The sequence below is a fragment of the Acinetobacter sp. Ag2 genome (assembly GCF_001005515.1).
Taxonomy (GTDB): domain Bacteria; phylum Pseudomonadota; class Gammaproteobacteria; order Pseudomonadales; family Moraxellaceae; genus Acinetobacter; species Acinetobacter bereziniae.
Map to the genome: position 1 here is coordinate 1 of NZ_LBNA01000042.1, position 57,671 is coordinate 57,671.

Here is a 57,671-nt window from a genome sequence, read left to right on the forward strand (position 1 = left end):
ACTAATATGTAGGTTTTCGCTAAGAAAAATAGAAAGAGCGCTTCGGCGCTCTTTTGTATTTTTAAGGAAAGTTAATTGAAATTCTGCCGGAATATGCGTTAACTCATCCTCTTTTCTACTTGTTTATAACAATAGAAAGCTGATTTTTTCGCATTTTTAGTCACCCACCATGCACTAAAACATACTAAACAACGTGAATTCGATGCAATTAAATCTTCAACTCATTGAAAAATAATAAATCTCTGAGGAGTCTTGCTGGGTTTTCATCAAATTTTAGGATGAGGAGCGGAGCTCCGCAAGCGCAACCATCAATAGCGTTTCATTTCTCTTGATCAATAAAATAAAAGCGATCAGTAGATTGTTTTATAATCTAAAGCTTGCACTGCCACGCTTTAATGCTAAAGTTTAAATTCTTTTGCGTAGGCGATGGCTCACTTTTCAGAGATGAAAAGTGAGAAAAATCTTTCGTTGAGCGAGGGGTACCTCCTCATACCCCCGCTCAACATGGCGACATCCATGTCGCCTCAAGATCGCAAGACCATCGATGATTCAAAAGTACAAAATAAATGAATCATCCAAATCACTTGTATGAATAATCAGGCGGTTTGGCTGTATCATCTTTCATCAAGGATTTTTATCGAACTCAGGTTAACTTATTTTGACGTTTGGTTTTATATAGGCAACTGTAACATTTAAGAAGAGTTGTATTTCCTACATGAAAAAACACAACCCCTTATAAATAAAGCAAATTAAAGTGTATGCCCTAAAGCTTCACCCATCACAACAACGGAGTTGGCTTTAAATTGTGCATCCCAATTCATTTTATCTTGCTCAAACAATACAATTGCAGTTGAGCCTAAATAGAAACGTCCAAGCTCAGCACCTTTTTCTAGTGCTAATTCATGATGATTTAATTCTAAGCGCCCAGTTGGCTTCACTTTACCCGTTGCCACAGTTTCAATGCCTGCCACAATCATCGCACCCACTAAAACAACAGCCATACGACCGAGTTCAGTATCAAACAAACACACCATACGTTCGTTACGTGCAAACAAGCCCGGAATATTTTCAGCCGTGGTTTGATTGACTGAAAATAATTCACCTGGAATATATAAAGTTTCTGTCAGTGTTCCTGCGAATGGCATATGCACACGGTGATAATCGCGTGGTGATAGGTACACTGTGGCAAACTCACCTTGCACAAAAGGTGCAGCCAACTTTGGGTCACCAATCAATTGGTCTACAGTAAAACTCTGACCTTTGGCTTGAAAAATATCTCCATCTTTAATTTTACCCAACTGTGAAATTGCACCATCAGCAGGAGAAACAATACTACTCGGGTCTGTATCAATTTCACGTACACCCTGTTTTAAGGCACGCGTAAAAAATTCATTAAACGACTTATATTTCAATGCATCCGTTTGTTCAGCGATCGACAGGTCAATCCCGTACTGAGCTTTAAACGCTTGAATCGCTATATTTTTAATAATCGGATTTTCACTGGCTGCAACTTTACCTACCACACGGCTGAGTTGTTGCTGTGGAACAACTTTTTGAGCTTGGATAAAAATTTGTTTTTTTAAGTTTGATGTAAGACTCACGCAGGTGATTCTCCAGTAATAATTGGACTATCGAGGCGATTGCCCCACTCACTCCACGCACCATCATAGGCTTGGATATTCCAATCCAATAACCGACCTAAAATATAAGCCAAGCCTGAACGATGATGCGACTGACAGTACACCACCACAGGTTGATCAAATTGAAAGCCTAATTGTTCTAAACGTTGTTGCGTGCGCTCTAGAGGATGCAATTTTAAATGATTTTGACGGTTAATTGCAGTACTCCACTCAAAATGTTGTGCATTTGGAATGTGACCGCCGCGTCTAGCTGCCAAACGTTGTCCTGTATATTCTTCGGATGTCCGACAGTCCCAGACTTGAATACTTTGTTGCTGAACCTTTTCCAACAATTTTGCATATTCAATACGATGTTGCTCAAGGTGATTTAAATTGACTGGAACCAATGTTTCTACTGGTTCAAACACTTCAACGTCAGATGAGGTTGGAAAACCTTCTGCCAACCATGCATGAATACCGCCATTTAATAAACTGGTATTGTAAAAGCCAAGGCAATGCAAATTCCAAATCAAACGTCCAGCCCAAGCGCCACCTTCATCATCATAAACCACAACATGATGCTCAGGAGAAATATTTAAATATTCAATCAACGCATTTAAACCGTCTTCATCAGGTAAAAGCCCTGAAGCTTGTTCTTCCTGTCTTACCAACAATTGTGGTTTAACATGTAAAGCATGAGGAATATGTAATTGTTCGTAGACAGAACTACGACTCAAATCGACGATACGAATCTTATCGTGTCCTAAAAAAGGCACGAGTTGTTCTGCTTCGATGAGTAATTCAAAATTAAAGGCAGGTGTAGTCATAAGTTTTTCTATTTTAAGACCCTGAATGTGCATGATCTTAGCACAGTGTTTTTTCCCAATAAGCTGATTTTTCACATTCTTTTAGCAAAAAATCAGATAAGAATTTTCTATGCTTCGACAACTTCTGGTATTTCAAAGACCTGTCGCAGATACGCCAAAAATGTATCATTATCTGTCATGGTTTTTCCTGGACTATCAGAAATTTTCGCGACAGACTGACCATTGCACTCCACCAATTTTAAAACAATGTTCAATGGAGTTTGTCCCATATCATTGGTCAAATTGGTGCCAATACCAAAACTGACTTGGAAACGGTCTTTGAAGTATTGGTACAATGCCCAAGCTCTTTCGATATCTAAACCATCACTAAAGGTTAACATCTTCGCTTTGGTATCAATTTTTAATTTACGATAATGATGATACGCCTTATCACCCCACTCAAAAGGGTCACCACTGTCATGGCGCAAACCATCAAATAGTTTGGCAAAATACAGATCGAAATCTCGTAGGAATGCGTCCATACCAACAACATCGGTCAAGGCGATACCTAAATCTCCACGATACTCTTGTACCCAAGTTTCCAAAGCGGCTTTTTGAAAATCTCTTAGACGCACATCCAAAGCTTGGAAAGCTTGCAAAAACTCATGTGCCATTGTTCCAATTGGATAAATATTTAATTCTTTTGCCAAGAGAACATTACTGGTTCCTCTGAAAACATTGGGTACCGCTGCATGGAACGTTTGAATGACATGTCGCTGCCAGTCCAAGCTATAACGACGACGCGTACCAAAGTCAGATACCAAGAATGGGGGCTTATCCGTCTGTTGCTGCTGTTCAAGTTTCTTTAATAACTCAACTTTGGCTTGTAAACGTCGTTCGCCTTCAGCATACACCTCATCATTGCGAATACGGCTAAAATAAAGCTCATTGACGATCGCAAGAACAAAAATTTCAAACATCATCGCTTGAACCATTGGACCTTCTACCCAAATATCCAAACGACCTTCTTCATCTATACCCGCTTTAATAAAACGGCGTTTCAGTTGGAATAATTCTAAATAATCAACAAAATCACTTTTGATAAAACGCATGCTGCGTAAATATTGTAATTCGTCTTCTTTAAATTTTAGTAAGCAAAGATGATCCAATTGTTCATTCAAATCCTCCAAAATATCCGTTAATGGATAAACAGTATCATCCAGATTACGACAGCGGAAATGGTAGACACTGTGAGTTTGGGGAAATTTATGCAGTACCACTTGCAACATGGTAAATTTATATAAATCGGTATCCAGCAAAGATTGAATGATTGGCGCCATATCTGTTTGTAATTTCGCTATGCTTTTTTTATTAAAGCATATTTTTGAAGTGCATAACGTAATCATTTCGCTGTGAATGGCTATATTTGCAATTTAACAGTGTTTAAAAATCAAACACCAAGATCTTTTTCATATCGAAAAATGCTGAATAATCAAACAAAAGCCATGCTTATTCAAATATTTATAATGTTTTAAAGTTGGGCTTTTTTAGACAATCTTGATGTTCTATAACTGTTAGAATGGTCTTATCATATTTTAGTCTTATTGTTCTTATGCGTGCATTATTACAACGAGTTTTAGAAGCCAAAGTCGTGGTTGATGGTCAGGTCACAGGAGAAATCCAAACAGGAATTTTGGTTTTTTTAGGTTTAGGTAAAGAGGATAACTTTGAAAAGGGTCAAAAACTGATTGATAAGATTTTAAAATATCGATTTTTTGATGATGAACAAGGAAAAATGGGCTGGAACGTCAGTCAAGCCAATGGTGGACTTTTGCTGGTTTCGCAATTTACCTTAATGGCGCAAACGCAAAAAGGCTTGCGTCCCGACTTTGGACCAGCAATGCCACCCACTGAAGCCAAAGCACTGTATGAACAATTGGTTGCATATGCGCAATCACAATTTGAAAATGTACAAACAGGAATCTTTGCCGCAGATATGAAAGTGCATTTGGTCAATGACGGACCTGTGACCTTCAACCTAGAGATTGAATAAGCTCACATACACAACATAAAATCACTGTTTAAAATATAAAAAAGCCCGAATGGGCTTTTTTAATGTTTGAAAAACAATTATCGACCTGTCTTTTCCTTTAAGAACTGACGTGCCAATTTGATTTTTTCTTTGACAGGTTTTGGTACTTTTGGTGGGATTAACTTAGCAACTTGGTTAAACCATACCAGCAAACTAAAATCACCTTCCATTTTAATCGTGCCGTTTTGCATACCCGTCATAAATGCAGTTGGATCACCTTTGACCAAAGTTTTCACACCTTGATCACTGTCAGCAAACTGTAAAACGAAATCCGCTTTTTGTTCAGCACCTGAAACTGTATCAATTTGACCGTTATTGACAATAATTTGGCGAGCCACGCCTAAGTCTGTACCAATCTGGATACGGAACTGACGATCATGGGTCAATTCAATAAATTTTGGGCTGGTACGCGCCAATTGTTTCATACGAAGCGCTAAACCCAATACAAGTAAATCCAATGGATCTGTACTTGCATCGACGATTGGTAACTTCACAACTGGAATTGCAGAAAGTTTCATGACATTTAAGCCTGTTGTTTTTTAAATTAGATCTGAATTTGCTCATCCTAGCATAACTTGTCATTTCTTAGACATGGCTTTGAGAACAAAGTATAAACTGAAAAAAGGTATACCATTTTGATATACCTTAAAATGTCTAAATTGATTTTTTTCGTGTAATTAAAGTCACTATTGTTATCTTGGTTTGCATATTGTCATTCTGTTCACTCAATACTTATTCATCTTCATAGACTGGGGTATGTTCAATATATTGACGATTTGCCAGTGCTTTTTGGGCACGGCTGTCTTCACGTAATAACAACGCAATCAATGCAGACATTGCAAGCATGATTGCCGTTAAATAACTATATGCTACCGAAAGATCGAAAATATTCTGTACGCTGTAACGCATTGCTTCTAGAGTGCCCCAGAAGATCATACCCGCAAACATAAACCCTAACCAATGACGATAAGGGGAAAAGAAAACAGTAGCCAACGCTGCAGCAATTAGAGCGAATCCAATCAATGTTGCAAATGTCGCTGATACCATAACAACCTCCGTCAAAATGATGTCTCTCATAAACCGTCTAAGTGGTGTTTCACAACAAGTTCAAGCTTTATAATTTTTCTTCAACCATCTTATAGAAGCTTATGCATTGCATTATGTATGGTTTTTATGAGAAGGAAAGTGCTGTTTTTCGGGTAAACGACACACTTTGTCGCAACATGCATTTGTCATTACATTTTTTAAGAATCCTGTTTTTCTCAAAATCTAATTGCCATCAATCATGCAGTGTCATTACAAAAAAATACATGTTGTTTTTCTATAGAAATAAAAAAATTTAAGTTTTAAAACGAATCTCTTTTTCAAAAAGTATTATTTAGATTTGATGACAGCAAAGTGGTTCATTTTCAAACAAAAATAGCGACATTGTGTCGCTATTTTTCATGTTTCCGTAATCTTATTTAAAGCATTTAAGCACGAGTGAGGTCTTTATCATGAACACCCAAGAGGTAAAGTACACCATCTAAACCAACACTTGAAATGGCTTGATTGGCATTTTGACGAACCAAAGGTTTAGCACGGAATGCCACGCCTAAACCAGCGATAGACAGCATTGGCAAGTCATTTGCACCATCACCCACAGCGATCGCCTGCTCTGGTGAAATTCCCATTTTTTCAGCCAATTCAGTCAATAAATACGCTTTGCGTGCACCATCCACAATATGTCCTTTCACTTCACCTGTGACTTGACCATTTTCAACATCAAGGATATTGGCATGAACTTCATCAATACCTAATTTCTCTTGTAGATATTCTGCGAAATATTGAAAACCACCCGATAAAATTGCAGTTTTATAGCCCAAAGACTTCAGGGTAGAAATTAAACGCTCTGCCCCTTCAGTAATGGTTAAACGTGCGGCAATTTTTGGTAAAACCTCCGCATCTAAGCCTTTCAACAAGGCTACACGTGCACGAAAGCTTTGCTGAAAATCCAATTCACCTTGCATGGCAAGTTCGGTGATTTCAGCAACCTTATCTCCCACACCTGCTTCTTTCGCCAACTCATCGATGACTTCTTGTTCGATTAAAGTTGAGTCCATATCAAAGCAAACTAAACGGCGATTACGTCGGTAAGCATTGTCTTCCTGCACAGCGACATCAATGTTTAATTCAGCCGAAAGACGTAAACATGCTGCCCGCATCGCTTGTGCATCTAGCATCTGTCCACTTAAACCAAATTGGACACATGAACGTTTGAGTATATCTTGATGCCCACCACGCTCAGGACGACCAGACAAACGAGTCACTGTTTCAATATTAAATCCCTGACTTGAAACAATATTTGTTACAGCTTGTAAGTGTGCAGCAGTTAATTCAGGTGCCAATGCCGTCACGATATAGCGGGTACGCCCACCTTCGCTTACCCATTGGTCATATTCTGTACCTGAAATTGGTTTAAAACGAACGGTAAGACCAATATCATGTGCTAAAATAAGGATGTCTTTCATTGCTAAAGCTGTTGCAGTCTGGTCGTTTGACGACACTACAATACCTAAAGTCAATTGATTGTGAATGACCGCCTGCCCTACATCTAATATTTGCAAAGAATGTACGGACAACACTTGCATTAATCGAGTAAACTGATTGGGTTGGTCAGGTCCTAAAAATGAAATAAGAATGATTTCTCGCATGAATTGACTCGGGTCTGAGCTACAACAATTGGAAGAATCATAATCGAAATCGAAATTTTTTGCTTTGGAAGTTTACGTTGAATGCGCCAAGACAAGGGCTATTTGCTAGCCTACTTATTGTAAGTTTTGCATTTCATACCTTTTTATTGGTAGTTGCAACAACACATCAGTTAAATGAAAATCGTGCCAGTCAAGGGCAACTGATGACCAGTCAACTGGTCACAGACAGTCTGTCTGAGCTTGAACCTGCAAATACAGTTTCATTGGCACTGTTGGCAAATCGTTATGCGACCAATCCAAGCGTTGCTTCAATTCGAATACTTGATGCTAAAAAACAAGTGCTTGCAACCAGTGGCATGGCAAAAACTCGCCAAGGTGAAGTGTTTGTTCGTGATGCATTGCAGAACGAGAAAAAAGTCGGAACGATTGAAATTACGTTAATCAAACCGAGTATTGGTGAAATTTTACGGACCCAATGGCTTGCGATTTTAGTTTCACTTTTGATCCACGCTTTTCTTTGGTTGGCTTATCGCGCAATTGCACGCCCAACGCGTAGTGAATATCTAGCACGTATCAATAATGAGGCGCGCTTAAAACACGAAATTCAACAATTAACAGAAGCTCTGGAGGCTGAAAAAGCCAATCGCACCTTAGCAATTGCTCAGGCACAGCAACAGGCTCAAAACAAAGTTAAACCTGAACCTAAAGTTGCGGTCACTTCTACTGTCGATGATGATCAAGAAATTCTTGCATTGAATATTCAGTATTATGATCCAAAACAATTGATGAATACCGTCAATCAATCTGTATCTTTACCTTATTTTAACTTATGTCAGATTTTCCTGAATAAAAGCATTGAACTTTGTGCACAACATTTCAAACTCAATTCTAAAGATTTCGTCATTCATCAAGCGTTTAATCAACACGGGGCGATCTTGAGTATTGATGCTGAAAAGCCCGATGCTGCACAATCCATACTGATGATTGGTTCAGTGTTCCAATTGCTGTCTGAGGTTCTGTACAAACGTTATCGCGAAGACAAACGCTTCGTTTTACAAACACGCTGTGCCGTGACCACTTCTGTAGAAGCAATGCAGTTGGATGCTAAACATGCAGCAGAACGTTTGGTGAATCATTTAATTGCTAAAGAAATGGCACTGTACTTAAGCAATGATCAACTCAAACATATTGGTGATTGCTATCAATTGGTCGCTTTGCCAAATCCTACCAATGTACTGACACGCCACGCCTTTATGATTAATGGAATGAATAATGAGTGTGCTGAGCTTGCACAAAATATTCGTACAGAAATTTTAAAAGGTAAAAAACAAAACGTCAGTTCTGAACCTGTTTCAGACCTATAATTCAAATCAGCATAAAAGCGTTCTACCCATAAAGGTAGAGCGCTTTTTTATTTTTACTTGCTTTAATACTCATAAGCTCATCTTATTTTTTTCGAAATAAGCGTTTAATGTTTGTTCAAAATCTGCATAAATCAATTTTCCTTCTCTTTTCATACCCCTATAAGCTTGTGTATAACTATGAGCGGTAAAGGAAGATGATAAGCATAGGCAAAATACGTAAAAACGCGTTAGACTATGTGCCGAATGAATCCAATGAAAATGTCACACGACAGAACAAAAAGGTGAAGGTTGATGCCGCTCAATACCGTTGAAGAGCTTGTAGCAGATATCCGTGCAGGGAAAATGGTTATCCTGATGGATGACGAAGATCGTGAAAATGAAGGCGATTTGGTGATTGCTGCAACACATGTACGTCCTGAAGACATCAACTTTATGATTACACATGCACGTGGTCTAGTGTGCTTGACCTTGAGTCGTGATCGCTGTAAGCAATTGGATTTACCGTTGATGGTCGATCACAACGGTGCTCAACACAGCACAAACTTCACGCTTTCAATTGAAGCAGCAAACGGTATTACAACAGGCATTTCCGCGGCAGAACGTGCACATACCATTCAGACTGCGGTTGCTGCACATGCCAAACCTTCTGATATTGTACAACCAGGTCATATTTTCCCATTGATGGCTCAACCAGGTGGTGTACTTCACCGTGCTGGGCATACCGAAGCAGGTTGTGACCTATCTCGTTTGGCAGGCTTAGAACCAGCTTCAGTGATCTGCGAAATCATCAATGAAGACGGTACAATGGCACGTCGTCCAGATCTCGAAGTGTTTGCAGAAAAACATGGTTTGAAAATTGGCACGATTGCAGACCTCATCCATTATCGAATGACCAATGAACAAACGGTAGAACGTTTGGATCAGCAAAGCATTGATACTGAATATGGAACATTTGATCTTTACCGTTACCGTGAAATCGGTAACCCAGATATTCATTTGGCTTTGGTGAAAGGTGAACCTAAACAAGGTGTAACCACTGTACGTGTACACGGTTTCAATCCTGCTCGCGACTTACTTAAACTGAATAAAAAAGATGGTGAGCCTGCGTGGAATCTAGATAAAGCACTGAAAACGATTGCCCATAGTGATCGTGGTGTATTGGTCTGGATCGGGCAACGTCATTTATCTGATTTAGGTCCAGCGTTAGAAGCATTGGGCAAACCAAAGCCGACCAAATCAAATGCCGCACTTTCTCAGCAATATCAAACGATTGGTGTAGGTGCTCAGATTCTACGTGATTTGGGCGTAGAAAAAATGAAGTTGCTAAGCTCGCCACTCCGTTTCAATGCATTATCAGGATTTAATCTGGAAGTGGTTGAGTATATTACCGCTGAACAAGAGATTGATTCATAATTGTTTCAATTGATCTCTTTGATCTGGGTGATTCCATGAAAGAAAGCATTTGATCAAAGAAATCTGTAAAATAACTTATCTGTAAAATTATCGAGGTTGCTATGGCGATTCGCCGAATTGAAGGTTTATTACATCTCGCGAGCGAAGACCGTTACGCGATTTTAGTTGGTCGTTTTAACAGCTTTGTTGTTGAACATTTATTAGAAGGTGCAATTGATACATTGCATCGTCATGGTGTAAGCGACGATAATATCACTGTCGTTCATGCACCTGGCGCATGGGAACTTCCTGTTGTCGCTAAAAAACTTGCAGCTTCAGGTAAGTTTGATGCAGTGATCGCTCTTGGCGCAGTGATTCGTGGAAGTACTCCACATTTCGACTTCGTTGCAGGTGAATGTGCCAAAGGTTTAGGTGTAGTTGGTTTAGATACTGGTTTACCTGTAATTAATGGTGTATTGACTACGGATAGTATTGAACAGGCGATTGAACGCTCTGGTACAAAAGCAGGTAATAAAGGTGGTGAAGCTGCCCTTACTGCAATTGAAATGGTTAACCTGTTAAAGGCAATTTAAAGCATGTCGCAAACACTCCAAGCTACTTATGCAGCGAAACGTAAAGCACGTCGCTTTGCTGTACAAGGGATTTATGAATGGCAAATGAGCCACAACCCAGTGCATGAAATCGAAGCACGTACACGTGCTGAAAATGCTATGCATAAAGTGGATCTGAGCTATTATCATGAGTTGCTCACTACTGTGATCGCAAACCATGAAGCATTGGATGCTTTACTTATTCCAGTACTTGATCGTGAGATTGATGCATTAGACGGTGTAGAACTTGCTACATTACGTTTAGGCGCATATGAACTCAAAGATCATCTTGAAATTCCATATCGCGTGGTACTGGATGAAGCCATTGAATTGGCAAAACACTTTGGTGGTGCGGACAGTCACAAATACATCAATGGTGTATTAGACCGTTTAGCAACAAGCCTGCGTGAAGCAGAAAAACAACAAGCGAAATAAGTTGTTTTTACATGGCTGAGTTTTCAATTATTGAACGCTATTTCAATCGTCAGCAACAGTCTGATGTTGACTTAGGTGTTGGAGATGACTCAGCCCTGCTCACCCCGCCTTTAAATCACCAACTGGTGATTTGTACAGATACACTTGTCGCAGGACGGCATTTCCCCTTAGATACTTCTGCCCATGCCATTGGTTGGAAATCTGTCGCTGTCAATCTTTCAGACATTGCTGCCATGGGTGCAAAACCGCATAGCATTCTTCTGGCATTGAGCTTAGCCCAAATCGATCATGACTGGCTAAAAGATTTTAGTCAGGGCTTATATGATTGTTGTGATCAATTTGGGGTACGTTTAATTGGTGGTGACACCACACAAAGCCCTCAGCTGACCATCACCGTAACCGCACTTGGCTGGATTGAAACTGGTCAAGCTGTGACGCGTGCGCAAGCACAAGTGAATGATCTGATTGTGGTCAGTGGTTCTATAGGTGATGCCGCATTTGCGCTACAACATTTAGGGCATCCCCTTCAACAACGTCTAGACTACCCAACGCCTCGTTGTGAACTTGGCGCAATGCTCAAAGGTTTAGCGTCAAGCATGATTGATGTTTCTGATGGTTTAGCTCAAGACCTTGGGCACATCTTGGACGCTTCTAAGGTCGGTGCTAAAATTAATTTAAATCAACTCCCGATTAATCCTGCTTTAAGGGATTTAAGTGAAAATCAGCAATGGAAATATGCTTTGGCTGGCGGAGATGACTATGAATTATGCTTTACAATAAGTATGCAAAATTATGATAAACTTTTGCAATTACAACCCAATGTAAGCACTACAATTATTGGAAAAGTTACACAACAATGTGGCATTGCATTTGAGAAAGATGGCTTAGACCATTCATTGCAACTTCAAGGGTACCAACACTTTGCATAAACCTCCGATTGTCTTTAAAAATATGACATGGACAGAACGCTTTATTGTGTTCTGTGGTGTAGGCTTTGGTTCTGGTTTAGCACCCAAAGCACCAGGCACTTTCGGCTCTGCTTTTGCCCTATTGTTTATCCCCATTTGGCTTGCAATTGGCTTTTATGGCGCCATATTGGCAATCATAATTATGTCTTTGGTCGGCATCTGGATTTGTGGAAAAACGGCAGACATTATTCATGTGCATGATGATGGTCGAATCGTTTGGGATGAGTTTGCAGGGCAATCTATTACATTTCTTCCCTTGATCTATATTGGACAAATGAATTGGATATGGGTGGTGGTTGGATTTGCATTGTTCCGCTTATTTGATGTTTGGAAACCTTGGCCAATTCGCATTATTGATGAAAAAGTCGATGGCGGTTTTGGCATCATGTTCGACGACATTATTGCAGGGGTCTGGGCAGCAATATGTATCATGATTTATTTATATTTTAAAATGGCTTAAGCCAGATCTGTTAGGTGTGATATGTCTACAACTGTGATCATTCTTGCGGCGGGTAAAGGAACGCGTATGCGCTCACGTTTACCGAAGGTACTTCAACCTTTAGCAGGACGTCCATTACTCGGTCATGTAATTGAAACAGCAAAACAATTACAAGCAAAAAATATTATTACCATTTTTGGACATGGCGGTGATCTGGTTCAACAGGCATTCGCACAAGAAAACGTTGAATGGGTAGAACAAACTGAGCAATTGGGTACAGGGCATGCCGTTAAAGTGACCTTACCTGTTTTACCTAAAGATGGAATTTCGTTAATCCTTTCTGGTGATGTACCTTGTGTCCAACACAGTACCTTGCAACGTTTAATCGATGTGTCGACGACAACAGGTATTGGCTTAGTTACATTGACGCTTGAAGATTCAACCGGTTATGGACGTATTGTTCGTAAAGATGGAAAAATTCAAGCAATCGTTGAACATAAAGACGCTTCTGAAGAACAACGCCAGATTAAAGAAATTAACACAGGTATTTACTGTGTCAGCAATGCCAAACTGCATGAATGGTTACCTCAACTGAGTAATGACAATGCGCAAGGTGAATACTACCTGACTGACATCGTTGCAATGGCATTGGCTGACGGAATGGAAATTGCCTCAATTCAACCTGAATTGGCATTTGAAGTTGAAGGCGTTAATGATCGTATCCAACTTGCAGCTTTAGAAAGAGAATTCCAAAATCATCAAGCCAAACAATTGATGCAACAAGGTGTGCATTTAATCGATCCATCACGTTTTGACTTACGTGGTCAACTCAGTGTAGGTAATGATGTTCGTATCGATATCAATGTGATTATCGAGGGCAATTGTAGCTTTGGTGATGGTGTTGAAATCGGTGCAGGCTGTGTGATTAAAAATACTCAAATCGCTGCAGGCACTAAAGTTCAAGCGTATAGCGTATTTGAAGATGCTGTGGTGGGTTCGAATGTATTGATTGGTCCATTTGCACGCCTTCGTCCAGGTGCTCAACTCGCAGACGAAGTGCATATTGGAAACTTTGTAGAAGTTAAAAACTCCACAGTTGGTCTAGGCTCAAAGGCAAATCATTTTACCTATTTAGGTGATGCCGAAATTGGTGCAGGCTCCAATATTGGTGCAGGTACCATCACCTGTAACTATGATGGTGCCAATAAGCACAAAACAATCATTGGTGATAATGCCTTTATCGGCACCAATAATTCTCTGGTTGCCCCAATCAAGATTGGTCATGGCGCAACCACAGGTGCTGGTTCTGTGATTACCCATGACGTCGCTGACAACAGTCTTGCATTTGAACGTGCAAAACAAATTTCTAAAGAAAATTATCAACGTCCCCAAAAGGTCAAGAAATAAGAGGATATTAATATGTGTGGTATTGTTGGTGGCGTTGCTGAACGAAGCATTACAAATATTTTAATTGAAGGTCTAAAGCGCCTTGAATATCGTGGTTATGACTCTGCTGGCGTTGCCCTTGTTGACCAAGGTCAAATCTTGCGTGAACGTCGTGTTGGTAAAGTTGCCAATTTAGAAGGGGCAATTTCTGAATCAAATATTTTAGGTTCACTGGGTATTGCACACACGCGTTGGGCAACTCACGGTAAACCTACTGAGAATAATGCCCATCCACATATTTCTGGGCATGTGGCTGTTGTACATAATGGTATTATTGAAAATTACCAAGAACTCAAAGATGATCTTGAAGCACTTGGTTATGTATTCACTTCACAAACAGATACTGAAGTTGTTGCACATTTAATTTCTGAAGCACTCAAATCAACGCCAAGTTTACTAAAAGCAGTTGAAGAAGTTGTTCCTCAACTGAAAGGTGCTTATGCATTGGGTATCGTACATACTGATTTTCCTGATGAATTGATCGCTGTGCGTGAAGGTTCACCTTTAGTCATCGGTGTAGGTATTGGCGAAAACTTTATCAGTTCTGATCAATTGGCGCTTTTACCTGTCACCAATCGTTTTATTTATCTTGAAGAAGGTGATATTGCACGTTTAACCCGTGAAACTATTGAGGTTTTTGTTAAAGATCAATTGGTTGAGCGTCCTGTTAAGGAGTTAGATGCCGCAGTAAGCAATGCATCAAAAGGTGAATACAAGCATTATATGCTCAAAGAAATCTATGAGCAGCCTGAAGCAATTCAGCAAACCATTTCTCAAGCATTAAATGGCAATGCATTGCGTGAAGACTTTTTACAAAATGCTGAAGTTGATTTTAAAAATGTCCAACAAATTCAAATTCTTGCTTGTGGAACCAGCTACCATGCGGGGATGATTGCAAAATATTGGTTTGAACAACTGATCGATTTGCCATGCCAAGTTGAAATTGCCAGCGAGTTCCGTTATCGCTCGCCAGTGATTGTAGCAAACACCCTGTATATCTGTATTTCACAATCAGGTGAAACAGCGGATACTTTAGCTGCCTTACGTGATACACAAAAACGCGCGCAGGCAAAAGGCTTAAATATTTGCACCATGACCATTTGTAACGTTGCAACATCGTCAATGGTTCGTGAAACCAACCATCATCTTTTAACCCTTGCTGGTCCTGAAATTGGTGTTGCTTCAACCAAAGCATTTACCACTCAGCTTGCAGCTTTGATGTTGTTAGCGCTAAAACTGGGTCAAGTTAAACAAAGCATCAGTGCAGAATCTATTGAACAAATTACCTCTGCGTTATGGCATATTCCAAAGGTTATTCTTGATACCTTACAAAATGATGCGGAAATTTTACGTTTATCAGACCTGTTCAAAGAGAAACAACACTGTTTATTCTTGGGTCGCGGTACAGAATTCCCGATCGCTTTAGAAGGTGCTTTAAAGCTTAAAGAAATTTCATATATCCATGCTGAAGGTTATGCTGCTGGCGAATTGAAACATGGTCCATTGGCTTTGGTTGACAATGATATGCCTGTGGTTATTCTTGCACCGAATGATGATATGTTGGATAAACTCAAATCCAACATGGAAGAAGTTCAAGCGCGTGGCGGTGAATTATTTGTGTTTGCCGATGAGAACAGTGGAATCGTCAATAAAGATCGCCAACATGTTGTTAATGTACCTGCAGTCAACGGATGGTTAGCGCCGATTGTTTATAGTGTGCCAGTACAGTTGTTGTCTTATCATGTTGCGGTATTACGTGGTACAGATGTAGACCAACCGCGTAATTTGGCTAAATCTGTCACTGTTGAATAATTCATGTTTTAGATATTGAGTATATGTATCTGATTGATAAAATCTAATATATACCCATAGTAAAAGATCCACACAATTCATGCATGAAAATGGCATGGATGTGTGGATTTTTTTATAAAAGACTATATAGATAGAAGTACATCAGACTTTAAATATTTTGATCAATAATAAAATAGAACAGTTAACATAAACATATTTGACAAAATAAACATATGAACATATATTCATATGTAAGCAATCTAATAATGTAGAGGTCCTTATGGGACATAATCACAATCATATCCATAACAGCCATAGCGATCATGACCATGCGCCTGAAGCGAATGGTGGAAATGAGAAAAAAATTCTAATTTCATTTTTCATTATTTTTAGTTTCATGCTCGTCGAAGCTGCTGGAGGAATCATATCTGGTTCACTGGCACTTCTTGCGGATGCAGGACATATGATGACAGATGCACTTGCATTAGGCTTAGCATACGCAGCCTTTCGCTTTGGTCGCCGCACCGCAGATAAATCCCGTACTTTTGGTTATATGCGATTCGAAGTGATTGCAGGGTTAATCAATTCTCTAACTTTGTTTGGGATTGTGGGTTGGATCGTTTATGAAGCTGTTGTACGCTTTCAATCACCTCAACCCGTTCTTGCGGGACCCATGTTCATTGTGGCTATTATCGGAATGTTGGTAAATATCTTTGTATTATGGTATCTGACACGTAATGACACAGATCATGTGAATGTTAAGGGTGCAATTCTTCATGTGATGGGTGATTTATTGGGTTCTGTTGCTGCAATTATCGCGGCGATTGTGATCTGGTACACAGGTTGGACCCCTATTGATCCTATTTTGTCTGTTCTTGTCTCATTACTGGTATTACGTAGCGCATGGGCATTGTTTAAACAAACCATTCATATCCTATTAGAAGGTGCTCCTGCAAATGCCAATACTACAGATATCACCACGCACTTATTAAAATCTGTTCAAGGCATTCAGAAAATTAGCCATATTCATGTATGGATGATCACGTCTGGAAGAGCAATGGCAACATTACACGTCCAACCTGAAGCGGGTGTAGATATCAAGATCCTCACCGAACAAATTGAACATGAATTAAAAACCAAATTTGATATTGAACATCCAACTGTTGCCATTGATTGGCAAGGGGATAGCTCATGCAGCCTTGAAAAGCCTGTCAAAATTGATCCTCATGCTGGGCATAGTCACTAAGTTCTGCATCAATCAACCACAAAACGCCACAAGGGAATTACATTAACCATGTGGCGTTAACGTTCAAACTTAGGATCTATGTTTTGAAGCGTCTTTGTTTATTCTTCGTGTTTAAATCCAACTCAAAAATATGAATAAAAATAAAGATTCAAATCAAAAAAACTAGCATAACATAGTCAATCAATTCAAAAATCATACAGTAAATATAAACTTTAGGTAAATAAAATCAATATGATACATATTATTTGACGGTATAAAGCTTGCAATACCACCCTATGCTTCTAAAGTTTGAATCGATTTGCGTAGCCGATGTTTTACTTTTTAGAGATGAAAAGATAACAAAAATCCTTTGTTTGACAGGGATCTTGCGCTACAAACAAAGCAGTGCTTTGTTTTTGCTCATATCGCACTTAACCAACGGCGGCAGCCATGCCACCAACCGCAATAGCGATGTCTGGTAAAATTTACTGATGAAAAAAGCAAAGCCCTTTTCATTTAAATTAGGATGAACTCATGTTAAGTGAATCATATTGATTGTTATAATTTTCTAAAGACCAGAATACCGAAATTAACCACACTGCTCTTCTGCAATATGTTTTGCCATATCAGACAAAACATGGCTCACATGTGTATCGGCAATTTCATACAAGACTTGCTTCGCCTGACGTTCACTTTTAACCAATCGTGCAGAACGTAATAAACGTAAATGGTGGCTGACCAAGGATTGAGACAAGTCCAGTGCCTCACAAATATCACCTACAGGGCGAGGTCCACGCATACAGAACATAAGAATTCTAAGACGTGACGCATCACCTAAAAGCCGAAAAGTTTCAGCCAGAATAATAATGTCGTCCTGTGATATTTCTGTTGAACCTTCTTTAACACTCATATTTCTGTCATTGTTCATCATTGATCGTCATCAAAGATTCTACCCTTGCGCTCCTCATCAGAACAAGACTTAATCTCTAGAAAAGTATCTTGATAAATGTTCTCTGTACACAATATTTATCAAGATTGGTTCAGTTGCAGTTTTAGCTGCTTTCCACAAGCAATAATGGTTTTCCGATCAGCATCAATTGCCCCATGCGCAATGGCGATGACCCGCATTTGCAGAGTAATATCATAATGAGGATAAGATGCAGAACGATGAAATAAACGCGAATCTATGCCTAACATGTTTGCAAAATGGTGTAATTCCTCTAGCGTATCTGCCATGAGATGACACCATTCTTTGCCTTTAAACGGTACTTTTGCACGATCCACATAAACGCTCATAGCAACATTCATTTCCCATATTTCAGATTGATTATCACATGAAAATCATCAATGATTGAACATCGCATCAAATCATAATAAGCCATCATTTTAAGATAAAACATCATGAAAATTTACCAAGCCACGATCCTCCATGCAAATCAACTTTATGCACTAGGCAACACAACATATCGCCAACATTTTAGTGATATTTGGACAGAACAAGGATTACAAAATTTTCTCAACCAAGATTTTAGTCTTGAAAACTTATCGAAATCTCTAGCGGACCCGCAACAAATTTGGATATTGGCTGAAAATGAGCATGCTCAACTGATCGGCTACGCCAAACTCAACCTTAATCAATACCAGCCCAATTTAGCGCGTATGGGTGCTGAATTACAGAAAATTTATTTACTCAAAGATGTCATTGGAAAACATATAGCCGCACATTTAATGCAATATATGATTGAGATTGCAAATCAACATCATCAAGCCTATATCTTCTTAGAAGTGTTAAAAACCAATGCGCGTGCAAAAAAATTCTATCAAAAATTTGCCTTTACAGAACAATTAAGTCTCGACTTTAAAACTGATTTATATGATATTGGCATGGATTTAATGCAGCTCGAATTAAACTCAAGATGATCCCAAAATACCTGATCAGCGCATGTCTTGTTGGTGAAAATGTCCGTTATGATGCTCAAAACTGTTTACACGATAAACTTAAACAGTTGCTCGACAATCAACAAGCTGTTGTGATTTGCCCTGAAGTTTCAGGTGGTTTAAGTACACCTCGACCATCTGCTGAAATTGTGGGTGGTGATGGTTATTCTGTTTTATTGGGACAAGCTAGAGTACAAGATGCCAATGGTGACGATGTTTCTTCAGCATTTATTCAGGGTGCAGAAAAAACACTTAAACTTGCACAACAACATCAGGTTACACACATTATTTTAAAAGCCAATAGCCCTTCTTGCGGTTCAAATATGATTTATGATGGTTCATTCTCTGGGCAAAAAGTGCAAGGCAAAGGTGTCACGACTGCCCTCTTGGAACAACATGGATTTGTTGTACTGACTGAAGATGAGTTTTTAAAACAACTTGATAGTGAATAAATCACTGTAAATAAAAAACTAAAATTCAGCGCTCTAAATGAGCGCTAAAGTTGTACGGTACTAGGGTTTATTTTCCGACATTTTATCCGCTTTCGCTGCCCAGTATGTGGCTAAGATTGGACCCGAAATATTATGCCATAAACTGAAAATTGCGCTGGGAACAGCAGTCACAGGAGACGCAGCAAAATGAAGCGCAGCCAAGGTTACCCCTAAGCCTGAGTTTTGCATACCCACCTCAATCGCTACAGCTTTGGAATCTGGGTAAGATAAATTGAATAAACGACTTGCCCAATAGCCCAGTAAAAAACCTAGTCCGTTATGTAGAATAACCACACCAAGAATCAGCAAACCTGATTGCAAAATAGATGCCTTACTGGCAGCAATAATTGCTGCGACGATGACGACAATCGCAATTACAGAAACCAATGGCATCACTTGAATATACTGTTCAGTCTTTTGTTTGAACACACTTCTTAAGATCACACCCAAGATGATCGGGAAGATCACCACTTTAAGAATATCTATAAACATTGAACCTGCATCAATCGGAATCCATTGACTTGCCAAAACATAGAAAATAGCAGGTGTTAAAATAGGCGCTAAAAATGTTGAAACAGAAGTACATGTGACAGATAAAGCGGTATTGCCCTTTGCCATATAAGTAATCACATTGGAAGCAGTCCCTCCTGGGCAACATCCAACGAGGATCACCCCTACAGCGATTTCCGGCGGTAAATTAAAAATCTTACAGAGAAAAAATGCTACGCTTGGCATCACCACAAAATGAGCCACCACACCGATCACCACTGCTTTTGGATTAGACAATACATTTTTAAACTCATCGACTGTCATGGTCATTCCCATCCCTAGCATAATGATGCCAAGAACCCATGGAATATAAGCTTTCATCCATACAAATGCATCGGGAAAGCATAATGCGATGAATGCAAATACAACGACCCAAAGTGCAAAAGTTTTTTGCACAAACTGACTAAAGCGTAAAATTGCTGACATTGTCCCTACCCAAATAGGTTTAAAATCAAGGCTTATCTTAAAGCATGTCGTTTAAATCAGTATCACTTTTCTCAAATGCTCAAATTTATGCAGTCATTTATGATTGAGGGTAATCAAGAATATCTTTTGAAACCATACGCTTTACGCCAGCAGCCAGCATTTCTTGCCATGCATGTTGTAATGAGCCGTGCAAATCAATTGCTTTGGTCGCATCAGAAATCACAAAGGTCTTAAACCCTAATCTAGCCGCGTCCATTGCAGTCCACGCGACGCAAAAGTCTGTCGCAATGCCAACAATATATACAGTGTCGATCTGACGTTCTCGCAAATACCCTGCCAAACCTGTTGTGGTTTTATGATCTGCTTCCATAAAGGCTGAGTAACTGTCAATGTGCGAATGAAAACCTTTACGAATAATCAATTGCGCAGTAGGAATATTTAAATCAGGATGGAATTCAGCATCCTCTGTGTCTTGCACACAATGAGAGGGCCACAGCACTTGTGGACCATAGTCCAGTTGAATGACATCATAAGCTTTATGTTGAGGGTGTTGTTCAACAAAAGAAATATGGTTTGCAGGATGCCAGTCTTGTGTCAGTACAATATTGTCAAAATGATCTGCCAATTGATTGATGAGCGGTATGATTCTTTCTGCTTGGGCAACCGCTAGGTTTCCCCCTGAAGTAAAACCATTTTGCACATCGACAACAATTAAGGCACTACGCTCAGTTTGCAACATTTCCCTATCCTTATACTGGCTAAATCTCAGCTATTCTAATGATCAATATGACACGCGTTGATGACCTAACATACAATAAAAAAGCTCACTTTTGCGAGCTTCTTATCAAAATCAAGGATTCAGTTTTGCAGCTTGATCAAATGATCTCAAAATGGTGAAGTATTTACACCATCATTACATCTATCACCACAGCAAACTCAGCTTCAAAGTATGCCCAGTGTGTTAATAATCTGATAAGACAATTTCAATACTCGATAATAAACTCTCAATAACCCAACAACCGAATACAAAACAGTCTATAAAATATCTTAGGGTTTTATTTTTGAAACTTAGGCTGGTATAAATTTCATGCAAGTATATATGCAAAAAATCACCTGTATTTTCGGTATAAAAAATCTAAAAATAAAATTTATTCAACTGAAATGTGAGTGAATTGTTGCTTTTTTTAAAGAATTTCCAAGCTTTGACTAAAGCATATTGTTCTGTCTCGCTGAATCAGTCATAATTTGGGTAAGCATTATGCAATCTTTCGAATGATTGCTTTTCGCTCAAATCAAAATACTGCAACCATCCCAATCCTTGTTTACTCAAACGCATGCGGATGGAAAAATAGGATATTTTTTTAAAATGACTCAGCAAGCACAGACCATTCAAGGCTCAATTGTCGCAATCGTCACCCCTATGTTTGAAGATGGCAGCGTAGATTGGAAGGGTCTCGAGAAGCTCGTTGAGTGGCACATAGAACAAGGCACTAATAGTATTGTTGCTGTCGGCACAACTGGTGAAGCATCTACTCTTAGCATGGCAGAACACACAGAAGTAATTAAAGAAATTATCCGTGTAGCCAATAAACGTATTCCAATTATTGCCGGTACTGGTGCAAACTCGACACACGAAGCGATCGAACTCACCAAAGAAGCTAAACAGCTCGGCGCAGATGCCGCACTTTTAGTGACCCCTTATTATAACAAGCCAACACAAGAAGGCTTATTCCAACATTATAAAGCAGTTGCAGAAGCTGTTGATTTACCGATCATTCTTTACAATGTTCCAGGTCGTACAGGCGTTGATTTACATAATGATACTGCCATTCGTTTAGCAGATATTCCTCAAATCGTTGGAATTAAAGATGCAACAGGCGATGTACCACGTGGTAAACAATTGATTGATGGTTTACAAGGTAAAAACATGTTGGTGTATTCTGGTGATGATGCGACGGCAAATGAACTGATGCAGTTAGGCGCAAAAGGCAATATCTCTGTGACTGCCAATATTGCTCCTAAAATCATGAGTGAACTTTGTGCGGCTGCACTTGCTGGTGATGCAAGTACTGCAAAAGTTAAAGATGACCAAGTTGCAAAATTAAACAATATTCTATTTTGCGAATCGAACCCAATTCCAGTGAAATGGGCACTTCATGAAATGGAATTAATTGGTACAGGTATTCGCTTACCATTAACTCCACTTGCAGAAAAATACCGTACGCCTCTGCGTGAAGAACTCAAAGCAGTAGGTCTCATTTAATAAGAGCTTAGTATTATGCAATTACGTTTAGGTTTAACTCTTGCCATTTCAGCTTTAAGTTTGGCGGGTTGTAGTTCCCTTGGAATCAATAATGGTTCTTTAGATTATAAAAATACGACCACAGTAGAGCCGCTTAAGTACCCTGAAGGTTCAACAGTTAGACCTGCAACGCCTATGTATCCAGCTCCTATTGTTGACCCGCTGGCGCTTCAGCATGCACCTAAATTTGAAAATAAAAAAGGCAATCGTTATGACGTGCCTCGCCCAGAAGTTGCTCAAGTCAACACATCAGCAGATGAAAGTGCAACAAGCACCGAAACTGTGGGCAGACCTCAAATTTTAACTGACGGAAATGGCAATCCATTGATCAAAATTGATGGAAATTCTGCTACAATTTGGCAGTACACACTTGCAACCCTCAGTAGTCTAAATTATAAGCTAATCGGTCAAAGCAAAAATGCCAATGAGGCAACTGTGAAAATCGATAATTCAACTTATATACTCAGACTTAGCTCAGTAGGTTCAAGCAACACACTTGCTGTGTTTAACGCAGACAATAGTTTTGCAGATAAAGAAAAAGCTGCAGGATTATTGACCCAGATTTACCAAAACTGGCCAGCCTAGTCGTTCTAGGCAATTTTTTTTTGCAAAAGGTTCCCCCATGTTAAAACAAACCTTGCTCTATACTGGTAAAGCGAAATCTGTTTATGAAACAGATAGCGCGGATCATCTAATTCTAGTTTTCCGTGATGATGCATCTGCATTCAATGGCGAAAAAATAGAGCAACTAGATCGTAAAGGTAAGGTGAACAACCGTTTTAATGCCTTTATCATGGAAAAATTGGCAGCGGCGGGTATCGAAACTCATTTTGAAAAACTTCTTTCTCCAACTGAAGTTTTGGTTAAAAAATTGCAAATGATTCCTGTAGAGTGCGTCATGCGTAACTATGCAGCAGGTTCATTATGCCGTCGTCTAGGTGTTGAAGAAGGTTTAGAACTTGTTCCACCAACTTTTGAATTGTTCTTTAAAGATGACGCTTTAGGCGACCCTATGGTCAATGAGTCTCAAGCGATTGCTTTAGGTTGGGCAAATGCGGAACAGCTTGCTCAAATGAAAGAATTGACTCAAAAAGTGAATGTGGTACTTAAAGACTTATTTGCTCAAGGCAACATGCTTCTTGTTGATTTCAAACTTGAATTTGGTGTGTTCCATGACCGTATTGTTTTAGGTGATGAGTTCTCTCCAGACGGTTGCCGTCTATGGGATAAAGACACTAAGAAAAAACTCGATAAAGACCGTTTCCGCCAAGGCTTAGGTGGTGTGGTTGAAGCTTATGAAGAAGTTGCTGCACGTATTGGTGTTGATCTTTCAGATCTTTAAGATCAATAATGTCGCAATAAAAAAGCTGAGTTGTTGAACTCAGCTTTTTTATTGCGCTTTAAATGTGTTTAAACTGCTATTTTTTGCAACAGATAATCATATAGATTTTCACCTGATTTTTGTTTAAAGCGATTTTTAAAGAGTGGTACCAACAACTCAGGATTGATCTGAGCGAAGCTACTCTCCTCAAAGTCCTCATCAAATGAATCAGCATACTGAATAATCACCATGATTTCTTCGCCCTGCTGATTTTTTAATTTTCCTGCATCTCTTAAATCTTGTAATGCTTGGATGATGGTATTTTGATAATGCTCTCTCAAAGCAACATATTGTTCATCAGTACATTGTTTACCCAATGCTTCATAGAGTGCCATGATCGCATCATGTGTATGATTATTGGCAGTACTAGAATATTGCCATTCTGAAATCCACCATGCTTCGTACACATCTTCAAAAGATTTAAGGTTTTCTATGGTGCATCCCACATAAAAGAAACCACATAAATCTTCAACCATTCCCAAACCAAGGGCGCATAGATGCTGATCTTGTGTTAATTGTTGAATTTCAGCCAAAGCCTCTTGAATATCTTGATAAATAACTGAATATAAATGATCTTCTCTCATGGTCCTGTTCTTATGCGCTAAATTTTAAGATCAGAGTTTACTATCAATGCTCAAATTTTGTATATCTGCTTTGGTTGAATCAAGACTGACTTTAATAAAGTTGCTCCAAAAATTAAGTATTGATCAATTGTATGAGGTTTTATCTCTATACAATCAAGCTAAGCTAAGCTTAGACCAAACTTGCAATATTCAAAATAAAGTGTGCTATTGCAATCTTTTAAAAACAGGTCAATTCATTGCTCAGGTATTGGATAAGTTTCATGATTTATTCGGTATAAAGTGCTTTGCCAATTATCTAAAAGCATCACTTTATAAAAAACGCTATTGCGACATTTGAAACAAATTATTTTGTGCTTGACCTTCACATAATTGTAAAGATTAGAATGATTAAATATTAAGGAACTCTAAATTATTTAGAGTCCATAGACCGTTCATGGGATAAGCAGTAACTTCCATCATTACGGTAAGTATTGATCTCCATAAAATTTCTGTTCTAAAAAGTGTGATAGATACAGTGATTTTTAATATGCAAAATTTTATCTAAAACTTAAAGGGAACTTCAATGAGTAATAATAACCACACAAACCATTCTCAACGCCAGGATATGAATGGATCAAATCTGCCGAATCAAGCTTCTATCAATGCCTATATGGTCGTGAATCACCGTATGCATACACAAATGCAAATTGATTTCACTGGAAATGTAGATATGGATTTCATGAAAGGGATGATTCCGCATCATCAGGGTGCCATTGATATGGCAAAAGTTGTTCTACAATATGGCGCTGATGCCAAATTACGGCGCTTAGCTGAAAATATTGTTGCCGACCAAGAGGTAGAAATCGAAGTCATGCAAAGATGGTTAGAAAACAATGCTCAGCTTTCTGAACTTAACCATGTTCAAGCTGCTATAGATGCTTTTCGTCAAACAAATGACAAGATGCATGCGGATATGATGATTTCATTTTCGGGAGATGCAGATATTGATTTTATGCGCGGTATGATTCCTCACCACCAAGGGGCAATTGATATGGCGAAAATAGAATTGCAATACGGTCATTATCCTGAAGTGCGCAAACTTGCTGAGAATGTAGTTCTTGCACAAGAGGCTGAAATTAATATGATGCTCAACTGGCTCAGTCATCATCAGTAAAAATATTGCGTTTCTGCTTATCATTTTTCTGCTCACAATAGTGAAAATAAGGTGGCTAAACACCTTATTTTCAAGCTATTGGCTTATTTCAGGATGTTATGTATGCCAAAAATTAAAGTACTTCCCCATGAAAAAATTTGCCCAGATGGTGCAACATTGGAAGTGGAAAGTGGGAGTAATTTATGCCAAAGCTTATTAGATCACGGCATACCCATCGAACATGCATGTGATTTATCTGGCGCATGCACAACCTGTCATGTAGTGATAAAGCAAGGCTTTGATCAATTAAATGAAATGGATGATATTGAAGCAGATTTATTAGATCGCGCATGGGGGCTTACCCCCGAATCCAGACTCTCTTGTCAGGTAAAGGTTCCAGAAGAACCATTAGAAATAGAAATACCCAAGTACACCATAAACTATGTTTCTGAAAAGCATTAAGAGAAAGTTCAAGTATTAAAGCTTGACCTTACAATTATGGTAAGGTTTATATTGGTTTTAAATCTTCTTCAAACAGGTGAGATATGGAATTTTATATTGAAAATATGACCTGTGGCGGTTGTGCACGTGGTGTCACCAAAGCAATCCAATCTGTAGATGCAAATGCAAAAGTCATTGCTGATCCACCAAATCGCAGTGTTCAAGTTGAAACATCAGCAACACAGCAACAAGTTGCAGATGCCTTAACCGAAGCAGGGTTTCCACCACGTTAAAGGGTGCAAAATTCTTTTGCTGGAGGCTGTCATGATGACAGCCTTTTTTACATCTCTACAGTCCCACGCTAAAACAAGCTCCAGTGATCAATCTACACGACTGATAAAATTGGCTTTAGCCATCAATAGAAAGCTTTAAATAACAAGACTCTTTGCAGATTTTGTTCTATTGATATTTTTAAAAGTTGTTTTCTAAATCTTGCCAAGCTCACTATGATCACTACAAATAGTTACAAAAAGAGCTTCAAAATAGAGTTATGCGTAAATTATCAAAACAATATTCATTCAGTCTCACAGCAAGTTTGATCTTAGCCTTACTGTACCCACAAGCACATGCTGAAGAACAACTGAATACATCTCCCGAAATTAAAACATTAGATACGATTGTGGTGACTGGGACACGCTCATTAAAGCGTTCTAAGACTGATTCTCTACAACCGATTGACGTAATTAGTGCACAGGAACTTACTGAACGAACAGGTTCGAGTGAGCTAGGCACAGCACTGAGTAAAATTATTCCTTCCATTAATTTTCCCCGCCCGACTGTCGTTGATGGGACGGAACTGGTTCGTCCTGTACAACTGAAAGGACTCTCTCCAGATCAAGTCTTGGTTTTGGTGAATGGTAAACGTCGCCATACCGGTGCTTTTATTAACTTGGGCGGAACAATTGGTCGTGGTTCAGCACCCACCGACTTAAATGCAATACCTGTTTCCGCAATTAGCCGTATTGAAGTCCTCAGAGAAGGTGCTTCTGCACGTTATGGTTCAGATGCAATTGCAGGTGTCGTCAATATCATCTTAAAGTCTGACCCTAGGACGGGTGAAGCGGGTATACGCTACGGTATTTATGATAAAGGTGATGGTGAGCAAAAGCAGTCCTATGTTTCAGGCGGAACTCGACTTGGCGATTATGGTTATGCCATTTTTTCAGGTGAATGGCAGGACAATCAAGCAACTAATCGTGCTGGCTTAGACTTACGTGACCCAAATGCAACCACATATGGGCAAAGGACATTTCGATTTGGTGACCCAAAATCAGACGAAGTAAAAGCTGCTTTCAATGCTGGCTTTGACCTTAGTGATACCGTCGAATTATATGGTTTCTCTACCTATAGCCATCGAAATGCTGAAACTGCTGGATTTTATCGTTTAAGCAATGCCTCAAACAATGTTCCAGCATTGTTTCCGAATGGCTACTTACCTCTGATCCGAGCTCAATTAGACGACTTTAGTGCTGTTGCAGGTCTACGAGGAGAAGCAGCAGATTGGCGTTATGATGTTTCTGCAAATTATGGGTTGAACCAATATGATGTAAATACCCGAACCATTAATGTTGATCTGTACAAAGACACAGGGGCAACACCCAATTCATTTCATAATGGCAAGCTGAAAAATAGCCAGTCTGTTTTTAATATTGATCTTTCTAAAGAATATGACATATCTGCATTTGCAAGCCCTTTGAATATTGCATTTGGTGCCCAGTATTTAAACCAACAATATCAAATTAAAGCAGGAGATCCAGGTTCTTATTATAAAAGCGGATCTTCGGGTTTATCTGGTTTTCGTCAAGCTGATGCAGGCAAATGGACGCGAGACAGTTATGCAGGATATCTAGATTTAGAAACGGATATTACCCAAAAGCTTTCTGCTTCTAGCGCATATCGTTATGAGAAATATGATGATTTTGGGGATACCAATAATGCTTCACTGTCCTTACGTTATCAACTTTTACCGCAAGTTGCTGTACGTGGTTCAGTTTCTACAGGGTTTCGAGCGCCAAGTCTAGCACAACAGTATTTTACCCAAACTTCCTCTCAACTGGTCAATGGGCAATTCGTTGAAGCAGGTACATTCCCAAGCTCATCTCAAGTTGCGCAATTACTCGGTGCTGAGGATTTAAAAGCTGAAAAATCCAAAAACTACAGTCTTGGCTTTGTGTTTACCCCAACTTCAAATCTGTATGTGACTTTAGATGCCTATCAAATCGATATTGATGATCGTATTAGCTTGTCTTCGAATATCAATGCCAGCAGCCCTGCTGTACGTGATTATCTGATCTCAAAAGGCATCACCAATACCAACTTTAGCAGTGTACGTTTCTTCAATAATGCCAGTGATACACGTACACGTGGCGTGGATTTGGTTGCAAACTACCAATGGCAGAATCTACCTTATGGAGAGTTAACCACATCTTTAGCTTATAACTTTAATCGCAATGAAGTCACCAATGTGGATAAAAATCCTGACATTTTAAATGCATTGGGTGTCAATTTGACACGCTTAGACCGTCGTGAACAATATGGTTTACTGGCAGGCAGTACACCTGAACATAAATTCAGTTTATCCAATGATTATAAAATTGGAAATTTTGGTATTAACACCAATATCACGCGTTATGGCAGCTTCAAAACTTTCAGTAACGCTGGTTCAGCCAGCGATCAGAAATTCTCTGCAAAATGGCTTTTAGACTTAGCCCTCAGCTATCAATTGAAAGCTTGGAAATTTACCCTTGGCGGTGACAACATTACCAATGTTTATCCAGATAAAGATGTTTATGACATCAACAAACCAACGGGTGGAAGCCTACAGTACAGTCAGTTCTCACCTTTTGGCTTTAATGGCGCATTCTATTACGGCAAAATTAATTATAAGTGGTAAGGTCTAAAGCTTGTTAAAGCGCATCAAACCGAGTTAAACAACTCGGTTTGATGCTTATTGTCTTAGTGATAACCATCAAAATCTAGATATGCTATAGGTAAGTATCATTAAGTCTGGATGATTGATGAACTTTTTTTAACAAACTTATATACTCAAAACAACACATATGCGGATTTAATCCAACATGATAAAAACAATTTATGCGTGCATTCTATTCTTGACCATTTTAGCCCCTGCCCACGCACAACAATTAAGTTGCCAACAGGACTACCCTAAAATCATTGCACCTGACCTACAGCGCTTAGGACAAGATTTAAAGAATAATGATTATAGTTTTATGCAACAAAAAACCCATCCTTCACTGATCAATTATGTCGGTGGTCCTGAAAACTACCAAAAGTTGCTCAAATATGCCCAAAATATGTTTGCAGAATCCAAACTAGAAATTCAAAAGGTTGAGTCCAATCCACCTCTCTACAGCTATATCGTCGACCAAGAAGAAATTTGTTTTGTGCCAAAAACCATCACGATGAAAGTGGCAGGCAAAACAGTCAAGGCACCGCCTTCTTTTATGGTCGCGATCCGCTCACAGCATTCACATCAATGGACTTACTTAGACGGTTCAGGACTACAGAAAAATCCTAAAATGCTTTTTATTCTTTTTCCCAATTTCCCTAAAAATGTCAAAGTACCTTTTTAAACCCATACAACCCGATAAGTTATTTCACCACCACCTTGATAGGTGCTGAAAAGATTTGATAGTCATTTTGTGGGTCAATCTGATATTTGTAGCCCGCCAAAACATAAGCTGTTCCTTGTTCAACAAAACGCAACTGCCCATTTTTCAACTCATATTTTGGAGAACCAGCTAAAACCACAAAATTGTTGACTTGCAATTTGGCTTTTTCTCCGTCTTGTTGAGTCGTTTGCGCATCAATTAAAACAGCCTGTCCTACTTTGGCTTTGATATTTTTCGGTGCTTGTATATCCACGATATATTTAGAATAAAGCTGTGCTGAATTGGTGGTGATCCCATTGGTTCCTGCCACATACAACTTGTTAAATGTATCATCACTCAAAGCCCAAGGCCAGAAACTGATGCCACGATGTTTTGAGGCTTCTAAAATATTGATCAAATCAGACCGATAAGCAGGGTTATAACTCGAGTTATACTTTTGGACATCGCTATTGATTTGTTTAGTATTGACCAAATTGTTACGACTGTTTGGCATATTCCCTACTAACAAACCTCGAGGAATCTCAGTCATTTGAGTTTGTGCACGTACAATTTGATCTGTATTAAATGATGTCGTGACCACTTGGCTTTCCATTTGATACTTTTTAATCTCATCCTGCATTTTTGCCACCAACGCTGGATTGGCACTTTTCATTTCAATCATCAGTACAACATTTGGATGCTGTTTTAAAAAGTTAAAATACTCTGCAAGGGTAGGTATTTTATAAGCTTTATGCTTAGATTGTAATTGTTGAACCTGCGCAAGATTCATCTCTTCAATTTTTCCAGTTGAACGCGTTGTACGATCAACGGTTGCATCATGCATCACCACAAGATACTGATCTTTAGTCAGATAAATATCATTTTCGACAATGTCTGCACCCAAAGCGACTGCATGTTTGGCACTTTCTAAAGTATTTTCATCCTCTAAGCTGGGTACACCCCGATGCCCAATAATAAAAGGTTTACGCAATAAAGTATTTTTTGGAAATTGTTTTAATATACTGGAAAAAATCGTACTTTGCGTGGTGATCACCCCATTTACACCTGTGGTCAACACGCGCGCTACATCCTGAGCTTCAACAGCAGATGTATCCACCCAAACTGTCATCAGATGACGTTGAATAAAACTGATCGATGCTTTCTCTCTCAGGCTTTGAGGAACCACGACAATTCGTGCATAAGCTTGATTGCTACGGCGGATAATTTCAACCAGATCTTGATGACGATCTTGAAGATTTTCTCGACTTAAATCCAATGCTGTTCGAACCATCGGTATAATTTGGTGAGCAGATTTAAGCAGGTCATCACTTTTTGATAACACCGTAATATCACTAATATCCTGAGATTTAGACAGCAATTTTAATGCTTCTATACTTTTTGGATCTTTGATCTCCAACACAGGAATGCTGTTACGATGCGGATTGGAAAGATAGTGTCCTAAGGTTTCGACTACCTGACCATTTTGATCAAGCAAATTTAAATTTGCATCCAATTGATAATACTGCTGATTGCTGGAATTTAATGCACTATTTGGGTGTTTTATTTTTTGAATAATGGTGGGTGCTAAAGCTACATGAGTTTGAATTTCTTGTACTTGCGTAACTTTATTATGGGTAAGCTCAGGTAAGGCAGTGAGCTGCTCAGAGACTTGAATATTTTTAATTTTTAAAACAATACCTGAAGCAGAAAAACCAATGCCGCCTTTTGTAGATTCTTGGTCAAGTTCTACATCCTGCATTAACTGATGGTTTAAATAGTGTTGAACCCGTTGCCCAGAGACCACCACACTGGCTTTGTACCATTGATTTGCTTTGATATTTTCAGAAAAGGCTTTGGTCTCACTCACTTCCCACTGTGCATTGGTTTTATGGCGCCCAAATTCAGTACCATTCTTCGCTTTCGCATCCGCTCTGATGGTAAATTGATAATAACTGCTTGGAATTACGCCCTGTGTCTCAGTGACATCATAAATCACACTTCCCCAGCGAGAGGCATTGATTGGCTGATCTAAAGTAAATTCGAGATCAATCCTATAGTTTTTATACTTTTCAAGATTTTGTGGCAATAAAATCGATGTAGGGCTCATTGCATTTGCCCGCCCATCAATATTTAGTACACCGTGTTCAACAAAAATATGACCTGGATTGTTTCCGGGAATACGCCATCCTTGGGGAATGTTGTTTTGTTGAACAAAATTTTGCTGATAAAGCTTTTTAAATTGTTGTATTGCCGTTTTAGGCTGAGTTTGTGTCGAAATCTTTGTTGCCAGTTCAGCATAACTGGTCACAGGTAAAGCAATTAAAATTGCATAAGACAAAACAGAAAGTTTCATAAAATTTCTAGCGCATTTAAAACGTATTTTGAGTAAGCTACATTTTAAAGGCATCAGCCTAATTTAAATTTTGCCGATATTTTAAACCTTTATCTGTCATAGATCAGCTACTTTAAAGCAAGCATTCACATTATTGTTGCTGCTGTTCCTGTTGCCAACGGCGTTGTTGTAAACGTTCGCCCTCTACCTCACGTTTATTTCTCGCAGACTCATACAATTTTGTCCCTTTTAACTCTGGTGGCAAATAGTCTTGCAACACAAAATGTTCTGGATAATTGTGTGGATAGAGATAATCTACCCCGTAGCCCTGTTGTTTCATCAATTTGGTTGGTGCATTACGTAAATGTAGAGGTACAGGTAGATTCGAGGTTTTCTCAGCCAACTCTAGTGCCTTATTGATGGCTAAGTAGGTACTGTTACTTTTGGCACTGGTTGCCAAATAAACGGCACATTGCCCTAAAATAATTCTGCATTCAGGCATCCCAATGGCTTGAACCGAGCGGAAACACTCTCCTGCCAACAACAACGCATTAGGATTTGAATTGCCAATATCTTCTGAGGCAGCAATCAGCATACGTCGAGCGATAAAAACTGGATCTTCTCCACCTTTTAGCATTCGTGCCATCCAATATAACGCTGCATCTGGGTCACTCCCACGAATCGACTTAATAAACGCAGACACAAGATCATAATGTTGTTCACCTGACTTGTCATAGCGTGCGATATTTTGTTGGGCAACTTTAACGACGATCGCATTGGTCACAATATTTTCAATATCTGACTCAAAAGTGCTGGCAATGAGATCAATTAAATTCAATGCTTTACGTGCATCACCTGCGGCGAATTGAATTAAGGCATCAAATTCTTCAATCTGAATATGACGCTCTTGTAAAAACTTATCCTGTTGAATCGCCCGAAGAATCAGTTCTTGAATTGCTTCATTACTGAGCGCATTCAGCGTATATACCTGACAACGTGATAGTAATGCACTGTTGACTTCAAAAGAGGGATTCTCTGTTGTTGCCCCAATCAAGGTAATTTTACCTTTTTCAACAGCATTCAAAAGTGCGTCTTGTTGTGACTTATTGAAACGATGAATTTCATCAATAAATACCACTGGTGTTAGTAAATCACCACTTTCAGCAATCACTTCGCGCAGTTCTTTCACACCTGTGTTTAATGCAGATAAACTGACAAATGGACGATCCACAGCTTGTGCCAATAATAATGCAATTGTGGTTTTTCCAACACCAGGTGGTCCCCAGAAAATAATCGAAGGCAAATGCCCTTGATCAATCATTTGACGTAATGGGGCGTCAGCGCCAAGCAAATGATCTTGTCCAATAATTTCAGACAAATCACGTGGACGTAAACGTTCTGGAAGTGGAATTTGAGTGTCTGACATACTGCTTTTTTAATTGATGAATGCTGAGCTTAGTCTACTATGGAAAGCATTCAATATTGTACTTTCAATTTTAAAATAATCGATTCTGTAAAATATCCATCAGTGAAGCCTGAAACACTTCACCATGACTGAGATGTGGATACAATAAAAGCTTGGTATTTGCGCCTTTACTGGCTAAGTCTAGAACCAATTTTCGATTGTTTTGGTTCATGTCCCGATCAGCATTCGGGCTGATTTTCGCTGTGCTAGATGGAATCAGATCACCTTCCATCACCAATAGCTTTTGATCTTTAACTGATTCAGGTTTTACCTGCTCAACTGCTTTCAATAATCGGGAATCTGCCCAAGTTAAAGATGGGCTTGCAGCAAAATAATGCGAAAATTTCTGCTCATGTTGCTGGCGATTCAATAATGTATCTAATACAAATAAGCCCCCATAAGAATGTCCCCACAATGCAGTGCGCTGAGCATCCAATTTCACCTGCGAGTAAACCCAAGGCATGATTTTTTCAAAAATCATTTGTCTAAATTGCGGGCTTCCTCCTGACATGCGCTCAAGATTTCGGGGATCAGCTGATATTTTTCCAGACTCATCTGCTGGCGTATAGTCCACGGAACGTGAAGCAGATTCAAACGGCAACTGAGTTTGATAGCCGATCGCCACTAAAACGGGGCTATCTTGTTCTGATAATTGCTTTAATAATGCTTCATCTAAACGCGCCATGACTGAATTACCATCCAGCATAAAAATAGCGGGACGGGGCTGATTTTTATTGATCTGTTTAGGTATACCTAACCAAACTTTATAATGTCGTTGCTGATCGGCTGACTGAAAGCTGTGAACTTGAAACTGATAATAACTTGAACCATGATCTGCGATATTTGGTCCTAAGGGCTCTAGATCAGGCTTGGCATAAGCAAGGGAATACGCAGCAAAGCTTAGACTGATCGCACATAGGCACATTGTAATTTTTTTCAATCGTGTAAATAAACCAGACATTTAAAATGAGATCACATCATGAAAGCATCTTTATCATATTACTATTTGATAATGATTATCAATTCAAAATTGTGGTCATTTTCTAACGTACCCAACGCACAATATATTCGTCAATTTCTTCCTCATCAACTTCTGTCTCTGAGATGCAGCGCCCTGCTGCAGATTTTCTGGCTTTAATCACATTTTGTCTGGAGCCTGTAATTAAATAGTGCCAAGACGGAAGGTTTTTACCTTCATTGACACGCCGATAGGCACAACTTGAAGGCAACCAATTGATTTGCGCTAATTTTTCAGGACTCAATTGAATACAATCTGGGACATAGTTCAAGCGATTAGCATAGTCTGAACATTGTGCTGTTTGACAGTCCAGTAGTTTACAAGACACCTTGGTATAAGCGATTTCATGTGTTTCATCATCTTCGAGTTTAACCAAGCAGCACAAACCACAACCATCACATAAGGCCTCCCATTCCGCCTGATTGAGTTCGGACAAATGATAGTTTTTCCAAAATTGGGGGCGTATTTCGAGGCTCATGATATAAAGTGAAGTCATATGAGATGTTGTTATTATATCAGCATAAGAACATGAACTAGAGAATAAAAAAACATCACAAATCAGTTACATGATGCTTTATTTATCACACTTTTCAAACATAACTTCACAAGACCGCGCCGTTTTTCTCCTTATACTGAAACTGCATAAAAACAATATGGAGGTGGATATCATGTTCCGTTGGGCAATAATTTTCGCTGTGATCGCGTTAGTTGCAAGTTTATTTGGTTTTGGCGGTGTCGCAGGAATGTCTAAAGACTTTGCAGTAATTCTTCTTGTTGTTGCCGTTATTCTTGCAATTGTCGGATTTATTTCCAGAGGGAAAGTTTAAGCTTTTCTCAACATTTTTATGACAGTCTCTGTTTATGATCAAGAAGGTCCTAGGTCCTTCTTTTTTCATTTCTGCACCCATTCCATCATTCATAATTTCTCACATTTCTATACTCAATATTCCTAAATTAGCCATTTGAATCCTTTATATTTATGCTTTAATCAATGTCGCTCTCAAAAATATAAAAGGATTGAACAGATGGCTGTTGCAATTAAAACTCGTGAAATTCAATACCAAGCAAAAGATGGAACAACTTTAATCGGTTATTTTGCTGCCCCTGAATCTACACAACCTGTTGCAGGTGTCATCGTGGGTCCTGAATGGTGGGGACGCAATGAATATACTGAGCAACGCGCTAGAGAGCTTGCAGAACATGGCTTTGCTGCTTTAGCAATCGACATGTATGGCGATAAAAAAGTGACAACCGTTGCGACACAAGCCAATGAATGGATGATGCAAACTTTTCAAGATACCGATACCATTGTAGATCGTACCTCTGCTGCACTTGCTACACTTGCTGCTCAACCTGAGGTGGATGGAGATCGTTTAGCTGCTATTGGCTTTTGCTATGGCGGAAAAGTCATGCTCGATTTAGCTCGTTCTGGTGCTGACTTAAAAGCAGTCGTTACTTTCCACGCCAACCTGTCCGCACAAAACCCAGCACAATCAGGAAAATTTAAAGCTGAGGTTTTAGTTTTACATGGTGAAAAAGACTCAATGGTGTCTTTGGCAGATGTTGAATCCTTCAAACAAGAAATGAATCATGCCCAAGTAAAATCTGAAGTGATCATCCTTAAAGATGCCAAACATGGCTTTAGTAACCCACAAGCAGATGAACGTGCCAAAGCGAATGGTGTAGATCTAGGTTATAACGCAGAAGCTGAAAGCGCAGGATTAACTGCTATGTATCAGTTGTTAAATCGTACATTGGTTTGATTTTAAACCTGATGTATGAACTCAACCAGTAAACAAGGAGTTTAAAATGACTGAGATAAAATGCCCTTATTGTGAATTTGAAGAATTTGACATCATTGATAAAAATGAATTTGGTGCAATTTTGCCTGAACAAAATCCTTTGTCTAAAGGGCATTCAGTCATTATCCCATTGCGCCATATCGATTCTTTTTTTGAGGTTTCAGAAAAAGAGCGTAAAAGTCTTTCTTCGTTGTTAGAGTTGGCACGTAATGAACTCAAACTCCGTCATCAACCAGAAGGCTTTCACATTGCCTTTAATGATGGTGATGTTTTTGGTCAAGAACAGAATAAACACTTTCATATTCATATCATTCCACGCTATAAAAATGAACCGCTTAAACTGGATCAGCGTTGGGGTATCATCAACGAAAATTAATCCTTTGCCAGTCAACTAAAAAAGACGCTACTGCGTCTTTTTTAGTTCAATATATTGCTTCATTCAACTTGACTTTAAAATTAAATTCTGCATATTCGAAATGGCTTAACTCACACAAATCTCATGCACAGTATTCAGATAATTTTCTGTAATCGATTCGAATTTGGTTATACTGAGCCACCTATTTTTGCCCTAGATTGATATGTCGCAATTTTCATTTTCAGACGCATTACTGACTTGGTTTGATCAACACGGACGCCATGATCTGCCTTGGCAAGTGGCAGATGATCCTTATAAAGTTTGGGTCTCTGAAATTATGTTGCAACAAACTCAAGTCAAAACAGTGCTGCAATATTTTGACAAATTTATTCAACGCTTCCCTACCGTTGATGATTTGGGTCAGGCGTCATGGGATGATGTTGCACCTTATTGGGCAGGCTTGGGCTATTACGCACGCGCCAGAAACTTACATAAAGCTGCGACGGTTGTCAGTCAACAAGGACATTTTCCAAACACTCTGGAGCAATGGATGGAGCTCTCAGGTATTGGACGTTCTACTGCAGGTGCACTTATGTCACTTGGATTACGCCAATATGGTGTCATTATGGATGGCAATGTAAAACGTGTTTTATCGCGATTTTTTGCCATTGAAGATGATCTCAGTAAACCTGTACATGAACGGGAAATGTGGAAATTGGTCGAAAGTTTGTGCCCCACTGAACGCAATCATGACTATACTCAGGCGATTATGGATTTAGGTGCAACCGTCTGCACCCCAAAAAAACCATTATGTTTATATTGCCCAATGCAGCAACATTGCCAAGCCCATCAGCAAGGGTTAGAAACGGAACTCCCTTATAAAAAACCCAAAAAACCTGTTCCAGTGAAAACTGGCAAAGTCTTGCTCATTGACTCTCAAGGGCAATGGTTGTGGGAGCAACGTCCTAATAGTGGTTTATGGGGTGGACTATGGAGTTTACCAATTTTTGAAAGTGAGGCTGAACTGCAACAGATCTGTGAACGTTTAAAGCTGGTTTCAAACGTTGAATCTGTGCAAATTTCGCATAGTTTCACTCATTTTACTTGGATATTGACCGCACACATCATTCATGTTGAAAAAGACCAAGCTGAATATCTCCAAGCTGAACTGGGCGGTGAATGGCTCACGCCACAAAAAGCTACACAAATGGGTATACCAACAGCCATGAAAAAATTGATCTCAGCAATCAAAATATGACATAGTCAGGCACGGGTATTCTGATCATTTTTTCAATTTTAATTTACCCTTTTTAAACCTCAAAGCTGAAATTTGAAACTAGAAAAAAGGATGTATCGTGCCGCATCGTATCCAACATTGTGTGATTGCCCTGTTTACAATCATATTGAGCGCATGTACCACCGCACCCAAAAAGCCCAGTGGTATAAGACCGCATCTTCCGCAAGCTCAAATTAACCGATTAAAAGCAATGCCGCTTCCAACACGGTTGGCGATCCCTGTCGATGGTGTCAAACCACAAAATCTCACCGATACGTGGGGGGCGTCCCGAAGTGCTGGACGTGCGCATGAGGGCATTGACATCATGGCTTCACGTGGAACCAAAGTGTACAGTAATACTGAAGGAGTGATTACCAGTTTAAAAAGTAACAACTTAGGCGGTAATGTGATTTGGTTAATGGGACCTGGTGGTGCTTATCATTATTATGCACATTTGAATGATCACCGACGTGGTTTAAAAGAAGGAGACTACGTTAAAAAAGGTGAATTAATTGGTTATGTCGGCAATACAGGAAATGCACGACATACTGCACCTCATTTACACTATGGACTATACTTAAGAGGTAAGGGACAAGGTGCAGTGAATCCTTATCCGTATTTACGTTAAATTTTAAATTAGATATTTAGGAATATTCCATGTCAGAAGCATTGCTTGAGCGTTTAGTTGAATTTGCAGAATCAGGCAATCAACAAAAAATTGTCCTCAAAGGGCAAAGCCATCAAGGCTGGATTATGGAAATCACCAATGAGTCCCTCATGATCAGTACTGGCTTTGCAGATAAAGCGGGTAAAGATATTTGGATAAATTTTACTGACCTAGAAACTGCCCAACTTTCATATTGGGATAACAAACAAGATCAATGGGTCGAATTTAAACTCTAATTACATCAAAAAAATGGAGCATCTTTCATGACCAATAAACGCTGTGGCTGGTGTTCGGATGATCCAATTTATATCGAATACCATGATCATGAATGGGGTAAACCAAATCGCAATGAGCAACATTTATTTGAAATGTTGTGTCTCGAAGGGCAACAAGCAGGATTATCTTGGATTACTGTTTTAAAAAAGCGTGAATCTTATCGTACACATTTTTTTAATCATTCAATCCAAACCATTGCTGACTTGACTGAACAAGATTTGGCATTGAAATGCCAAGATACTGGGCTCATTCGTCATATTGGTAAACTTACCGCTATTCGTGACAATGCCATTGCATGGCAAAACATGAAAGCAAAAAATATTGATATGGTAGATTGGCTTTGGGATTTTGTTGATCAACAGGTACAGCTGAATGATGTTCCTGATTATCGACAAGCACCTGCGCAAACTGAAGCCAGCCTAAAGTTGTCTAAAACTTTGAAGAAAAACGGCTTTAAGTTTGTCGGTCCAACAACATGCTACGCATTCATGCAGGCGGTTGGAATGGTCAATGACCATGAAAATGATTGTATGTCGCGCTAAATTTCGCTCAAAAAACAGGAAGGATTCATATGTCAGCCAATATCATTCAATCCTATGCAGCCCTAGAAGCAGGCGCTGAACTTGTACCTTATCAATTTGATGCTGGCGATTTAGCACCACATCAAGTTGAAGTTAAAGTTGAATATTGCGGTTTATGCCACTCTGATGTTTCCGTGATTAACAATGAATGGGGAAATGCAGTTTTCCCTGTAGTGGGTGGTCATGAAATTATTGGAACGATCACTCAGTTGGGTTCAGAAGCAAAAGGTTTAAAAGTCGGACAACGTGTTGGTATCGGTTGGACAGCAGAAAGCTGTCAGCACTGTGACCCATGTGTCAGTGGACAACAAGTGCTTTGCACTGGCGAAAAAAAAGCCACCATCGTTGGTCATGCTGGCGGTTTTGCAGATAAGGTTCGTGCTGGTTGGCAATGGATTATTCCACTTCCTGAAAACTTAGACCCTGAAAGTGCAGGTCCACTATTATGTGGGGGAATCACTGTTTTTGATCCGATTTTAAAACACCAAATTCAAGCTGTTCATCATGTAGGTGTCATTGGGATTGGTGGTTTAGGTCATATGGCAATTAAATTACTCAAAGCGTGGGGCTGTGAAATTACCGCATTCACCTCTAATTTAGATAAGTCAGATGAGCTGCGAGCGATGGGCGCAGACCATATCGTCAATAGCCGTGATGCAAATGATTTAAAAGCACAACGTGGTAAATTTGATTTGTTACTCTGTACGGTGAATGTGAGCTTAGACTGGAAAGCTTATCTGAATACACTTGCACCCAATGGCACTATTCATATGTTAGGCATGGTGCTTGAACCTATGCCCATTCCTGCAGGTACATTGATCAGTGGTGCAAAATCAGTAACTGGCTCTCCAACAGGCTCCCCTTTTGCATTACGTCAATTATTGCAATTCGCAGCGCGTAAAAATATTGCTCCTCAAATTGAAGTGTATCCAATGTCAAAAATTAATGATGCTTTGGAACGCCTCCATTCAGGAAAAGCACGTTATCGTATTGTGTTAAAAGCTGATTTTTAATCTATGCAATATACCCCATTTACGTTGACATTCATCATCGTCAATGGGGCAATGGATCATGCCGTTTGTAAACCTTAGTCAAACTGCCGGATTCTTCGGACTAGTGCTTTGATTTCAATCACGCATATCTGATTAAATTTATGTTTTTATAGAATTTGTTAGAAGATCTTGGGCATTCATTTATTTTTAATTTTTTGGATCATCACTGTTTTTTTCTAACGTGAGGCGATATGAATGTCATCATGTTGAGTGAGCTTATGCCACACTCTTGGTTGACAATTCGCCTCTGACCCAATCTGCCAATAACATGATGGCATCCTGAACCTCCTGAGACAATTCATGTCCTGCATTTAAACGAATACAATTGTTATAACGATGATCTTCACCAAAAATAATACCCGGAACAATATTGATACTGTATTGCTGCGCATAGTAATACAACGCCAAACTATCTACTTGTTCAGGGAATTGCAGCCAAAGCGCATAACTCCCCTGCGGTTGATTCAAACGGATACTCACGCCATGAAAAGCCTGTTGAATAAATTGTCGATACTGCTCAACCTGTGCCATCAGTTTAGGACGTAATTCACTCAGATGTTGACGATAGGCTCTGCTATAAATCATATCAGCAAGCCCCAATTGCAAAGGCGTATTCACCGAAACATTCTGTAAAATGAGTCTTGCATGTAAATGTTGTAAGCGCTGCGGTAAGCAAAACCAGCCTACACGATAAGAGGTCGATAGAGATTTTGAGACTGAGCTGCAATACACCACATACCCCTGTTGATCCCAATATTTAATAGGTAAAGGGCGTTTGGCATTAAAACTACATTCTGCATAAATATCATCTTCAATCACATAGCATTGATATTTCGCCGCAAGTTGTGCAATACGTTCTTTCTCAGCATTGCTGAGGCAAAAACCCAGAGGATTTTGAAAATTAGCCGTCAATAAGCAGATTTTTACCCCTGGACTTTGCATTTCTTGCTCTAAACGATCTAGATCAAAACCTTCTGTATTGGCTGGGATTTCGATAATTTTTCGCTTCAACAAAGCCAATAACTGCAACTGCCCATTATAGTTTGGTGTCGGCACAATCACGCTATCACCAACTTGTGTAAGGCTCTGAATCATGATCGACAGTGCAGGCATACAGCCATTACTGATATAAATATCTTCTTTTGCAATATAAAAACCATCTTCAGCCCAGTGTGCCGACAAAGCCTCCCTCAATTGCAGATGTCCTTGACGATCGTTATATAAAAAATCTTCTGGTTTACTGTGCTTTAAAGCACGTTGGATTGAACGACGTAAGGCTTCGATAGGAACCAGATTAGGTGACAATTGAATCGAACCGAGATGAATCAATTTATTATTGATCGCAGCCTCATGAATTTGAATTTGCAATTCCAGATTAGAAACTTCCCGTGGTCTAGACTGAAAATCTGGATGGTCAGGTACAGCTATCTGCGGGGAATTTGGCAAAGCCTGTACAAAATAACCTGACTTTTCTTTGACAAAAATCAAGCCTTGAGCTTCAAGCAATTCATAACAACTCTTTGCCGTATTCAAACTCACTTTTTGTAGTTCAGCAAATTGACGCAAAGAACTCAGTCGTTGCCCGACTGCGAGCTCCCCACAATAAATTTTTTGCGCGATCTGTTGTGCCAAGATCTGATATTGGAAAGCCATATCTGTACCCAAATTTTAATATTTGTTGTATCTGTATCTGTAAATCTAACAGATTTATGCTTCTTTTACAGCCAGTTTTTAAAACATAATTGATTTGAAAGGAGAAAATAATGAGAATCATCGCCCTAATCAGCCTTGCTTTGGTACTCAGCGCCTGCCAGCCTCAACAAGTCAATAAAGCAGCTCAGCAACAACATTTTGTATGCAAATCTTTGATTGAAGGTTTTTTGAAGACACAACGTTTGGGTAATTATCAGCTTGATCATCTACAGCCAACCTTGCATCAGGCTGTCGCGGTCAGACATTATCACTATCGTGCCAGTGGGGATCAGGCTATTAAAATAAATATGCCTGTTCAAAAAAATTTAGAATTCCAATGCCAACAAACCTCCGCCGAGCATTTTGAAATTCATTTGGTGACACCGCAACAGCCCAACACTGCCCCATTATTGAGTCTAGATCTACCACCACAAAAGACTATCGAAACCTTGACAGCTTTTGCGCTAAAAACTCAATAAATAGACGCACACGTTTAGGCAAATGCTCTTGTTGATAATAAACTGCATGGATGTGTTGCTCGTAAATTTCTATTTGATCTTCAAATAGCGCGATCAACCTTCCCGCTCTGAGATCTTTAAGCACCTCAAATGCTGAAAGTCTGGCGATACCATGCCCACGTAGACAAAGTTGACGTACTGTTTCACCGCTAGATGCTTTGATTTTAGGTTGTACAGTCAATTTTTCACCATTCACACGGATGGGCCAAGTATTGAGATGACTGACCTTACTAAATCCGATTTGAACATGATTGAGGATATCGAGTGGGGTTGCAGGATAACCATTTCGTGCTAAATACTCAGGGCTGGCAACAATGTATAAACGACTTTTACACAGCAATCTCGCATGTAGGCTGGAGTCATTCAATTCTCCAAAACGTATTGCGACATCCGTTTTATGTTCCAATAAATCAATAATTTGATCATTACTGTTTAATTCAATTTCAATGTCTGGATAAAGCTGAGAAAACTCTTGCATTAAGGGTGCAATCACATGCAACACAAAAGGCGTCGCCGAATCGACACGAATCAACCCAGAAGTATCACTGTCCGACTTCAATAAAGCATCTTCAGCTTCATTCAGATCATGCACAATTTTCCGTGCTTTTTCTAAAAATAATTGCCCCTCTTGAGTTAACTTAAGCTTCCGCGTAGTTCGCTCCAGTAAAGTCACATTCAGTTTAGACTCAAGCCGTTGCAAAGCTCGGCTCACGCCCGAAGTCGTTTGTTCAAGATGTGTTGCAGCAGCAACAATCGAACCACTGTCCACAATATTGATAAATGCCTGTAACTCTTCTAAAGTCGATTTCATCTCTGCAATATCACGATTTATTATTGATTAATAGTCAATAATATTTTGCATATTCCTGTATTTTTCCGCAACAATTAAAGTAGCAAAATAGCGCTAATCCCAGAAAATAAAGTGAAGCACATCATGACAAATATCGTTCCTCAATTTGGTGTAGGTACTTTTCGTTTAACCGGTCAAACGGTGATTGACTCAGTCAAAACTGCCCTAGATGTGGGTTACCGTGCCATTGATACAGCACAAATCTATGGCAATGAAGCTGAAGTCGGTCAGGCGATTGCTGAAAGTCATATTCATCCTGATGAATTGTTTATCACGACAAAGATATGGACAGACAATTATCAAGCAGACAAACTTATTCCAAGTTTGAAAGAGAGCCTGCAAAAACTGCGCACTGATGCTGTCAATCTGACTTTGATCCATTGGCCTGCACCAAGTTTAGGTATTTCTGTTGCTGAAATGATGCATAACCTTTTAGAAGCTAAAAAGCTTGGCTTAACTGAACATATTGGTATTTCAAACTTCAATATTGACTTGTCACAACAAGCGATTGATGCTGTTGGGCTTGAAAATATTGCAACAAACCAAATTGAGCTCAGCCCTTATTTACAAAACTCAAAGTTAGTGGATTTCTTACAATCACAACATATTGATGTGACGTCATACATGACTTTAGCTTATGGCAAAGTTTTAAATGATCCTGTATTGACTGAAATCGCTCAACAACATCAAACTTCAACAGCACAAATTGCGTTGGCATGGGCATTGCAAAAAGGTTTTGCGGTTATTCCATCATCAACCAAGCGTGAAAACTTAATGGCGAACTTAAAAGCCCAAGAGATTCAACTCTCTACTGAAGAAATGCAGATGATCGCAAAATTGGAGCGCAATGGTCGTGAAGTTGATCCAGAAAATTTAGCACCGAAATGGGATATTTAATTTAGCTGTTTAGCTTAATCACAGCTAAATCTATTCTCAGATTTTCACTGTTCATTTCTGATCGATTGAAAGGCATCAATTGCTTCGCAATATCTTTTGTTGCGAAGCTTTGATGTGTGTTTGACTCAAACAAAATGCGATCTAAAAGCTTTTGTTGAAATCAACATCAAAAAATTGTGCTTGTGATATTGGTCTGATGATTGCACCACTGTACTCGGTCTTTTTTCAATCTTCTGTATATTTGAGATCTCTCATGAAATTAAATTTTCCCTTACTTGCACTAGCCATAGGCGCTTTTGCAATAGGAACAACTGAATTTTCCCCAATGGGTTTTCTACCTCAAATTGCAGAAAACCTCAGCATTTCGATTCCCACAGCGGGAATGCTCATTACAGCTTATGCACTAGGCGTAATGATCGGTGCTCCGATTATGACATTGTGGTTTGGGCATTTTTCACGGCGTAAAGCACTGATATTTGCCATGAGTATTTTCACTGTAGGCAATATTCTTGCAGCCATTGCACCGAACTATTGGGGACTAATGGGTGCTCGAATAATTACCAGTCTTAATCATGGTGTATTTTTCGGTATTGGCTCAATTGTTGCCACCAGTGTTGTGCCTAAAGACAAACAGGCGAGTGCTGTTGCCATGATGTTTATGGGACTCACGATTGCCAATATTGGGGGTGTGCCTCTAGCAACATGGGTTGGACAAAATATTGGTTGGCGTATGTCCTTTGCCGCGATTGCAATCTTGGGTGTCATCACCATGTTGGCATTATGGAAAGCCTTGCCTGTAGATGTGGCAGGTCCGCGTCCAAATGTAAAAGCTGAACTGAAAGTTTTGACTCGCTTGCCTGTGCTTTTTGCCTTATTGACGACTGTGATGAGTGCAGGAGCGATGTTTACGCTCTACACCTATATTGCACCGAGCTTGCAAGATATCACCCATGCCAGTCCAATGTTTATCACACTGATGTTGGTCTTAATCGGAATCGGTTTTTCAATTGGGAATCATCTCGGTGGGAAATTCGCAGATCGATCACTGAATAAAACATTGATCGGTTTTTTAGTGTTATTAATGCTGTCCATGTTACTGTTCCCGATCTTGGCACAAACACCGCTTGGTGCAGCTTTGGCGCTTGTTGTTTGGGGAGCTGCAGCCTTTGCCGTTGTGCCTCCACTCCAAATGCGGGTGATGTCTGTTGCGCATGAAGCACCAGGACTAGCCTCTTCAGTGAATATTGGTGCATTTAATTTAGGTAATGCTTTAGGCGCAACCGTAGGTGGTGCAGTTCTCAGTATGGGTATGAGTTATTCAGCCGTTTCAATTGCAGGCGCAGTACTTACCGCATTAGGATTGCTCTTGGTATTTATCCAAATGAAAATGAGCAAAGAACCTGTGCATCAATTCAGCTAATGTTAACTTACCCAATCATCTGCGACTGAATTCATTATATTGTTCAGCTCCCTGCACCTTCATATAGTGCAGGGTTCAAAATAGCAATAAATAACGCATCCTGAATCCATGATTATTTTAAAATTTCAGGTAAGGTAGCAAGCTTGGTATTCTTTGCCAATTCAGATTTCATCTTTTGCAGCATTTGATAAGGTTGCTGTTCAACCAGCATATTGGTCACACTTGCTGGGATTGAACCTTCAGGATTGGCATGTCCAGAAGTGATTACTTTCACTTTATTGGGACCAAGTTTTTGAAATGTCCAATCGCCCGCATAATCTTTTAAACGAATATAATCTGAGTTCAGTGCTTTACCTTGTTGTACCGCAGAGTTTTTAATATAAATCGTGCCACTCGCGTCTTTAGACATCGTTCCTTTCACCACCATGTCACGATCTTTTAGAGGAAATGGAAAGTCTAAAACCATATAAATACTGAATTCGCCCTTTTTATCATCTCGAGACAGCACTTCTGCTTTAGCAACATTGGGTACCCATTTAGGAGAATTATTGACATCCAGAACTAGAGCAACAGCCCGTTCGATCGGTACGTCTATTGTTGTTTCTGCTTTATAGGACAGAACAGGGTTATTGGTATCTTTATAAGTCCAAACCTTAATGTTGTTTTTGTTCAGACTCAATTTGGCATTGCTCGGTAAAGCTGCTTGTGCAGTCAGGCTAAAAGCACTAACTACACAAGTAAGTAACATCACTGTTTTTTTCATTTTTTATGTTCAAAATTTGACTCATTGTTATAATTTTAGCGCAACATGTTTTAAGCTTGAATATCATTTAAGCCTAAAACGTCCTTCATATCGTATTTTTTTGCATCTTTTCCGACAACCCAAGCTGCTGCACGTACAGCGCCTGCTGCAAAGTTCATACGATTGGTCGCTTTATGTGTCACTTCGACACGCTCACCCTCGCCTATGAACATCACAGTATGCTCACCGACGATATCACCGCCACGAATCGTTTCAAAACCGATCGTTTCACGTTCACGTGGACCTGTATGACCTTCACGACCATAAACCGCCACTTTCTTCAAATCACGCCCTAAAGTTTCCGCAACCGCTTCCCCCATCATCAAAGCAGTTCCAGATGGTGCATCTACTTTGTGACGATGGTGTGCCTCGATAATCTCAATATCCACTGTATCACCAAAAACTTTGGCAGCCAGCTCGAGCAATTTAATTGAAACATTGACACCCACTGAGTAGTTTGCGGCATAAACAATGGGGGTTTGTGTCGCAGATTGATTTAACAAGGTTTTTTGCTCATCTGAAAAACCTGTTGTTCCAATCACCATGGCAACACCAGCATCACGGCATAATTTTAGATGGCTTTCTGTTGCAACTGGGGCAGTGAAATCAATCACCACATCAACATCTTTTAAAATGTCTTCCAAACTGCCCACGACTTTGATACCGACAGCACCAATTCCAGCAAGTTCCCCTGCATCTGCCCCAATCAACGTACTTTCTGGACGCTCTACCGCTGCCGCAAGCTGATAACCTGCTTGTTGTACCGCTTGAATCAATGTACGGCCCATACGACCGCCTGCACCTAAAATACCAATACGTGGAGCTGCTGACATACGATCTTCCTAAATCTGAATTTGAAAATTTGGCTCTACTATAACAAAACTCAGTTCCAAGACCACGATTCCATTTAAAAAATACTGCGAACTTTCTGATTTCTTTTAAGTCTTCGGCAATTAAGGTCAAAAAAGTAGACTCAACGAAAAAATAGATCAAGACTAAAAAATATATCGGTAAAACTTTGAAAAAATTTAAAATATTGCTCAATCTATTTCATCAAAGTGCAAGAATCACACAGCAGACTACTGCCACGAATGAAAACAATATGGATTATAAGGAGATCAATATGCATTCGAATAAAATGGTTTTTGCATTTGTATTAGCAACAATGATGACCAGTGCTTGGGCTGAATCTGCACCAACTCCAGCCGCTACACTTACTGAAGAAAAAACGGTCTCTCAAGGCAACGCGACTACGCCTTCAGAAACACAAACTGAAGTTCGTGTTGAAGACATTGACGCTCCGATTCTTGAATAATTTTGGTTTGTTTTTAGCGTTAGAGGATATGGGGTTATATCCTCTAATGTTGGAATCACTGCACAGATTCACAATATGATCTACGCTAATCTATTGAAACTTTAGATGTAAAACGTGCAATGAAAGTTTTATCTCATTCAACAATATTTTCATAACATCATTTTATTGATCAATAAAAAAATTATATTTTGAAGCTACAATTAAAATAACGAAACAATTTTAAATAAAATTTAAGCTTAATAAATGAATATTCTAAAGCGTGGAAGTCATACAAATAATAGAGAGATTTAAGGAAATATAATGCAAATTAAAACCATGATTTTAGGACTAATGATGATCACAACTGTTTCGCTCAGTTGGGCACAAGAATCTGCCGTCCCCGCTGAACCGCAGACAGCATCCTCATCTACTCTGGCAGTGATTCTTCCACAAGATGACAATTCAATCGATGCTGCGCCAGATGATCATGAATTTGACCAATCCTCATCGGATCAACCGACAAAATAAAAAATGGAGCAACAGCTCACTGTTGCTCCATTTTTATTGCTTTAATCGTTCAGATTAATTAGTCGAATAAACGATCAAAGAAAGATTTTTTCTTCGGCGAAGATTTATTGTCATCACTTTCCATGGTCGCTTGAAGTTCTTTCAACAGCTCACGTTGGCGACTTGTCAAATTCACAGGAGTTTCTACTACGATACGGCAAAGTAAATCACCTTGCATGCTACTACGTACAGGTTTCACGCCTTTACCACGTAAACGGAACATTTTACCGGTTTGTGTACCTTCAGGCACTTTCAAACTGACACGACCATCTAAAGTCGGAATTTCAAGTTCCTTACCTAAAGCAGCATCAGCAATGCTCACAGGCACATCCATATAGAGGTCTGCACCATCACGTTGGAAGATGTCATGTTCACGTACAACCACTTCAACATATAGGTCACCAGACTGACCATCACGAATTGCTTCACCTTTACCGGTTAAGCGTACGCGATCACCATTGTCCACACCTGCTGGAATGGTCACTTCAAGCGTTTGTTGACGATCTGAAACCCCAGAACCATGACACTTATTACATGGGTTTTTAATGATTTTGCCCTGTCCACGACAAGTGCTACAAGTCTGTTGGACTGAGAAAAACCCTTGTTGCATACGCACCTGACCTGCGCCATGACAAGTCTTACACGTTTCAACATCATTCGGATTTTTTGAACCTTTTCCATCACAGGCATCGCAAGGTGCTGGTGCAGTGAAAGTAATGGTTTTTTTCACCCCTTTCACAGCTTCTTCAAGCGTTAATTCCATGACATAACGGAGATCTGAGCCACGACGTGCACGTTGTTGACCACGACCACCGCCGCCAAAAGCACCACCGAAAATATCACCAAACTGGCTGAAAATATCTTCGGCACTGAATCCACCGCCGAAGCCGCCACCGCCCATACCACCTTCAAAGGCATTGTGCCCCATACGGTCATACATGCTGCGTTTTTCACTGTCAGAAAGCACTTCGTAGGCTTCTGCACATTCTTTGAACTTTTCTTCAGCTTCTGCGTTGTCAGGGTTGCGATCTGGATGATACTTCATCGCCAACTTACGGTAGGCTTTTTTAATTTCATCATCACTAGCGGTTTTAGCAATACCTAAAACCTCATAATAATCACGTTTAGCCATGATTGGCGATGCTCCACAAAAATTTGATAATACTTCTATGCAGAGTAAATTGGGGGCGATGTTATTTTTTACAAGTTTGAAATCTAGTTTTTTTTAAAAAACTGCTTTTTTCTGTAAATATTTTGTAAAACCTTTAAGCCAAATATTGAGTAAATATAGCCATGCAATCGCACTAAATACGACACCTGCCACTGTACATGCTTTTACCCAGATGAAACTGTCCCAATAGAAAAACATTAAAGGGATAAACCACAATGCAGCAAAAGCCGCTAAAATCAAAAAAATGACAGCATTGCGCATAATCCACAATGCTTGTGCATGTATCCATACCTCTGCATCATTTGCTACTGCTACCTTGCGCGCTAACCAATATGCGAGCACTGCTGTAATTACCGTAAATAATGCAAGAAACATAAACAAATAAGAGCTCGTAATGAACTTACGATGCTGTTCCGGATTTGTTTGCCCCATGGGTGTTTTTGACCTCAAATTCATTGCATACTGATTGACTTATTATGCAATGAAATTTCCTATGTTATTTTCTGTTAAAGATTAAGTGCTACTATATTGAAGTTTTCAATTTTTCGCACCTAATATTCACAACAAATTATGTATTTTCTGTAGTTTTTTTAATCTTAAACCAAGTCGCATATAGCGCAGGTAAGAAAAATAGGGTCAAAAGTGTAGCGATAATTAATCCACCCATAATCGCAACAGCCATCGGACCAAAGAAAATACTACGTGACAGCGGTATCATCGCCAAAACAGCAGCCAATGCAGTAAGAATAATTGGACGGAAACGGCGTACTGTTGCGTCCAAAATTGCATCCCATTGATTATGCCCAGCTCGAATATCCTGCTCAATCTGATCGATCAGAATTAAAGAATTTCGCATAATCATGCCAGATAGTGCAATCGTACCGAGCATTGCCACAAAGCCGAACGGTTTGTTAAATAACAACAGGAATAAAACTACACCGATTAAACCCAATGGCGCAGTCAAAAACACAATGAAAGAACGTGAAATACTTTTCAGCTGAATCATCAGGAGCGTAAATACCACTGCTAGGAATAGAGGCATACCTGCATTCACAGAGCTTTGTCCTTTGGCAGACTCCTCTACTGTTCCGCCCACTTCAACCAAATAACCACTTGGTAATGTTGCGCGAAGCTGATCCATTTTCTCTGCCATTTGATTTACAACAGTTGCGGGTTGTAACTTGCTCCGAATATCTGCACGTACTGTAATGGTTGGTAAACGATTGCGGTGCCAGATTAGACCGTCTTCAAACTTATACTGTAGTTTCGCGATTTGTGCCAATGGTACTGTAGTGCCATTGCTGGTCGGTACAGCCAAACTTGATAATGCTTCCACATTAATTCGTTCAGCCTGATCCCCACGGATACGTACATCAATTAATTCACGTTTTTCACGATACTGATTGATGATTGCACCTGAAATCGAACTGTTTAAGAAATTCGCCAAATCTTCCGAACTCACGCCCATTTGACGCGCACGATCTTGGTCGATCAGCAAAGAAATGATTTTACTTTGCTCACCCCAATCCAAATGCACATTGCCAGTATTTGGATTTTCACTCAGCAGTTGAGCAACTTTCTGGGCTTCCTGACGGACTACAGCAACGTCTTCACCAGATACACGATACTGCAACGGATAGCCCACAGGAGGACCATTTTCCAACAATGAGACACGGGTTCGAACTTGTGGCAATAATTGGCGAATTTGAGTATCTAAGGATTTACGAATTTCATCGCGATCGTCAAGTGATGACGCCAACACCACAAACTGTGCAAAACTGGCTTGTGGCATTTGTTGATCAAGTGGCAAGTAAAAACGTGGCGAGCCTGTGCCAACATAAGCGACATAATTATCAATACCGTCTTGTTTGGATAAGAATGCTTCCACTTTTTTCACAGCATTTTCAGTTGCGGTGAGTGAAGCGCCTTCTTCCAATTTTAAATCGACCAGAATTTCGGCACGGTTTGACGGTGGAAAAAACTGTTGTGGTACAAACTTAAACATCACCACCGACAGTACAAATATCCCTACAGTGATTGAAATCACCGTTTTTCGATAGGTCACACACCAATTCACCAACTTTCTAAAGCTTTGATAAAATTTCGATTGGTAGGGATCAAAATGCTCACCAGCATGATGAATCACAGGTTGCGGTTCTGGTTGTTTACGCAATCTTGCATAAAGACGCTGATACCACGGCGCTTTTTGCGCTTCTTTACTAAAATCAGGCAGTAATTTATCACCCAAATAAGGTACAAAAATCACCGCGGCAAACCATGACACAACTAAAGCAATGGTAACCACTTGGAAAATTGAACGGGTATATTCACCTGTACTTGATGCAGCGGTCGCAATCGGTAAAAATCCCGCAGCGGTAATTAATGTACCTGTTAGCATTGGAAATGCAGTACTGGTCCATGCAAATCCTGCCGCTTTCATTCGACTATAGCCTTGCTCCATTTTGATCGCCATCATTTCGACCGCGATAATGGCATCATCGACCAAAAGTCCTAGTGCGAGGATCAATGCGCCTAAAGAAATCTTATGCAAGCCAACATCAAACAGATTCATCCCTGCAAAGGTCATGGCAAGCACCAATGGAATCGAGAAGGCAACCACTAATCCTGTTCGGAAACCCAATGAGAAGAAACTGACCAGTAAAACAATAATCACAGCCTCAGCCAATACTTTGACGAATTCATGAATACTACGTTGTACTGCAACAGGCTGATCTGAAACTTTTTTCAGTTCCATGCCCAAAGGTAAAGTCTTTTGTAGGGTTTGAAATTCAGTCTCTAGATTTTTACCCAATGCAATGATGTCCCCACCTTTACGCATGGATACAGCAAGACCAATACCATTTTCTCCCATAAAGCGCATACGCGGTTGAGCAGGCTCGCTAAAACCACGATAAACCTCAGCCACATCGCCCAGTTGAATAGTTTTATTTCCCACCAGCAACGGCATTTTTTTCAGATCGTCTACGCTTTTTAATGCGCCACTGACACGGACTTGAATACGGTCTGTACCTGTTTCAAAGAAACCTGCACTGGTCACACTATTTTGTTTTGCCAAAGCTTCTTGGATTGCTGTAACAGGCACACCCATCTGCACTGCTTTAGTATTGGAAATCTCAATCCAAATCTTTTGATCTTGTAATCCAACCAAATTGACTTTGCTGACATCTTTTACTCGCTGTAAGCGAAGTTGTAGTCGATCGGCATATTCTTTGAGTGTGGCATAATTGAAGTCTTTGCCTGTTAAAACATAAATATTCCCGAATGTATCGCCAAACTCATCATTAAAGAATGGACCCTGAACACCAGAAGGCAACTGTGTTTTGATGTCACCGACTTTTTTACGTACTTGGTACCAAACATTTGGAAGTTCATTGGATACTAACGAATCTTTTGCCATAAACATGACCATGGACTCTCCAGGACGAGAGTACGCCATAATCTTGTCATAGAGCCCTGTACTCATGAGCTCCTTTTCAACTTTATCGGTGATTTGCAAAGAGACTTCCTGTGCTGTTGCACCCGGCCAGTAGGTTTGCACCACCATCACTTTAAAGGAAAAAGGAGGATCTTCACTTTGAGACAGTTTGGAATAAGAAAATAACCCGACAATCCCCAGCAAAATCATAAAATAAAGCACTAAGCCTTTATTTTTGAGCGCCCATTCTGACAAATTAAAGGAGTTAAATAGACTCATGATCATGCCCCTTTTTGGATAGTTACAGCACGATTTTCACGATCTATTGGTTTAATTTTTTGCTTGTCACGGAGTAAGTGAACACCGCCGACCACCACCCATTGCCCCGCATTTAAACCACTCAATACCGTGACATTGTCACGCCCATAAGGTCCTAAAGTCACAGAGACTTTACGAATGGTCTGATCAGGATTAACCACCCAAATATATGCTTGATTATTATTGGCTGAGACACTGCTCAGCGGTACACTCAAAATATTTTGAATATTTTGATTGAAAAACACACGTGCGCTTTGCCCCAGTTGAATGACCGACTGTGCTTCTTTTAAAGCCACTTTCACTGTAAATGTCCGCGATTGATCTGCAGCAGGAGAAATCTCACGGACATAGGCTGCAAATTTATCTTCAGGCTTTGACCACAAGGTAATCCATGCGCTTTGTCCAACTTTAATTTCAGAAATCGCCTGTTCAGGAACCCCGATAACCACCTCACGATCACCATCAATCGCCAATTGATAAATCGCTTGCCCAGCCGAAACCACTTGTCCAATTTCAATATTACGTTGGGTAATGACCCCATTTTTATTGGCAATCAGTTGGTTATAACCTGTCTGATTGGCACTGACATCATAGTTGGATTGTGCTTGTTTAAGGCTTGCCTGTGCTGCGTCATATTGATTTTTAACACTATCGTATTGGGAACGACTGACGGCATTGATGGGTAATAATTGTTGAAAACGTTTAAACTCATCTGCTGCAACTTTCGCAGCGGATTGAGCACTTTCAAGTTGTGCTTTTGCAGAGTTCAATTGTAATTCGGCATCTTTGACATCTAGCTTGGCCAAAACCTGCCCAACTTTAACGCGGTCGCCAACCTCGACATAACGTGCAGTGATCTGTCCAGCAACTCGAAAGGCTAACGCAGTTTGCTGCCGTGCCTGTACATCGCCTGCATAGCTTTTCTGATCTTCTTGGGAAGTCAGCGGTTGGGCAACCATCACCAAGGGAATCTGTTCCACTTCAGGCGCTGGCTTACTACATCCCACCAGAATGACACTACACGATACCAATAGGCTCGTGATCACTAACTTTATACTACGCATAGGCAAGGCTCTTATTTAAATGCTCTTTTCAGGTAAATGAGAATGAGATATTGAGACCATGTGACGATTCATCTAGCACCTTGCAAAACAAACAAAACCATACTTTGTTCTTGCGCAGGTTGGCGTTAAAATAATCTTAGCCAGCATGCCGAAACTGAAAAAGTAATTTTCTAGGTTTCACGCTTTGCCCGCTTAGTTTTACTGAACGGCACAAGTCATTGATGAAATGTCAAAAGCCCGTTTGTTGCTCATTTTTTAATTAATATACTGCATGGTACAATAATTGTGAATCATGTTTTGAGTAATTGACCTAATTTTGTTTTTTTGGGAATTATTGTGCAAACAACAGTTGGCCGTCCAAAGGACTTAGAAAAACGTAAACACATTGTAGAAGCAGCAAAAAAACTGTTTCTAAAGCTTGGCTATCACGGTTCCAGTATGAACCAGATTGCCAAAGAAGCAGGTGTGACAAAACTGACCGTATATAACCATTTTCAAGATAAAGAAACTTTATTTAGCTGTGCCATTGAAGAAACTTGCGAACAGTCAATTAATGCCCGACCATTGCGTCTCAATGCTGAAAGTGATTTTTATGCACATTTTTTTCAAGCCTGTGAATTGGCTATGAATGTGATTAATTTGCCTGAAGCTATTAAATTAGATCATTTACTATTGGAACTTGCCGCAGAAAAGAACCCTTTAGCGCTACAATTCTATAATTCGTCTCATCAGAGAATGTGTTCGGTATGGCAAGACTTTTTTCAACAAGCCACGAACCTACAATTCATTCAAGCAGACCAGATCGAAAAACAGACCAATTTAATTTTGTCATTATTGCTTGGTGTTCGTCATCATGAGGTCTTGTTGGGAATTCGCCCAACGCCAACAGACCAAGAAAAGCAGCAAATCATCAAAGAAAGCATTGATTTATTTATGCTGAAATATAAACCGTGATGGTGCTATTAAAAAACTAAATAATGTGCAATTGCTGTTTCAGGCATACTCGAAGGTGTCATAGGCAAATTGACCCAAAAAGTTGGGGTCTGTTGACAATTCGTCTATGTTTGCGACTAGGTGTGTTTTTTAGGCGATTCTAGGCGCGAAATACGAAATTTAGTCATTCTAAATAAGTAGTTCGGAACGAAGAAGCGGCAAAAAACACGCTAGTCCCGAAGGGTTGTGGCTAAAATTATCTCAGGCTACGTTATGAAACTTGAAAATAGTCTCGCTATTCTCTTTGTTTCATGCCTTGCCTGTTCAATTTTAACCTACAACGCAAGCCATTTATGAAATGTCTACAGACCCTAATAAAACCGAACGAAAAACAAATCAAAGTCGACTTCTTGCACAGTCACTTACATACTTTTGTAGGGAGTCCCTTGGATTGTGATGGAATCACGTTATATTCAAGATAACAAGAACTGGAGAGTGACAAATGGTTCAACAAATTGATGCTCCACTGCGTGAAGATGTACGCTTACTCGGAAATCTTTTAGGTGAAACCTTAAAAGAACATGCAGGACAAGATTTGTTTAATCAAATTGAACAGATTCGCGCTTTAGGCAAAGGCGCCCGTGATGGTCAAATTGAAGCAGAAAAACAACTTGAACAATTATTTTTAAATTTAAAAGATGATGAAATTCTGCCTCTGACCCGTGCATTCTCACACTTTCTGAATTTTGCCAATATCGCAGAACAATATCATGTGGTGCGTAGTCGTCGCCAAAGTGAATGTGATGAACATGCCCCATCACCCAATGTTCTCGATCATTTATTTAGCAAGTTTAAAGATCAGCAAATTTCGGCTGAAACGCTTTATCAGCAAATTTGTGAATTAAAAATTGAATTGGTACTCACCGCACATCCAACTGAGGTCAGTCGTCGTACTTTAATTCAAAAATATGATGGGATTAATCACTGTCTTTCAACATTTGATCAGCAAAAACTCACGCCTAAACAACGTGCTGAGGTGTTGACTGATTTAAAACAACTGATTTGTTCAGCATGGCAAACGGATGAGATTCGTCAACATCGTCCTACGCCGATTGATGAAGCAAAGTGGGGCTTCACCACTATTGAACAAACGCTGTGGAATGCAGTACCCAAATTTATCCGTGAGTTGGATGACCTTGTTCAAGGCAACTGTGCTCAAGCCTTACCTTTGGACATTTCACCGATTCGTTTTGCATCATGGATGGGAGGCGACCGTGATGGAAACCCGAATGTCACACATAACATTACACAAGAGGTTTTGTGGTTATCTCGCTGGAAAGCCGCTGATTTATATCTTCGTGATATAGAAGACTTGCGTTGGGAGCTTTCAATTGAGGCGTATTCCAATGAATTACATCAAGCTTTAGGCTATAGCCATCCAGAGCCATATCGTGAATATTTACGTGCTACACGTGAGCGCTTGAAAGCTACCCGTCAATGGTTGGCAGATAAATTACGTGGACAGCACTCGGACGTTGACCGCAGTTTAATCATTCGTCATAAAGATGAGTTATTACAGCCACTATTGCTTTGCTATCGTTCGCTCATGGCATGTAATTTGCCAGAAATTGCCAATGGGAAATTGCTCGACTTTATCTATCGTGTCAATTGTTTTGGAATTGAATTATTAAAGCTGGACATTCGTCAAGAATCAGGTCGTCACCGTCAAGCCATCTCCGCAATTACCGAATATCTTGGTTTGGGTAATTTTGAGACATGGACTGAACAAGCTCGCCAAAACTTCTTATTGCAAGAATTACAAAGCAAGCGTCCATTATTACCAAAACACTTAAATGAGCCTGCCAATAGCCTGATTGAACATCCTGATGTTCAAGAAGTCTTTGCTACGATGCGTACTTTGGCAGAGCAGCCTAAAGAAAGTTTAGGTGCTTATATCATTTCGATGGCTGAATATCCGAGTGATGTATTGGCGGTACTGTTACTTCAAAAAGAAGCGGGAATTGAACATCCCTTACGTGTAGTGCCATTATTTGAAACCTTGAAGGATTTAGATGGTGCTGCAAGTACC

At 39.7% G+C, this 57,671-nt stretch carries 58 protein-coding genes (1 of these 58 running past the window's edge); 35 read left to right on the top strand and 23 right to left on the bottom strand.

Features of this window, described 5'->3' with window-relative positions; all coding sequences use genetic code 11:
• Window positions 1–749 precede the first annotated feature (749 nt).
• From asd to pncB, 3 genes are all read right to left on the bottom strand, one after another.
• Window positions 750–1,601 (bottom strand): archaetidylserine decarboxylase, encoded by an 852-nt coding sequence (gene asd, locus AAV97_RS06965; protein WP_005035058.1) that lies wholly within the window; start codon window positions 1,599–1,601, stop codon window positions 750–752.
• The gene (locus AAV97_RS06970) at window positions 1,598–2,446 is read right to left on the bottom strand and encodes a sulfurtransferase (protein ID WP_010590830.1); all 849 of its coding nucleotides are present in this window, start codon (window positions 2,444–2,446) and stop codon (window positions 1,598–1,600) included. The genes asd and AAV97_RS06970 overlap by 4 nt, the downstream gene beginning before the upstream one ends.
• Before the next feature lie 107 nt (window positions 2,447–2,553).
• Window positions 2,554–3,765 carry a nicotinate phosphoribosyltransferase gene (pncB, locus tag AAV97_RS06975; RefSeq protein WP_004825951.1) on the bottom strand — a complete coding sequence of 404 codons (1,212 nt, stop codon included), beginning with the start codon at window positions 3,763–3,765 and terminating at the stop codon, window positions 2,554–2,556.
• Between the two features lie 272 nt (window positions 3,766–4,037).
• On the opposite strand from pncB, the gene dtd reads away from it, so the two are divergent.
• Entirely contained in the window at window positions 4,038–4,478 is a 441-nt protein-coding gene (gene dtd, locus AAV97_RS06980; protein ID WP_046760196.1) for a D-aminoacyl-tRNA deacylase, read from the top strand.
• Between the two features lie 77 nt (window positions 4,479–4,555).
• On the opposite strand, the gene AAV97_RS06985 is transcribed toward dtd, so the two are convergent.
• From AAV97_RS06985 to serB, 3 genes are all read right to left on the bottom strand, one after another.
• Window positions 4,556–5,035 (bottom strand): SCP2 sterol-binding domain-containing protein, encoded by a 480-nt coding sequence (locus AAV97_RS06985; RefSeq protein WP_004825947.1) that lies wholly within the window; start codon window positions 5,033–5,035, stop codon window positions 4,556–4,558.
• Between the two features lie 214 nt (window positions 5,036–5,249).
• Entirely contained in the window at window positions 5,250–5,564 is a 315-nt protein-coding gene (gene aciT / locus AAV97_RS06990; protein WP_004825944.1) for a ciprofloxacin tolerance protein AciT, read from the bottom strand.
• A 425-nt stretch (window positions 5,565–5,989) separates the two neighbouring features.
• Complete coding sequence (gene serB, locus AAV97_RS06995; protein ID WP_009585400.1) at window positions 5,990–7,210, bottom strand: phosphoserine phosphatase SerB; 1,221 nt, start codon at window positions 7,208–7,210, stop codon at window positions 5,990–5,992.
• A 59-nt stretch (window positions 7,211–7,269) separates the two neighbouring features.
• On the opposite strand from serB, the gene AAV97_RS07000 reads away from it, so the two are divergent.
• The 9 genes from AAV97_RS07000 to AAV97_RS07040 all read left to right on the top strand — a co-directional run bounded on the left by AAV97_RS07000 (window position 7,270) and on the right by AAV97_RS07040 (window position 16,902).
• Window positions 7,270–8,574 carry a hypothetical protein gene (locus AAV97_RS07000; protein ID WP_155769249.1) on the top strand — a complete coding sequence of 435 codons (1,305 nt, stop codon included), beginning with the start codon at window positions 7,270–7,272 and terminating at the stop codon, window positions 8,572–8,574.
• Between the two features lie 291 nt (window positions 8,575–8,865).
• Window positions 8,866–9,987: a bifunctional 3,4-dihydroxy-2-butanone-4-phosphate synthase/GTP cyclohydrolase II gene (gene ribBA, locus AAV97_RS07005; RefSeq protein WP_004825939.1), complete on the top strand. Its 1,122-nt coding sequence runs from the start codon at window positions 8,866–8,868 to the stop codon at window positions 9,985–9,987.
• A 101-nt stretch (window positions 9,988–10,088) separates the two neighbouring features.
• Complete coding sequence (gene ribE, locus AAV97_RS07010; protein WP_004718750.1) at window positions 10,089–10,559, top strand: 6,7-dimethyl-8-ribityllumazine synthase; 471 nt, start codon at window positions 10,089–10,091, stop codon at window positions 10,557–10,559.
• 3 nt (window positions 10,560–10,562) lie between these two features.
• Entirely contained in the window at window positions 10,563–11,012 is a 450-nt protein-coding gene (nusB, locus tag AAV97_RS07015) for a transcription antitermination factor NusB (protein WP_004825937.1), read from the top strand.
• An 11-nt stretch (window positions 11,013–11,023) separates the two neighbouring features.
• Window positions 11,024–11,941: a thiamine-phosphate kinase gene (thiL, locus tag AAV97_RS07020; RefSeq protein ID WP_004825934.1), complete on the top strand. Its 918-nt coding sequence runs from the start codon at window positions 11,024–11,026 to the stop codon at window positions 11,939–11,941.
• Window positions 11,942–11,963: 22 nt separating this feature from the next.
• The gene (locus tag AAV97_RS07025; RefSeq protein ID WP_009585439.1) at window positions 11,964–12,440 is read left to right on the top strand and encodes a phosphatidylglycerophosphatase A; all 477 of its coding nucleotides are present in this window, start codon (window positions 11,964–11,966) and stop codon (window positions 12,438–12,440) included.
• Between the two features lie 21 nt (window positions 12,441–12,461).
• On the top strand, window positions 12,462–13,826 hold the full coding sequence (gene glmU, locus AAV97_RS07030) for a bifunctional UDP-N-acetylglucosamine diphosphorylase/glucosamine-1-phosphate N-acetyltransferase GlmU (protein WP_046760198.1): 1,365 nt from the start codon (window positions 12,462–12,464) through the stop codon (window positions 13,824–13,826).
• A 12-nt stretch (window positions 13,827–13,838) separates the two neighbouring features.
• Window positions 13,839–15,677, top strand: a complete 1,839-nt coding sequence (glmS, locus tag AAV97_RS07035) for a glutamine--fructose-6-phosphate transaminase (isomerizing) (RefSeq protein ID WP_046760199.1) — start codon at window positions 13,839–13,841, stop codon at window positions 15,675–15,677.
• Window positions 15,678–15,936: 259 nt separating this feature from the next.
• Window positions 15,937–16,902: a cation diffusion facilitator family transporter gene (locus AAV97_RS07040; protein WP_042087791.1), complete on the top strand. Its 966-nt coding sequence runs from the start codon at window positions 15,937–15,939 to the stop codon at window positions 16,900–16,902.
• 568 nt (window positions 16,903–17,470) lie between these two features.
• Here AAV97_RS07040 and AAV97_RS07045 read toward each other — a convergent pair.
• Both AAV97_RS07045 and AAV97_RS07050 read right to left on the bottom strand, forming a co-directional pair.
• Window positions 17,471–17,791 carry an ArsR/SmtB family transcription factor gene (locus AAV97_RS07045; protein ID WP_046760200.1) on the bottom strand — a complete coding sequence of 107 codons (321 nt, stop codon included), beginning with the start codon at window positions 17,789–17,791 and terminating at the stop codon, window positions 17,471–17,473.
• Window positions 17,792–17,910: 119 nt separating this feature from the next.
• On the bottom strand, window positions 17,911–18,177 hold the full coding sequence (locus tag AAV97_RS07050; RefSeq protein ID WP_026040265.1) for a DUF4031 domain-containing protein: 267 nt from the start codon (window positions 18,175–18,177) through the stop codon (window positions 17,911–17,913).
• A 105-nt stretch (window positions 18,178–18,282) separates the two neighbouring features.
• Between AAV97_RS07050 and AAV97_RS07055 the strand changes: the two genes are divergently transcribed.
• Together AAV97_RS07055 and AAV97_RS07060 are read left to right on the top strand one after the other, a co-directional pair.
• Window positions 18,283–18,801 carry a GNAT family N-acetyltransferase gene (locus tag AAV97_RS07055; RefSeq protein ID WP_046760201.1) on the top strand — a complete coding sequence of 173 codons (519 nt, stop codon included), beginning with the start codon at window positions 18,283–18,285 and terminating at the stop codon, window positions 18,799–18,801.
• Complete coding sequence (locus AAV97_RS07060; RefSeq protein WP_046760202.1) at window positions 18,798–19,271, top strand: DUF523 domain-containing protein; 474 nt, start codon at window positions 18,798–18,800, stop codon at window positions 19,269–19,271. The genes AAV97_RS07055 and AAV97_RS07060 overlap by 4 nt, the downstream gene beginning before the upstream one ends.
• 60 nt (window positions 19,272–19,331) lie before the next feature.
• On the opposite strand, the gene AAV97_RS07065 is transcribed toward AAV97_RS07060, so the two are convergent.
• Together AAV97_RS07065 and pncA are read right to left on the bottom strand one after the other, a co-directional pair.
• Complete coding sequence (locus AAV97_RS07065; RefSeq protein ID WP_005035029.1) at window positions 19,332–20,285, bottom strand: bile acid:sodium symporter family protein; 954 nt, start codon at window positions 20,283–20,285, stop codon at window positions 19,332–19,334.
• Between the two features lie 97 nt (window positions 20,286–20,382).
• Entirely contained in the window at window positions 20,383–21,024 is a 642-nt protein-coding gene (gene pncA / locus AAV97_RS07070) for a bifunctional nicotinamidase/pyrazinamidase (RefSeq protein WP_009585403.1), read from the bottom strand.
• Between the two features lie 627 nt (window positions 21,025–21,651).
• On the opposite strand from pncA, the gene dapA reads away from it, so the two are divergent.
• From dapA to purC, 3 genes are read left to right on the top strand one after another with little or no spacing between them, the layout of a single operon-like run.
• Complete coding sequence (dapA, locus tag AAV97_RS07075) at window positions 21,652–22,548, top strand: 4-hydroxy-tetrahydrodipicolinate synthase (RefSeq protein ID WP_009585389.1); 897 nt, start codon at window positions 21,652–21,654, stop codon at window positions 22,546–22,548.
• 15 nt (window positions 22,549–22,563) lie between these two features.
• Window positions 22,564–23,172 carry a lipoprotein-34 precursor (NlpB) gene (locus tag AAV97_RS07080; protein ID WP_046760203.1) on the top strand — a complete coding sequence of 203 codons (609 nt, stop codon included), beginning with the start codon at window positions 22,564–22,566 and terminating at the stop codon, window positions 23,170–23,172.
• A 37-nt stretch (window positions 23,173–23,209) separates the two neighbouring features.
• A complete protein-coding gene (purC, locus tag AAV97_RS07085; RefSeq protein WP_004825848.1) occupies window positions 23,210–23,929 on the top strand; it encodes a phosphoribosylaminoimidazolesuccinocarboxamide synthase in 720 nt (239 codons plus the stop codon).
• Between the two features lie 68 nt (window positions 23,930–23,997).
• On the opposite strand, the gene AAV97_RS07090 is transcribed toward purC, so the two are convergent.
• Window positions 23,998–24,552, bottom strand: coding sequence for a DUF4303 domain-containing protein (locus tag AAV97_RS07090; protein ID WP_046760204.1), 555 nt, complete (start codon window positions 24,550–24,552; stop codon window positions 23,998–24,000).
• Window positions 24,553–25,114: 562 nt separating this feature from the next.
• Here AAV97_RS07090 and AAV97_RS07100 point away from each other — a divergent pair.
• From AAV97_RS07100 to AAV97_RS07120, 5 genes are all read left to right on the top strand, one after another.
• The gene (locus AAV97_RS07100; RefSeq protein ID WP_046760206.1) at window positions 25,115–25,705 is read left to right on the top strand and encodes a DUF305 domain-containing protein; all 591 of its coding nucleotides are present in this window, start codon (window positions 25,115–25,117) and stop codon (window positions 25,703–25,705) included.
• 102 nt (window positions 25,706–25,807) lie between these two features.
• On the top strand, window positions 25,808–26,146 hold the full coding sequence (gene fdx, locus AAV97_RS07105; protein ID WP_046760207.1) for an ISC system 2Fe-2S type ferredoxin: 339 nt from the start codon (window positions 25,808–25,810) through the stop codon (window positions 26,144–26,146).
• Between the two features lie 83 nt (window positions 26,147–26,229).
• Entirely contained in the window at window positions 26,230–26,418 is a 189-nt protein-coding gene (locus AAV97_RS07110) for a heavy-metal-associated domain-containing protein (protein WP_046760208.1), read from the top strand.
• 257 nt (window positions 26,419–26,675) lie between these two features.
• A complete protein-coding gene (locus tag AAV97_RS07115) occupies window positions 26,676–29,078 on the top strand; it encodes a TonB-dependent receptor plug domain-containing protein (protein WP_046760209.1) in 2,403 nt (800 codons plus the stop codon).
• A gap of 184 nt (window positions 29,079–29,262) precedes the next feature.
• Window positions 29,263–29,778: a hypothetical protein gene (locus AAV97_RS07120; RefSeq protein WP_046760210.1), complete on the top strand. Its 516-nt coding sequence runs from the start codon at window positions 29,263–29,265 to the stop codon at window positions 29,776–29,778.
• A 19-nt stretch (window positions 29,779–29,797) separates the two neighbouring features.
• Here AAV97_RS07120 and AAV97_RS07125 read toward each other — a convergent pair whose 3' ends face one another.
• The 4 genes from AAV97_RS07125 to AAV97_RS07140 all read right to left on the bottom strand — a co-directional run bounded on the left by AAV97_RS07125 (window position 29,798) and on the right by AAV97_RS07140 (window position 35,089).
• Window positions 29,798–32,149, bottom strand: coding sequence for a glycerophosphodiester phosphodiesterase family protein (locus AAV97_RS07125; protein ID WP_046760211.1), 2,352 nt, complete (start codon window positions 32,147–32,149; stop codon window positions 29,798–29,800).
• A gap of 130 nt (window positions 32,150–32,279) precedes the next feature.
• Window positions 32,280–33,554 carry a replication-associated recombination protein A gene (locus AAV97_RS07130; protein WP_005035003.1) on the bottom strand — a complete coding sequence of 425 codons (1,275 nt, stop codon included), beginning with the start codon at window positions 33,552–33,554 and terminating at the stop codon, window positions 32,280–32,282.
• 70 nt (window positions 33,555–33,624) lie between these two features.
• Complete coding sequence (locus AAV97_RS07135; protein WP_046760212.1) at window positions 33,625–34,554, bottom strand: alpha/beta hydrolase; 930 nt, start codon at window positions 34,552–34,554, stop codon at window positions 33,625–33,627.
• Between the two features lie 82 nt (window positions 34,555–34,636).
• Window positions 34,637–35,089, bottom strand: a complete 453-nt coding sequence (locus AAV97_RS07140) for a YcgN family cysteine cluster protein (protein ID WP_026040264.1) — start codon at window positions 35,087–35,089, stop codon at window positions 34,637–34,639.
• Between the two features lie 190 nt (window positions 35,090–35,279).
• Here AAV97_RS07140 and AAV97_RS20835 point away from each other — a divergent pair, with 190 nt between their 5' ends.
• The 8 genes from AAV97_RS20835 to ahr all read left to right on the top strand — a co-directional run bounded on the left by AAV97_RS20835 (window position 35,280) and on the right by ahr (window position 40,581).
• Complete coding sequence (locus tag AAV97_RS20835) at window positions 35,280–35,438, top strand: DUF1328 domain-containing protein (protein WP_004825834.1); 159 nt, start codon at window positions 35,280–35,282, stop codon at window positions 35,436–35,438.
• Window positions 35,439–35,636: 198 nt separating this feature from the next.
• Window positions 35,637–36,374, top strand: a complete 738-nt coding sequence (locus tag AAV97_RS07150; protein ID WP_046760213.1) for a dienelactone hydrolase family protein — start codon at window positions 35,637–35,639, stop codon at window positions 36,372–36,374.
• Window positions 36,375–36,420: 46 nt separating this feature from the next.
• The gene (locus AAV97_RS07155; protein WP_004825828.1) at window positions 36,421–36,789 is read left to right on the top strand and encodes an HIT family protein; all 369 of its coding nucleotides are present in this window, start codon (window positions 36,421–36,423) and stop codon (window positions 36,787–36,789) included.
• A 202-nt stretch (window positions 36,790–36,991) separates the two neighbouring features.
• Entirely contained in the window at window positions 36,992–38,026 is a 1,035-nt protein-coding gene (mutY, locus tag AAV97_RS07160; protein WP_046760214.1) for an A/G-specific adenine glycosylase, read from the top strand.
• 97 nt (window positions 38,027–38,123) lie between these two features.
• Window positions 38,124–38,672 carry a M23 family metallopeptidase gene (locus tag AAV97_RS07165; protein ID WP_046760215.1) on the top strand — a complete coding sequence of 183 codons (549 nt, stop codon included), beginning with the start codon at window positions 38,124–38,126 and terminating at the stop codon, window positions 38,670–38,672.
• Between the two features lie 29 nt (window positions 38,673–38,701).
• Window positions 38,702–38,947: a hypothetical protein gene (locus tag AAV97_RS07170; protein ID WP_004825820.1), complete on the top strand. Its 246-nt coding sequence runs from the start codon at window positions 38,702–38,704 to the stop codon at window positions 38,945–38,947.
• A 27-nt stretch (window positions 38,948–38,974) separates the two neighbouring features.
• Complete coding sequence (locus AAV97_RS07175) at window positions 38,975–39,529, top strand: DNA-3-methyladenine glycosylase I (RefSeq protein WP_004825818.1); 555 nt, start codon at window positions 38,975–38,977, stop codon at window positions 39,527–39,529.
• Window positions 39,530–39,558: 29 nt separating this feature from the next.
• Window positions 39,559–40,581 carry an NADPH-dependent aldehyde reductase Ahr gene (gene ahr / locus AAV97_RS07180; RefSeq protein WP_005034992.1) on the top strand — a complete coding sequence of 341 codons (1,023 nt, stop codon included), beginning with the start codon at window positions 39,559–39,561 and terminating at the stop codon, window positions 40,579–40,581.
• A gap of 255 nt (window positions 40,582–40,836) precedes the next feature.
• Here ahr and AAV97_RS07185 read toward each other — a convergent pair whose 3' ends face one another.
• Window positions 40,837–42,273 (bottom strand): PLP-dependent aminotransferase family protein, encoded by a 1,437-nt coding sequence (locus tag AAV97_RS07185; protein WP_005034989.1) that lies wholly within the window; start codon window positions 42,271–42,273, stop codon window positions 40,837–40,839.
• A 110-nt stretch (window positions 42,274–42,383) separates the two neighbouring features.
• Here AAV97_RS07185 and AAV97_RS07190 point away from each other — a divergent pair, with 110 nt between their 5' ends.
• Window positions 42,384–42,791: a hypothetical protein gene (locus AAV97_RS07190; protein WP_046760216.1), complete on the top strand. Its 408-nt coding sequence runs from the start codon at window positions 42,384–42,386 to the stop codon at window positions 42,789–42,791.
• On the opposite strand, the gene AAV97_RS07195 is transcribed toward AAV97_RS07190, so the two are convergent.
• Window positions 42,751–43,641 (bottom strand): LysR family transcriptional regulator, encoded by an 891-nt coding sequence (locus AAV97_RS07195; RefSeq protein WP_009585422.1) that lies wholly within the window; start codon window positions 43,639–43,641, stop codon window positions 42,751–42,753. The two genes, AAV97_RS07190 and AAV97_RS07195, sit on opposite strands and share 41 nt — an antisense overlap.
• A 123-nt stretch (window positions 43,642–43,764) precedes the next feature.
• Between AAV97_RS07195 and dkgB the strand changes: the two genes are divergently transcribed.
• Window positions 43,765–44,577: a 2,5-didehydrogluconate reductase DkgB gene (dkgB, locus tag AAV97_RS07200; protein WP_046760217.1), complete on the top strand. Its 813-nt coding sequence runs from the start codon at window positions 43,765–43,767 to the stop codon at window positions 44,575–44,577.
• A 253-nt stretch (window positions 44,578–44,830) separates the two neighbouring features.
• Window positions 44,831–45,997 carry an MFS transporter gene (locus AAV97_RS07205; RefSeq protein ID WP_046760218.1) on the top strand — a complete coding sequence of 389 codons (1,167 nt, stop codon included), beginning with the start codon at window positions 44,831–44,833 and terminating at the stop codon, window positions 45,995–45,997.
• Window positions 45,998–46,109: 112 nt separating this feature from the next.
• Here AAV97_RS07205 and AAV97_RS07210 read toward each other — a convergent pair whose 3' ends face one another.
• Together AAV97_RS07210 and dapB are read right to left on the bottom strand one after the other, a co-directional pair.
• Window positions 46,110–46,760 (bottom strand): START domain-containing protein, encoded by a 651-nt coding sequence (locus AAV97_RS07210; RefSeq protein WP_046760219.1) that lies wholly within the window; start codon window positions 46,758–46,760, stop codon window positions 46,110–46,112.
• Between the two features lie 50 nt (window positions 46,761–46,810).
• Window positions 46,811–47,632, bottom strand: a complete 822-nt coding sequence (gene dapB, locus AAV97_RS07215; protein ID WP_004825798.1) for a 4-hydroxy-tetrahydrodipicolinate reductase — start codon at window positions 47,630–47,632, stop codon at window positions 46,811–46,813.
• Between the two features lie 290 nt (window positions 47,633–47,922).
• On the opposite strand from dapB, the gene AAV97_RS07220 reads away from it, so the two are divergent.
• Together AAV97_RS07220 and AAV97_RS07225 are read left to right on the top strand one after the other, a co-directional pair.
• Window positions 47,923–48,114, top strand: a complete 192-nt coding sequence (locus AAV97_RS07220; protein WP_046760220.1) for a hypothetical protein — start codon at window positions 47,923–47,925, stop codon at window positions 48,112–48,114.
• A 300-nt stretch (window positions 48,115–48,414) separates the two neighbouring features.
• On the top strand, window positions 48,415–48,621 hold the full coding sequence (locus AAV97_RS07225) for a hypothetical protein (RefSeq protein WP_046760221.1): 207 nt from the start codon (window positions 48,415–48,417) through the stop codon (window positions 48,619–48,621).
• A gap of 58 nt (window positions 48,622–48,679) precedes the next feature.
• Here the strand turns inward: AAV97_RS07225 and dnaJ are convergent, their stop codons facing one another.
• The 4 genes from dnaJ to AAV97_RS07245 form a co-directional block, all read right to left on the bottom strand.
• Window positions 48,680–49,792, bottom strand: coding sequence for a molecular chaperone DnaJ (gene dnaJ / locus AAV97_RS07230; RefSeq protein ID WP_004825793.1), 1,113 nt, complete (start codon window positions 49,790–49,792; stop codon window positions 48,680–48,682).
• A gap of 93 nt (window positions 49,793–49,885) precedes the next feature.
• Window positions 49,886–50,263: a hypothetical protein gene (locus AAV97_RS07235; protein ID WP_004825792.1), complete on the bottom strand. Its 378-nt coding sequence runs from the start codon at window positions 50,261–50,263 to the stop codon at window positions 49,886–49,888.
• Window positions 50,264–50,399: 136 nt separating this feature from the next.
• On the bottom strand, window positions 50,400–53,546 hold the full coding sequence (locus AAV97_RS07240; RefSeq protein WP_046760222.1) for an efflux RND transporter permease subunit: 3,147 nt from the start codon (window positions 53,544–53,546) through the stop codon (window positions 50,400–50,402).
• A gap of 2 nt (window positions 53,547–53,548) precedes the next feature.
• Window positions 53,549–54,649, bottom strand: coding sequence for an efflux RND transporter periplasmic adaptor subunit (locus tag AAV97_RS07245; RefSeq protein WP_046760223.1), 1,101 nt, complete (start codon window positions 54,647–54,649; stop codon window positions 53,549–53,551).
• Between the two features lie 336 nt (window positions 54,650–54,985).
• Here AAV97_RS07245 and AAV97_RS07250 point away from each other — a divergent pair, with 336 nt between their 5' ends.
• Together AAV97_RS07250 and ppc are read left to right on the top strand one after the other, a co-directional pair.
• Entirely contained in the window at window positions 54,986–55,603 is a 618-nt protein-coding gene (locus AAV97_RS07250) for a TetR/AcrR family transcriptional regulator (RefSeq protein WP_046760224.1), read from the top strand.
• 481 nt (window positions 55,604–56,084) lie between these two features.
• Window positions 56,085–57,671 carry the 5' portion of a phosphoenolpyruvate carboxylase gene (gene ppc / locus AAV97_RS07255; protein WP_046760225.1) on the top strand. It continues 1,104 nt past the right edge of the window, so only the first 1,587 of its 2,691 coding nucleotides appear in the window; it begins with the start codon at window positions 56,085–56,087; its stop codon lies beyond the right edge, outside the window.

Bases quoted from the DNA above. Each gene is read 5' to 3' on its own strand.
- AAV97_RS06970 (WP_010590830.1), bottom strand. From the start codon at position 2,446: ATGACTACACCTGCCTTTAATTTTGAATTACTCATCGAAGCAGAACAA.
- pncB (WP_004825951.1), bottom strand. From the start codon at position 3,765: ATGGCGCCAATCATTCAATCTTTGCTGGATACCGATTTATATAAATTT.
- dtd (WP_046760196.1), top strand. From the start codon at position 4,038: ATGCGTGCATTATTACAACGAGTTTTAGAAGCCAAAGTCGTGGTTGAT.
- AAV97_RS06985 (WP_004825947.1), bottom strand. From the start codon at position 5,035: ATGAAACTTTCTGCAATTCCAGTTGTGAAGTTACCAATCGTCGATGCA.
- aciT (WP_004825944.1), bottom strand. From the start codon at position 5,564: ATGGTATCAGCGACATTTGCAACATTGATTGGATTCGCTCTAATTGCT.
- serB (WP_009585400.1), bottom strand. From the start codon at position 7,210: ATGCGAGAAATCATTCTTATTTCATTTTTAGGACCTGACCAACCCAAT.
- ribBA (WP_004825939.1), top strand. From the start codon at position 8,866: ATGCCGCTCAATACCGTTGAAGAGCTTGTAGCAGATATCCGTGCAGGG.
- ribE (WP_004718750.1), top strand. From the start codon at position 10,089: ATGGCGATTCGCCGAATTGAAGGTTTATTACATCTCGCGAGCGAAGAC.
- nusB (WP_004825937.1), top strand. From the start codon at position 10,563: ATGTCGCAAACACTCCAAGCTACTTATGCAGCGAAACGTAAAGCACGT.
- thiL (WP_004825934.1), top strand. From the start codon at position 11,024: ATGGCTGAGTTTTCAATTATTGAACGCTATTTCAATCGTCAGCAACAG.
- AAV97_RS07025 (WP_009585439.1), top strand. From the start codon at position 11,964: ATGACATGGACAGAACGCTTTATTGTGTTCTGTGGTGTAGGCTTTGGT.
- glmU (WP_046760198.1), top strand. From the start codon at position 12,462: ATGTCTACAACTGTGATCATTCTTGCGGCGGGTAAAGGAACGCGTATG.
- glmS (WP_046760199.1), top strand. From the start codon at position 13,839: ATGTGTGGTATTGTTGGTGGCGTTGCTGAACGAAGCATTACAAATATT.
- AAV97_RS07040 (WP_042087791.1), top strand. From the start codon at position 15,937: ATGGGACATAATCACAATCATATCCATAACAGCCATAGCGATCATGAC.
- AAV97_RS07045 (WP_046760200.1), bottom strand. From the start codon at position 17,791: ATGAGTGTTAAAGAAGGTTCAACAGAAATATCACAGGACGACATTATT.
- AAV97_RS07050 (WP_026040265.1), bottom strand. From the start codon at position 18,177: ATGAGCGTTTATGTGGATCGTGCAAAAGTACCGTTTAAAGGCAAAGAA.
- AAV97_RS07055 (WP_046760201.1), top strand. From the start codon at position 18,283: ATGAAAATTTACCAAGCCACGATCCTCCATGCAAATCAACTTTATGCA.
- AAV97_RS07060 (WP_046760202.1), top strand. From the start codon at position 18,798: ATGATCCCAAAATACCTGATCAGCGCATGTCTTGTTGGTGAAAATGTC.
- AAV97_RS07065 (WP_005035029.1), bottom strand. From the start codon at position 20,285: ATGTCAGCAATTTTACGCTTTAGTCAGTTTGTGCAAAAAACTTTTGCA.
- pncA (WP_009585403.1), bottom strand. From the start codon at position 21,024: ATGTTGCAAACTGAGCGTAGTGCCTTAATTGTTGTCGATGTGCAAAAT.
- dapA (WP_009585389.1), top strand. From the start codon at position 21,652: ATGACTCAGCAAGCACAGACCATTCAAGGCTCAATTGTCGCAATCGTC.
- AAV97_RS07080 (WP_046760203.1), top strand. From the start codon at position 22,564: ATGCAATTACGTTTAGGTTTAACTCTTGCCATTTCAGCTTTAAGTTTG.
- purC (WP_004825848.1), top strand. From the start codon at position 23,210: ATGTTAAAACAAACCTTGCTCTATACTGGTAAAGCGAAATCTGTTTAT.
- AAV97_RS07090 (WP_046760204.1), bottom strand. From the start codon at position 24,552: ATGAGAGAAGATCATTTATATTCAGTTATTTATCAAGATATTCAAGAG.
- AAV97_RS07100 (WP_046760206.1), top strand. From the start codon at position 25,115: ATGAGTAATAATAACCACACAAACCATTCTCAACGCCAGGATATGAAT.
- fdx (WP_046760207.1), top strand. From the start codon at position 25,808: ATGCCAAAAATTAAAGTACTTCCCCATGAAAAAATTTGCCCAGATGGT.
- AAV97_RS07110 (WP_046760208.1), top strand. From the start codon at position 26,230: ATGGAATTTTATATTGAAAATATGACCTGTGGCGGTTGTGCACGTGGT.
- AAV97_RS07115 (WP_046760209.1), top strand. From the start codon at position 26,676: ATGCGTAAATTATCAAAACAATATTCATTCAGTCTCACAGCAAGTTTG.
- AAV97_RS07120 (WP_046760210.1), top strand. From the start codon at position 29,263: ATGATAAAAACAATTTATGCGTGCATTCTATTCTTGACCATTTTAGCC.
- AAV97_RS07125 (WP_046760211.1), bottom strand. From the start codon at position 32,149: ATGAAACTTTCTGTTTTGTCTTATGCAATTTTAATTGCTTTACCTGTG.
- AAV97_RS07130 (WP_005035003.1), bottom strand. From the start codon at position 33,554: ATGTCAGACACTCAAATTCCACTTCCAGAACGTTTACGTCCACGTGAT.
- AAV97_RS07135 (WP_046760212.1), bottom strand. From the start codon at position 34,554: ATGTCTGGTTTATTTACACGATTGAAAAAAATTACAATGTGCCTATGT.
- AAV97_RS07140 (WP_026040264.1), bottom strand. From the start codon at position 35,089: ATGAGCCTCGAAATACGCCCCCAATTTTGGAAAAACTATCATTTGTCC.
- AAV97_RS20835 (WP_004825834.1), top strand. From the start codon at position 35,280: ATGTTCCGTTGGGCAATAATTTTCGCTGTGATCGCGTTAGTTGCAAGT.
- AAV97_RS07150 (WP_046760213.1), top strand. From the start codon at position 35,637: ATGGCTGTTGCAATTAAAACTCGTGAAATTCAATACCAAGCAAAAGAT.
- AAV97_RS07155 (WP_004825828.1), top strand. From the start codon at position 36,421: ATGACTGAGATAAAATGCCCTTATTGTGAATTTGAAGAATTTGACATC.
- mutY (WP_046760214.1), top strand. From the start codon at position 36,992: ATGTCGCAATTTTCATTTTCAGACGCATTACTGACTTGGTTTGATCAA.
- AAV97_RS07170 (WP_004825820.1), top strand. From the start codon at position 38,702: ATGTCAGAAGCATTGCTTGAGCGTTTAGTTGAATTTGCAGAATCAGGC.
- AAV97_RS07175 (WP_004825818.1), top strand. From the start codon at position 38,975: ATGACCAATAAACGCTGTGGCTGGTGTTCGGATGATCCAATTTATATC.
- ahr (WP_005034992.1), top strand. From the start codon at position 39,559: ATGTCAGCCAATATCATTCAATCCTATGCAGCCCTAGAAGCAGGCGCT.
- AAV97_RS07185 (WP_005034989.1), bottom strand. From the start codon at position 42,273: ATGGCTTTCCAATATCAGATCTTGGCACAACAGATCGCGCAAAAAATT.
- AAV97_RS07190 (WP_046760216.1), top strand. From the start codon at position 42,384: ATGAGAATCATCGCCCTAATCAGCCTTGCTTTGGTACTCAGCGCCTGC.
- AAV97_RS07195 (WP_009585422.1), bottom strand. From the start codon at position 43,641: ATGAAATCGACTTTAGAAGAGTTACAGGCATTTATCAATATTGTGGAC.
- dkgB (WP_046760217.1), top strand. From the start codon at position 43,765: ATGACAAATATCGTTCCTCAATTTGGTGTAGGTACTTTTCGTTTAACC.
- AAV97_RS07205 (WP_046760218.1), top strand. From the start codon at position 44,831: ATGAAATTAAATTTTCCCTTACTTGCACTAGCCATAGGCGCTTTTGCA.
- AAV97_RS07210 (WP_046760219.1), bottom strand. From the start codon at position 46,760: ATGAAAAAAACAGTGATGTTACTTACTTGTGTAGTTAGTGCTTTTAGC.
- dapB (WP_004825798.1), bottom strand. From the start codon at position 47,632: ATGTCAGCAGCTCCACGTATTGGTATTTTAGGTGCAGGCGGTCGTATG.
- AAV97_RS07220 (WP_046760220.1), top strand. From the start codon at position 47,923: ATGCATTCGAATAAAATGGTTTTTGCATTTGTATTAGCAACAATGATG.
- AAV97_RS07225 (WP_046760221.1), top strand. From the start codon at position 48,415: ATGCAAATTAAAACCATGATTTTAGGACTAATGATGATCACAACTGTT.
- dnaJ (WP_004825793.1), bottom strand. From the start codon at position 49,792: ATGGCTAAACGTGATTATTATGAGGTTTTAGGTATTGCTAAAACCGCT.
- AAV97_RS07235 (WP_004825792.1), bottom strand. From the start codon at position 50,263: ATGGGGCAAACAAATCCGGAACAGCATCGTAAGTTCATTACGAGCTCT.
- AAV97_RS07240 (WP_046760222.1), bottom strand. From the start codon at position 53,546: ATGAGTCTATTTAACTCCTTTAATTTGTCAGAATGGGCGCTCAAAAAT.
- AAV97_RS07245 (WP_046760223.1), bottom strand. From the start codon at position 54,649: ATGCGTAGTATAAAGTTAGTGATCACGAGCCTATTGGTATCGTGTAGT.